55 protein-coding genes and 1 riboswitch (1 of these 56 cut by a window edge) are annotated in these 54,370 nt (G+C 74.7%); of the genes, 30 read left to right on the top strand and 25 right to left on the bottom strand.

All coding sequences use genetic code 11. The features are described from left to right. From ABT048_RS31790 to ABT048_RS31780, 3 genes are all read right to left on the bottom strand, one after another. A protein-coding gene (locus ABT048_RS31790; RefSeq protein ID WP_350525017.1) for a DUF5995 family protein crosses the window boundary here: on the bottom strand, positions 1-442 show its beginning. 554 nt of this gene lie to the left of the window's left edge; 442 of the gene's 996 nt are visible here — the first part of the coding sequence; its start codon is at positions 440-442; the stop codon falls past the left edge of the window. 103 nt (positions 443-545) lie between these two features. Continuing rightward, positions 546-935, bottom strand: coding sequence for a DUF3224 domain-containing protein (locus ABT048_RS31785; RefSeq protein WP_350525016.1), 390 nt, complete (start codon positions 933-935; stop codon positions 546-548). Positions 936-1,123: 188 nt separating this feature from the next. Next, the gene (locus ABT048_RS31780; RefSeq protein WP_350525015.1) at positions 1,124-2,212 is read right to left on the bottom strand and encodes a PP2C family protein-serine/threonine phosphatase; all 1,089 of its coding nucleotides are present in this window, start codon (positions 2,210-2,212) and stop codon (positions 1,124-1,126) included. A gap of 354 nt (positions 2,213-2,566) precedes the next feature. On the opposite strand from ABT048_RS31780, the gene ABT048_RS31775 reads away from it, so the two are divergent. The 3 genes from ABT048_RS31775 to ABT048_RS31765 all read left to right on the top strand — a co-directional run bounded on the left by ABT048_RS31775 (position 2,567) and on the right by ABT048_RS31765 (position 5,618). Next, positions 2,567-3,610, top strand: a complete 1,044-nt coding sequence (locus tag ABT048_RS31775; RefSeq protein ID WP_350525014.1) for a pseudouridine synthase — start codon at positions 2,567-2,569, stop codon at positions 3,608-3,610. Between the two features lie 89 nt (positions 3,611-3,699). Next, positions 3,700-4,485 carry an SDR family oxidoreductase gene (locus tag ABT048_RS31770; protein ID WP_350525013.1) on the top strand — a complete coding sequence of 262 codons (786 nt, stop codon included), beginning with the start codon at positions 3,700-3,702 and terminating at the stop codon, positions 4,483-4,485. Continuing rightward, on the top strand, positions 4,482-5,618 hold the full coding sequence (locus ABT048_RS31765; RefSeq protein WP_350525012.1) for an S-adenosylmethionine:tRNA ribosyltransferase-isomerase: 1,137 nt from the start codon (positions 4,482-4,484) through the stop codon (positions 5,616-5,618). Before ABT048_RS31770 ends, ABT048_RS31765 begins: the two co-directional genes overlap by 4 nt. A gap of 68 nt (positions 5,619-5,686) precedes the next feature. On the opposite strand, the gene ABT048_RS31760 is transcribed toward ABT048_RS31765, so the two are convergent. The 7 genes from ABT048_RS31760 to ABT048_RS31730 form a co-directional block, all read right to left on the bottom strand. Further along, positions 5,687-6,091, bottom strand: a complete 405-nt coding sequence (locus ABT048_RS31760) for a nuclear transport factor 2 family protein (RefSeq protein WP_350525011.1) — start codon at positions 6,089-6,091, stop codon at positions 5,687-5,689. Positions 6,092-6,203: 112 nt separating this feature from the next. Beyond that, positions 6,204-9,929 carry a SpoIIE family protein phosphatase gene (locus ABT048_RS31755; RefSeq protein WP_350525010.1) on the bottom strand — a complete coding sequence of 1,242 codons (3,726 nt, stop codon included), beginning with the start codon at positions 9,927-9,929 and terminating at the stop codon, positions 6,204-6,206. 38 nt (positions 9,930-9,967) lie between these two features. Then, positions 9,968-10,456, bottom strand: a complete 489-nt coding sequence (locus ABT048_RS31750; RefSeq protein WP_350525009.1) for an Imm21 family immunity protein — start codon at positions 10,454-10,456, stop codon at positions 9,968-9,970. Positions 10,457-10,616: 160 nt separating this feature from the next. Then, entirely contained in the window at positions 10,617-11,828 is a 1,212-nt protein-coding gene (locus ABT048_RS31745; RefSeq protein ID WP_350525008.1) for an alpha/beta hydrolase family protein, read from the bottom strand. Positions 11,829-11,913: 85 nt separating this feature from the next. After that, positions 11,914-12,720 carry a hypothetical protein gene (locus ABT048_RS31740; RefSeq protein WP_350525007.1) on the bottom strand — a complete coding sequence of 269 codons (807 nt, stop codon included), beginning with the start codon at positions 12,718-12,720 and terminating at the stop codon, positions 11,914-11,916. A 373-nt stretch (positions 12,721-13,093) separates the two neighbouring features. Beyond that, positions 13,094-14,161, bottom strand: coding sequence for a serine hydrolase domain-containing protein (locus tag ABT048_RS31735; RefSeq protein WP_350525006.1), 1,068 nt, complete (start codon positions 14,159-14,161; stop codon positions 13,094-13,096). Positions 14,162-14,379: 218 nt separating this feature from the next. Continuing rightward, positions 14,380-14,802: an HIT family protein gene (locus ABT048_RS31730; RefSeq protein ID WP_350525005.1), complete on the bottom strand. Its 423-nt coding sequence runs from the start codon at positions 14,800-14,802 to the stop codon at positions 14,380-14,382. 168 nt (positions 14,803-14,970) lie between these two features. Between ABT048_RS31730 and ABT048_RS31725 the strand changes: the two genes are divergently transcribed. Beyond that, complete coding sequence (locus ABT048_RS31725; RefSeq protein ID WP_350525004.1) at positions 14,971-15,159, top strand: YegP family protein; 189 nt, start codon at positions 14,971-14,973, stop codon at positions 15,157-15,159. A gap of 112 nt (positions 15,160-15,271) precedes the next feature. On the opposite strand, the gene ABT048_RS31720 is transcribed toward ABT048_RS31725, so the two are convergent. Beyond that, a complete protein-coding gene (locus ABT048_RS31720) occupies positions 15,272-15,967 on the bottom strand; it encodes an MSMEG_1061 family FMN-dependent PPOX-type flavoprotein (RefSeq protein ID WP_350525003.1) in 696 nt (231 codons plus the stop codon). 144 nt (positions 15,968-16,111) lie between these two features. Here ABT048_RS31720 and ABT048_RS31715 point away from each other — a divergent pair, with 144 nt between their 5' ends. After that, complete coding sequence (locus ABT048_RS31715) at positions 16,112-16,429, top strand: antibiotic biosynthesis monooxygenase family protein (protein WP_350525002.1); 318 nt, start codon at positions 16,112-16,114, stop codon at positions 16,427-16,429. A 40-nt stretch (positions 16,430-16,469) separates the two neighbouring features. Here ABT048_RS31715 and ABT048_RS31710 read toward each other — a convergent pair whose 3' ends face one another. After that, entirely contained in the window at positions 16,470-16,718 is a 249-nt protein-coding gene (locus ABT048_RS31710) for an SCO4226 family nickel-binding protein (RefSeq protein WP_350525001.1), read from the bottom strand. Between the two features lie 287 nt (positions 16,719-17,005). Continuing rightward, positions 17,006-17,133: riboswitch (FMN riboswitch) on the top strand. Between the two features lie 215 nt (positions 17,134-17,348). On the opposite strand from ABT048_RS31710, the gene ABT048_RS31705 reads away from it, so the two are divergent. The 10 genes from ABT048_RS31705 (at position 17,349) to ABT048_RS31660 (ending at position 26,263) form a co-directional block, all read left to right on the top strand. Beyond that, positions 17,349-18,059 carry a riboflavin synthase gene (locus tag ABT048_RS31705; RefSeq protein ID WP_350525000.1) on the top strand — a complete coding sequence of 237 codons (711 nt, stop codon included), beginning with the start codon at positions 17,349-17,351 and terminating at the stop codon, positions 18,057-18,059. Beyond that, positions 18,056-18,703 (top strand): nicotinamide mononucleotide transporter family protein, encoded by a 648-nt coding sequence (locus ABT048_RS31700; protein ID WP_350524999.1) that lies wholly within the window; start codon positions 18,056-18,058, stop codon positions 18,701-18,703. The genes ABT048_RS31705 and ABT048_RS31700 overlap by 4 nt, the downstream gene beginning before the upstream one ends. Beyond that, a complete protein-coding gene (locus ABT048_RS31695) occupies positions 18,700-19,971 on the top strand; it encodes a bifunctional 3,4-dihydroxy-2-butanone-4-phosphate synthase/GTP cyclohydrolase II (protein ID WP_350524998.1) in 1,272 nt (423 codons plus the stop codon). The genes ABT048_RS31700 and ABT048_RS31695 overlap by 4 nt, the downstream gene beginning before the upstream one ends. Positions 19,972-20,029: 58 nt before the next feature. Beyond that, positions 20,030-20,503 carry a 6,7-dimethyl-8-ribityllumazine synthase gene (gene ribH / locus ABT048_RS31690; RefSeq protein WP_350524997.1) on the top strand — a complete coding sequence of 158 codons (474 nt, stop codon included), beginning with the start codon at positions 20,030-20,032 and terminating at the stop codon, positions 20,501-20,503. Between the two features lie 102 nt (positions 20,504-20,605). Continuing rightward, entirely contained in the window at positions 20,606-20,878 is a 273-nt protein-coding gene (locus tag ABT048_RS31685; RefSeq protein WP_097238956.1) for a phosphoribosyl-ATP diphosphatase, read from the top strand. A gap of 96 nt (positions 20,879-20,974) precedes the next feature. Further along, a complete protein-coding gene (gene hisG / locus ABT048_RS31680) occupies positions 20,975-21,823 on the top strand; it encodes an ATP phosphoribosyltransferase (protein WP_350524996.1) in 849 nt (282 codons plus the stop codon). Between the two features lie 106 nt (positions 21,824-21,929). Further along, complete coding sequence (locus ABT048_RS31675) at positions 21,930-22,370, top strand: PH domain-containing protein (protein ID WP_350524995.1); 441 nt, start codon at positions 21,930-21,932, stop codon at positions 22,368-22,370. Positions 22,371-22,703: 333 nt separating this feature from the next. Then, positions 22,704-24,047: a hemolysin family protein gene (locus tag ABT048_RS31670; RefSeq protein ID WP_350524994.1), complete on the top strand. Its 1,344-nt coding sequence runs from the start codon at positions 22,704-22,706 to the stop codon at positions 24,045-24,047. Next, positions 24,044-25,090 (top strand): hemolysin family protein, encoded by a 1,047-nt coding sequence (locus tag ABT048_RS31665; protein WP_350524993.1) that lies wholly within the window; start codon positions 24,044-24,046, stop codon positions 25,088-25,090. The genes ABT048_RS31670 and ABT048_RS31665 overlap by 4 nt, the downstream gene beginning before the upstream one ends. Before the next feature lie 186 nt (positions 25,091-25,276). Next, positions 25,277-26,263, top strand: a complete 987-nt coding sequence (locus ABT048_RS31660) for an NAD-dependent epimerase/dehydratase family protein (protein WP_350524992.1) — start codon at positions 25,277-25,279, stop codon at positions 26,261-26,263. Between the two features lie 63 nt (positions 26,264-26,326). Here the strand turns inward: ABT048_RS31660 and ABT048_RS31655 are convergent, their stop codons facing one another. Together ABT048_RS31655 and ABT048_RS31650 are read right to left on the bottom strand one after the other, a co-directional pair. Continuing rightward, positions 26,327-28,411: an AAA family ATPase gene (locus tag ABT048_RS31655; RefSeq protein ID WP_350525041.1), complete on the bottom strand. Its 2,085-nt coding sequence runs from the start codon at positions 28,409-28,411 to the stop codon at positions 26,327-26,329. 389 nt (positions 28,412-28,800) lie between these two features. Beyond that, positions 28,801-29,457, bottom strand: coding sequence for a uridine kinase family protein (locus tag ABT048_RS31650; protein ID WP_502894099.1), 657 nt, complete (start codon positions 29,455-29,457; stop codon positions 28,801-28,803). Between the two features lie 210 nt (positions 29,458-29,667). Here ABT048_RS31650 and ABT048_RS31645 point away from each other — a divergent pair, with 210 nt between their 5' ends. Further along, positions 29,668-30,831, top strand: a complete 1,164-nt coding sequence (locus ABT048_RS31645) for an acyl-CoA dehydrogenase family protein (protein WP_350524991.1) — start codon at positions 29,668-29,670, stop codon at positions 30,829-30,831. Positions 30,832-31,040: 209 nt separating this feature from the next. Here the strand turns inward: ABT048_RS31645 and ABT048_RS31640 are convergent, their stop codons facing one another. Then, entirely contained in the window at positions 31,041-31,535 is a 495-nt protein-coding gene (locus ABT048_RS31640) for a hypothetical protein (protein WP_350524990.1), read from the bottom strand. A gap of 229 nt (positions 31,536-31,764) precedes the next feature. On the opposite strand from ABT048_RS31640, the gene ABT048_RS31635 reads away from it, so the two are divergent. From ABT048_RS31635 to fxsA, 5 genes are all read left to right on the top strand, one after another. Then, positions 31,765-32,205 carry an Lrp/AsnC family transcriptional regulator gene (locus ABT048_RS31635; RefSeq protein WP_350524989.1) on the top strand — a complete coding sequence of 147 codons (441 nt, stop codon included), beginning with the start codon at positions 31,765-31,767 and terminating at the stop codon, positions 32,203-32,205. Between the two features lie 31 nt (positions 32,206-32,236). Beyond that, entirely contained in the window at positions 32,237-33,877 is a 1,641-nt protein-coding gene (locus ABT048_RS31630) for an amidohydrolase (RefSeq protein WP_350524988.1), read from the top strand. Positions 33,878-33,990: 113 nt separating this feature from the next. Then, positions 33,991-34,449: a GNAT family N-acetyltransferase gene (locus ABT048_RS31625; protein WP_350524987.1), complete on the top strand. Its 459-nt coding sequence runs from the start codon at positions 33,991-33,993 to the stop codon at positions 34,447-34,449. A gap of 112 nt (positions 34,450-34,561) precedes the next feature. Further along, the gene (gene lnt / locus ABT048_RS31620) at positions 34,562-36,208 is read left to right on the top strand and encodes an apolipoprotein N-acyltransferase (protein ID WP_350524986.1); all 1,647 of its coding nucleotides are present in this window, start codon (positions 34,562-34,564) and stop codon (positions 36,206-36,208) included. 55 nt (positions 36,209-36,263) lie between these two features. Then, the gene (gene fxsA, locus ABT048_RS31615) at positions 36,264-36,842 is read left to right on the top strand and encodes an FxsA family membrane protein (RefSeq protein ID WP_350524985.1); all 579 of its coding nucleotides are present in this window, start codon (positions 36,264-36,266) and stop codon (positions 36,840-36,842) included. Positions 36,843-37,000: 158 nt separating this feature from the next. Here fxsA and ABT048_RS31610 read toward each other — a convergent pair whose 3' ends face one another. From ABT048_RS31610 to ABT048_RS31600, 3 genes are all read right to left on the bottom strand, one after another. Further along, positions 37,001-37,375 carry an RNA polymerase-binding protein RbpA gene (locus ABT048_RS31610; protein ID WP_196949106.1) on the bottom strand — a complete coding sequence of 125 codons (375 nt, stop codon included), beginning with the start codon at positions 37,373-37,375 and terminating at the stop codon, positions 37,001-37,003. Between the two features lie 283 nt (positions 37,376-37,658). Further along, the gene (locus tag ABT048_RS31605; RefSeq protein ID WP_350524984.1) at positions 37,659-39,278 is read right to left on the bottom strand and encodes a hypothetical protein; all 1,620 of its coding nucleotides are present in this window, start codon (positions 39,276-39,278) and stop codon (positions 37,659-37,661) included. Positions 39,279-39,386: 108 nt separating this feature from the next. After that, on the bottom strand, positions 39,387-39,581 hold the full coding sequence (locus ABT048_RS31600) for a hypothetical protein (protein ID WP_188300502.1): 195 nt from the start codon (positions 39,579-39,581) through the stop codon (positions 39,387-39,389). A 411-nt stretch (positions 39,582-39,992) separates the two neighbouring features. On the opposite strand from ABT048_RS31600, the gene ABT048_RS31595 reads away from it, so the two are divergent. From ABT048_RS31595 to ABT048_RS31585, 3 genes are read left to right on the top strand one after another with little or no spacing between them, the layout of a single operon-like run. Further along, positions 39,993-40,409, top strand: a complete 417-nt coding sequence (locus tag ABT048_RS31595) for an ankyrin repeat domain-containing protein (RefSeq protein WP_350524983.1) — start codon at positions 39,993-39,995, stop codon at positions 40,407-40,409. A 24-nt stretch (positions 40,410-40,433) separates the two neighbouring features. After that, on the top strand, positions 40,434-40,952 hold the full coding sequence (locus ABT048_RS31590) for a GNAT family N-acetyltransferase (RefSeq protein WP_350524982.1): 519 nt from the start codon (positions 40,434-40,436) through the stop codon (positions 40,950-40,952). Between the two features lie 57 nt (positions 40,953-41,009). Then, entirely contained in the window at positions 41,010-42,098 is a 1,089-nt protein-coding gene (locus tag ABT048_RS31585) for a serine hydrolase domain-containing protein (RefSeq protein ID WP_350524981.1), read from the top strand. 51 nt (positions 42,099-42,149) lie between these two features. Here the strand turns inward: ABT048_RS31585 and ABT048_RS31580 are convergent, their stop codons facing one another. From ABT048_RS31580 to ABT048_RS31570, 3 genes are all read right to left on the bottom strand, one after another. Further along, positions 42,150-42,800, bottom strand: coding sequence for a vitamin K epoxide reductase family protein (locus tag ABT048_RS31580; protein WP_350524980.1), 651 nt, complete (start codon positions 42,798-42,800; stop codon positions 42,150-42,152). Positions 42,801-42,889: 89 nt separating this feature from the next. Further along, entirely contained in the window at positions 42,890-43,705 is an 816-nt protein-coding gene (locus ABT048_RS31575) for a DsbA family protein (protein WP_350524979.1), read from the bottom strand. Between the two features lie 175 nt (positions 43,706-43,880). Next, entirely contained in the window at positions 43,881-44,555 is a 675-nt protein-coding gene (locus tag ABT048_RS31570) for a hypothetical protein (RefSeq protein WP_350524978.1), read from the bottom strand. A gap of 176 nt (positions 44,556-44,731) precedes the next feature. Here ABT048_RS31570 and ABT048_RS31565 point away from each other — a divergent pair, with 176 nt between their 5' ends. Next, on the top strand, positions 44,732-45,610 hold the full coding sequence (locus ABT048_RS31565; protein WP_350524977.1) for a CHAD domain-containing protein: 879 nt from the start codon (positions 44,732-44,734) through the stop codon (positions 45,608-45,610). 34 nt (positions 45,611-45,644) lie between these two features. On the opposite strand, the gene ABT048_RS31560 is transcribed toward ABT048_RS31565, so the two are convergent. Then, positions 45,645-46,433, bottom strand: coding sequence for a uracil-DNA glycosylase (locus tag ABT048_RS31560; RefSeq protein WP_350524976.1), 789 nt, complete (start codon positions 46,431-46,433; stop codon positions 45,645-45,647). A 191-nt stretch (positions 46,434-46,624) separates the two neighbouring features. Between ABT048_RS31560 and ABT048_RS31555 the strand changes: the two genes are divergently transcribed. Together ABT048_RS31555 and ABT048_RS31550 are read left to right on the top strand one after the other, a co-directional pair. Next, on the top strand, positions 46,625-47,617 hold the full coding sequence (locus tag ABT048_RS31555) for a slipin family protein (protein WP_350524975.1): 993 nt from the start codon (positions 46,625-46,627) through the stop codon (positions 47,615-47,617). A 76-nt stretch (positions 47,618-47,693) separates the two neighbouring features. Beyond that, a complete protein-coding gene (locus ABT048_RS31550; RefSeq protein ID WP_350524974.1) occupies positions 47,694-48,143 on the top strand; it encodes a CBS domain-containing protein in 450 nt (149 codons plus the stop codon). Positions 48,144-48,222: 79 nt separating this feature from the next. Here the strand turns inward: ABT048_RS31550 and ABT048_RS31545 are convergent, their stop codons facing one another. Continuing rightward, positions 48,223-48,633 (bottom strand): PaaI family thioesterase, encoded by a 411-nt coding sequence (locus ABT048_RS31545; protein ID WP_350524973.1) that lies wholly within the window; start codon positions 48,631-48,633, stop codon positions 48,223-48,225. Positions 48,634-48,744: 111 nt separating this feature from the next. Continuing rightward, entirely contained in the window at positions 48,745-49,371 is a 627-nt protein-coding gene (locus tag ABT048_RS31540; RefSeq protein WP_350524972.1) for a TetR/AcrR family transcriptional regulator, read from the bottom strand. Between the two features lie 72 nt (positions 49,372-49,443). On the opposite strand from ABT048_RS31540, the gene ABT048_RS31535 reads away from it, so the two are divergent. Both ABT048_RS31535 and ABT048_RS31530 read left to right on the top strand, forming a co-directional pair. Beyond that, complete coding sequence (locus ABT048_RS31535) at positions 49,444-49,956, top strand: DUF1453 domain-containing protein (RefSeq protein ID WP_350524971.1); 513 nt, start codon at positions 49,444-49,446, stop codon at positions 49,954-49,956. A 42-nt stretch (positions 49,957-49,998) separates the two neighbouring features. Further along, positions 49,999-50,511 (top strand): hypothetical protein, encoded by a 513-nt coding sequence (locus tag ABT048_RS31530; protein ID WP_350524970.1) that lies wholly within the window; start codon positions 49,999-50,001, stop codon positions 50,509-50,511. Positions 50,512-50,533: 22 nt separating this feature from the next. Here the strand turns inward: ABT048_RS31530 and ABT048_RS31525 are convergent, their stop codons facing one another. After that, the gene (locus ABT048_RS31525; RefSeq protein WP_350524969.1) at positions 50,534-53,455 is read right to left on the bottom strand and encodes an FAD-binding and (Fe-S)-binding domain-containing protein; all 2,922 of its coding nucleotides are present in this window, start codon (positions 53,453-53,455) and stop codon (positions 50,534-50,536) included. A 122-nt stretch (positions 53,456-53,577) separates the two neighbouring features. On the opposite strand from ABT048_RS31525, the gene ABT048_RS31520 reads away from it, so the two are divergent. Next, positions 53,578-54,276 (top strand): HIT family protein, encoded by a 699-nt coding sequence (locus tag ABT048_RS31520; RefSeq protein WP_350524968.1) that lies wholly within the window; start codon positions 53,578-53,580, stop codon positions 54,274-54,276. Positions 54,277-54,370: the final 94 nt, after the last annotated feature.

Here is a 54,370-nt window from a genome sequence, read left to right as displayed (position 1 = left end):
GGTCGTGCTGGATGTGGGCGTTCATCCCGGCCAGGGCGAACTGCAGCGGGTGCACGCCCGGGTGGGCGCGCAGCGTGAACAGGGCCCGCCAGCAGGCGGGTGGTTCCTGCCCGGCCGCGTCGGCGGCCACGGCCCGCAGGTACCGCCGGGCGAACAGCACGTCCAGCTCGGCCATCGCCGCGGGGTCGGCGAAGTACCCGCCGGCGAGCCGGTCGCGGACCGCCGCCGTGACATCGAGGTAGAGCCGGTTGAACACCGCCACGCCGTCGGCCTCGGGCAGCCCTGCCCCGATCTCCCGCAGTCGGCCGAGCACCTCCTCCACCGTGTCGGCCTCCGCGCGGGCGGATTCCTCCGCGGCCGTGCCGGTGGCCGTGGCCGTGGCTGTCCCTGTGCCGGCGGCCGCGTCGGCTGCCGTCGTACGATCCACCGCCGTGTCGGGCATGTGCCACCCTCCGATGTCGATCGTGCACTGATCGCATCATCGTGACAGCGCGGCCCGGCGCCGCACGGGCACGGCACGCCGGGGCCCGGCCGGGCGGCGCGCCTCAGCCCAGCTCGTACTCCAGGACGAAGGTGTGGGCGCCGGACTCGTCGACGGTCAGGTGGAACTCCCCGGTGATCCCGGCCAGCTCGCCCGCGCCCGTGCCCGGCACCACGCGTATCGTCGTGGCGGCGGTGTCCCAGGCCGCGTGCTGGAGCACGAACGAGCCCTTGCGGCCGTCCAGTTCACCCGTCACGTGCTCCACCGCGACGTACGACGCCGGGCCGCCGGAGGGGCCTCCGACGGAGAGCATCCGCACCTCGCTCGTGCCGCTCAGCGCGCCCGTGAAGGTCTTGGCGATCCGGATCCGCCCGAAGGACGCGCTCTCGCGCTCCTCCGTCTCCACCGGTTCGAACGCCGTCAGTTCGAACGACCCCTCGGCCTTGAACCCCATGGCACAGTCCCCTCGTCGATTGCGGAACACGTCCCGCCGGCGGGCTCCCCGCCGATCGCGTACCGAGCCTGGCACACGGCACTGACAATCGCGCCCGAGCGGCCGAGCGGCCGAGCACCCAAGGACCCAAGCACGAAAGGCCCGAGCGCCCGGCGCCGCCCGGCACGGCTCCCGGTCACGGCTCCCGGTCACGGCTCCCAGCGCACCGCCAGCACCGCCGCGTCGTCGGCCAGCCCGGAGTCCCCGACCCAGCCGCCGACGTCCGTCAGCACGGCGTCCAGCACGTCCGCCGGGCTCCCGCCGTGCAGTCCGGGCAGCCGCTGTGCCAGCGGGTAGAACCGCCCGCCGGCGTCCCGGGCCTCCGACACGCCGTCGGTGTGCAGGAGCAGCAGGTCGCCCGGCTCCGGGTCGAAGCGCCGCGTCGGATACTCCTCGCCGGTCAGCGAGAGCAGCCCCAGCGGCGGCGCCGGGAACGGGGGCTCCAGCTCGCTCACCCGGCCCGCCCGGCGCAGCAGCGGGGACGGGTGGCCGCAGTTCACCACCCGCACCGGCCCCCGGTCCGGCGCCACGTCGAGCAGCACCGCGGTGGCGAACCGGTCCCCGTCCGGGCGGGCCGTGAGCGCCGCGTCCAGCCGCTCCGCGAGCCGCCCGGGGTCGGGCTCGGTCCGCGCGGCCTCCCGGAACACCCCCAGGACGTCCGCGGCCGTCTCCACCGCGGGGAGCCCGTGCCCCTGGACGTCCCCGAGCAGGATCCGCACCCCGAAGCGGGTCTCCACCACGGCGTACAGGTCCCCGCCGATCCGCGCCTCGGCCGCGGCCGCGACGTAGCGCACCGCCACCCGCAGCGGCCCGATCCGCTCGGCCGGCGGCCGCAGCAGGGCCCGCTGCGCCGCCTCGGACACCGTCCGGACCTGGAACAGCTCCCGTTCGCGGGCCGCCACCAGGACGACGCTGGCGGCGCTGGCCAGCGTCGAGGCCAGCACCGTGACCGGCACGCTGATCCGGACGGAGAGCGGCAGCTGCGCGTTGGCCGACTCCAGCAGCCCGACCGCGAGCAGCGCCGCCGCGCCGACCAGCAGCGGCACCCGGGCCCGCCGGGTGGTGGCCCCGGCGAGGACGGGGGCCACCGCGAGCAGCGGCGCCAGGGTGGTCCCGGGGCCGATGGCCAGGGCGGCCACCACGGCGGCGACCAGCAGCAGGAGCGAGCCGTACAGCAGCATCCGGGTCCGTCGGGGCAGGTGCAGCGGCGGCACCCCGTCCGGGCCGTCGGCGGTCACGCGTCCTCCTGTGGTCCGTCGGAAGGTCCGACCGGGGTCCGGCAGACGGCCGGCGCGGGGCCGGCGGGGATGGGCGGATGGTCGGCGGCCCCCGGGGGTGCGGGGGCCACCGGTCCACTCTCCCCGCCCCGACCCGGGTCAGCACCTCGACCGGGTCCGGTCCGGCCCCCGGCCGCGGACGGCGGCGGCGCCCCTGCCTGCGAACGGAGGCAACCCCGCGCCCGCGAACGGAGGCAGCCTCGCCCGCCGGACGGCGGCAACCCCGCGCCCACGAACGGCGGCGCCCCGCCCGCCGGACGCGGCCGCACCTCGCCCGCGGCTCCGGCGGGGCCGCGCACTACGCTGGGCCGGGAGATGAGACGCAAGAGCCGCCGCCCGGCCTCCCCCCTCCCGCAGCGCCACGGCGTGGACCCGGTGCACCTCCGGCTGCCGCCGGAAGGCCCCTGGCCGACCGTGCGCGACCACCTGGTCGAGCGGCTGCCCGCCGTCCCGGCCGCGCGGATCGACGCCGCGCTGCGCGACGGCGAGATCGTCGGCGAGCACGGCCCGATCACCCCGGACGAACCGTTCCGCCCAGGTACGCACCTGTGGTTCCACCGGGACCTCCCGCCGGAGGTGCGCGTCCCCTTCGACCTGGTCGTGCTGCACCGCGACGAGCACCTGGTGGTCGTGGACAAGCCGCACTTCCTGGCCACCACCCCGCGCGGCAGCCACGTCACCGAGACGGCGCTCTCCCGGCTGCGGCACGCCCTGGAGCTGCCCGAGCTCAGCCCCGCGCACCGCCTGGACCGGCTCACCGCCGGCCTGGCCATGTTCGTGGTCCGCCCCGAGGACCGCGGCGCGTACCAGACGCTGTTCCGCGACCGCCTGGTGCGCAAGGAGTACCGGGCGATCGCCCCGTACGACCCGGAGCTGAGCCTGCCGCGCACCGTGCGCAGCCACATCGTCAAGGAGCGCGGGGTGATCGCCGCGCAGGAGATCGACGCGCCGCCGAACAGCGAGAGCCGGATCGACCTCCTGGAGCGCCGCGACGGCCTGGCCCGCTACCGGCTGCGCCCGCTCAGCGGACGCACGCACCAGCTGCGGCTGCACATGAGCGGCCTCGGACTGCCGATCCTCGGTGACCCGGTGTACCCGGTGGTGCTGCCGGAGACGGCCCCGGACGACTTCCGCCGCCCGCTGCAACTGCTCGCCTCGGCGGTCGAGTTCACCGACCCGCTGACCGGCCGCGAACGCCGCTTCGAGAGCCGCCGCACCCTGGCGGCCTGGACCGACCCGCAGGCGTGGGCCGAAGGCCCCGGCGTCGGGCCCGCCGGGGAGCCGGTCGGGGAGTCCGTCGGAGAGCCGTCCCGGGAGCCCGTCCGGAAGGCCGTCCGGGAGCCCGTCGGGGAGTCCTAGGACCGTCCGGCGGCCTAGTCCCAACGTCCGACCCGGTCCCGGTCCCGGTGGCCGATCCGCCGCCCGCCCGGCGGCGGGATGGTTGCCGCATGAACGCCGCACAGCGCACCGCCGCACTGCACACCGCCCCCGTCGCCCTGGTCACCGGCGCCTCCCGGGGCCTCGGCCTGGCCCTCGCGCACGCCCTCGCCGCCGACGGCTGGCAGTTGGTGATCACCGCCAGGGGCGCGGCCGGACTCGCCGCCGCCGAGGCGGACCTGGCCGCCGTCACCAAGGTCGTCGCGCTGCCCGGCAGCGTCGTCGACGACGACCACCGCGCCCGCCTCGCCGAGGCCGCCGAGCGCCTCGGCGGCGCGAGCCTGCTGGTCAACAACGCCGGCACGCTCAACGGCGCCGCCGCCCCCGGATCCGAGCCGCTGCCCCGGCTGGCCGACCACCCGCTGCCGGACCTGCTGGAGACCTTCGAGGTGAACGCGCTCGCCCCGATCGCCCTCACCCAGCTCGTCCTGTCCCAGCTGCGCGGGCACGCCGGCGCCGTCCTCAACATCAGCTCCGACGCCGCGGTGGAGGCCTACGCCGGCTGGGGCGGCTACGGCGCCAGCAAGGCCGCGCTCGACCTCGCCACCGCCGTCCTCGCCCGGGAGGAGCCGGAGTTGCGGGTCTGGGCGGTCGACCCGGGCAGCATGCGCACCCGGATGCTCCAGGAGGCGAGCCCGGGCGACGACATCTCCGGTGAGCCACTGCCCGAGCAGGTGGCGCCGCTCCTGCTCGGCCTGCTCCGCGACCGCGCCCCGTCCGGCCGCTACCGGGCCGAGGACCTGGCCGTCCCGGTGGCGGACCCGGCCGTCCCGGCAGCCGACCGGGGTGGGCGATGACCGCGACCACCGACTTCGGCTCCGGGTCCGACTCCGGGATCGACGGGATCGACGGGTTCGACGGGATCGACGGGTTCGACGGGTTCGACTCCGACCTCACCGTCCCGCCCGAGTTGTCCGCCCGGGCGCCGGCGGAGGCACGCGGCACGGCCCGGGACGGCGTGCGGATGCTGGTCGGCCGGCGTACCACCGGCGCCGTCGAGCACCACCGCTTCACCGACCTGCCCGAGGTGCTGCGCCCGGGGGACCTGCTGGTGGTCAACAACTCGGCGACCCTGCCGGCCGCCCTGCCCGGGCGGCTGCCCGACGGCACACCCGTCGCGGTGCACCTCTCCTCCGCCCAGCCGGACCGGCACGGCGCCCACCTGGTCGAGCTGCGCCGCGTCGTGCCCGGGCAGGCGGCGGCGTACTACCCGCCGGACGAGTCCCCGGCCCGCGCGGGCCTGCGGGTCGCCCTGCCCGCGGGTGGTGCGGCGGTGCTGACCCGGGCCCTCACCGCCCGCCTCTGGTACGCCGAACTCGCCCTTCCGGCCCAGCTGTTGCCGTATCTGGCGGCGCACGGCCGGGCGATCCGCTACGGCTACGTGGACCGCGAGTGGCCGATCGACGCCTACCAGACGGTCTTCGCGACCGTCCCCGGCAGCAGCGAGATGCCCAGCGCGGCCCGCCCGTTCACCGCCGAGGTGGTGGCCCGGCTGGCCGCCCTGGGGGTGCTGGTCGCTCCGATCACCCTGCACACCGGGGTGGCCTCGCCCGAGGCGCACGAGGCCCCGTACGCCGAACGCTTCCACGTTCCCGCCGCCACCGCCCGCCTGGCCGGCCACGTCCGGGCCGACGGGGGCCGGGTGATCGCCGTCGGGACCACCGTGGTCCGCGCCCTGGAGTCCGCCGCGGCAGCGGACGGCTCGCTCCGGGAGGCCGACGGCTGGACGGAGTTGGTGATCACCCCCGAGCGCGGCGTGCGCGCCGTCGACGGCCTGCTCACCGGCTGGCACGAACCGCGCGCCTCCCACCTCCTGATGCTCGCCGCCGTCGCCGGCCGCCCCCTCCTCGCCGCCTGCTACCGGGAGGCCGTCCGGCACCGCTACCTGTGGCACGAGTTCGGCGACGTCAACCTCCTGCTGCCGGACTGAGCCCGGCCCGGACCCGGCCCGGGCCTCGCTATGCCACGTAACGCCACGTCACGCCACGCCATGCCCCGTCACGCCAGCAGGGTGCGGGCGACGTGGTCGGTGTCCAGGTACTCGCGGACGGCGGTGATCCGGCCGTCCTCGACGGTGAAGACGCCCAGGCAGTGGTTCTCGTACGGCTCGCCGTTCGCGGCCGTGCCGACGGTGGTCCACTCGGCGACCGCCTGCGGGCCGTCGGCGAGGACGTGGGTGAGGGTGATGACGGGCAGGCCGTCGGCGGCGAAGTAGTCGCCGATCCGGCCGAGGAAGTCGCCGAAGATCTCCTGCTTGCCGTGCCAGGTGCGGGAGATGGCGAGCCGGCCCGGGTAGGTCCAGGTGGCGTCCTCGGTGAACAGGGCGATCGCGGCTTCGCGGTCGCCGCCCGCGATGAGGGTGACGTAGTCGGTGACGACGGTGCGGGCGTCGGGGTGCTGCACGGTGGCTCCTCTGGTCGGTCCGGTCGGGGCTGTCCCGCCGTGGCACCAGGTAACCGCCCGGGCCCGCCGACGGGCCAACAACCGTGGCGGCGGCCCGACAACCGTCCGTTGTTCATGCAGCCGACGAGGCCCCCGGAGGCAGCTCCAGCTCGAACCAGACCACCTTGCCGTCGGCGGTCCGGCGGCTGCCCCAGCGGTGCGCGAGCTCGTTGACCAGGTGGATGCCCCGGCCGCCCTCGTCCTCGGAGCGGGCGCGGCGGATCCGGGGCGTCTCGGCCTCCTGGTCGGCGACCTCGACGGTGAGCACCCGGTTGCAGAACAGCCGCAGCTGGGTGGGGGACCCTGCGTGCACCAGGGCGTTGGTGATCAGCTCGCTGGTGAGCAGTTCGGCCCAGTCGGCGAGCGCGCCGAGCCCCCAGGCCTCCAGCGTCTCGCGGGTGAAGCGGCGCGAGTGCGCGACCATCGCGCGGTCGCCGGTGAGCGGCAGGGTGGCGATCCGGTCCGCGCCGTGCGGGCGGACCTGCGCCATGATGACGGCGATGTCGTCCTCGCTGGTGCGGCCGGTGAGCCGGGTCAGCACGGCGTCGCAGGTCTGCTCCAGCGAACGCTGCCGGTCGGCGACCGTGCGGCGGAGCAGCTGCAGGCCCTCGTCGAGGTCGCGACCCCGGCGCTCGACCAGGCCGTCGGTGTAGAGCACCAGGATGCCCTCCTCGGGGAGGGTGAACTCGGCGCTCTCGAAGGGGACTCCGCCGACGCCCAACGGGGTGCCGGTGGGCAGCTCGATCAACTGCGCCCGGCCCTCGGTGTCGGCGACCACGGGCGGCAGGTGCCCGGCGCTGGCCGCGGTGCAGCGGCGGTCCACCGGGTCGTAGACCACGCAGACGCAGGTGGCGAACTGCCCTTCGCCGACGGCCGTGGTGGCCTCGTCCAGCCGGTGCAGCACCCGCGCCGGGTCCAGGTCCAGCGTGATCAACGTCCGTGCCGCCGTCCGCAGTTGGCCCATGGTCGCGGCGGCCCGGATGCCGTGGCCCATGACGTCGCCGACGATCAGGGCGACCCGTCCGGAGGAGAGCGGCACCACGTCGAACCAGTCGCCGCCGACCTCGCTGACCACGCTGCTGGGCAGGTAGCGGTAGGCGATCTCCAGGCCGAGGGTGCGGTGCACCTCCTGCGGCAGCAGACTGCGCTGCAGCATCAGCGCGGTGTCCCGCTCCCGGCGGTAGAGCCGGCTGTTGTCGATCGCGAGCGCGGTGCGCGCGGCCAGCTCCTCGGCCAGCGAGCGGTCCGCCGGGCCGAACGGCGCCGGGTTGCGGGTCCGGACGAACTCCGCGCCGCCCAGCACGTGCCCGCGCGCCACCAGCGGCACCATCAGGTACGAGTGCAACCCGGCGTCCAGCCCCGGCTGCACCCGGTCGGGGGAGGCGACGATCCGGCGCAGCTCGTCCTCGGTCACCTCGGACACCAGGATCGAGCGGCGGGTGCGCAGGCTCTGCGCGTACAGCCGGGCGGACTGGGAGGTCTCGCCCACCTGGTCGGCGGCCTCCGTCATGCTGCCCTCCTCGGTCACCTCGCCGACCGCCACCGCGCGCATCAGCACCCGCCCCTCCGGCGGGACGGCCCCGGGCTCCTCGCCGCTGAGCACGGCGTCGCGCAGGTCCACGGTGACGAAGTCGGCGAAGCGCGGGATCACCACCTCCACCAACTCCTGGGCGGTGCGGTGCAGATCGAGCGTGGTGCCGATCCGGTTGCTGGCCTCGTTCAGCAGCGACAGCCGCTGCTGGGCGGCCCACGCCTCGTCCAGGGCCCGCTGCCGGGCGGCCGCCGCGTCGCGCTCGCGGGTGAACAGCAGCGCGTTGTCGATGGAGACGGCGGCCCGTACCGCCAACTCCCCGGCCAGCGCGAGGTCGTCGTCCCCGTACGGCCGCTCGACGAGGGTCCGGTAGAAGCCCGCGACACCGACCGGGGTGCCGCGCGCGATCAGCGGGACCACCATCAGCGAGCGCACGTTCTGCTCCCGGATGGCGGCGGTGCGCACCGGGTCCTCGGCGAACCAGGCCAGGCCCTCCTCGTCCATCCGCGGCACCAGCACCGGTTCGCGGTGCGCCAGGCTCCAGGCGTACGGCGAGCCGGACGGGAAGCGGTGCACGTTGCCGGTGCGGGCGATCGGCTGCAGGGTCGAGCCGTGCACCGAGTGGAAGGCCATCCGCTGCAGCAGCGCCGAACCGTCCGCCGGGGCGCGGGCCTCGCGCTCGCCGCGCACCAGGTCGTCCAGCACCTCCACGACCACCGTGTCGGCCAGCCTGGGCGTCGCCACCTCGGCCAACTCCTGCGCGGTCTGGGCGAGATCGAGCGTGGTGCCGATCCGGGTGGAGGCCACGTTGACCAGCGCGAGGCGTTCCTGCGCGGCCTTGGCCTCGCGCAGCGCCTGCTGGCGGGCCAGCACCGTCTGGTGCTGGCGCAGGTACAGCCGGGCGTTGTCGATCGCGACGGCGGCCCGCGAGGCCAGCTCGTCGCCGAGCGTGATGTCGGCTTCCGCGAAGGACTCGCGCTCACCGCGCCGCGAGTACACGACCATGCCGAGGGTGGTGCCGCGCGCCACCAGCGGGGTGATCCGCACCGTGCGCGGCCGGTCGCCGAGGAAGGCCTGCCGACGGCTCTCGTTGATGCCCTCGCTCAGCATCGGCAGTTCCCAGGACGGGATGACCACCGTCCGCCCGGTGGTCAGCGCGCGGGCGTACGGGGAGTCCGCCGGCAGCTCGTAGACGGTGTCCACCGGCAGCGCGTCCGACGGGTAGAGCGGGTCCGCGGTGGCCAGCGCCAGCCGGCGCACCAGCTGCGGGGCGTCCAGGGCGGGCGGCTCGACGTTGCGGCCGGCCACCAGCGCCTCCAGGGCGAACACCCCGCTGATGTCGGAGAGTCTGGGCACCATCGCGTCGGCCAGCTCCCGGGCGGTCTGCCGCAGGTCGAGGGTGGTGCCGATGGACGCGGTCGCGTCGACCAGCAGGGCCAGCCGCTCCTGGGCGCGGGCCGCCCGGGCGTCGGCCCGGAACCGCTCGGTGACGTCGATGACGGTCGAACTCACGCCGAGCACCCGCCCGCTGCGGTCCTCCAGGCGGAAGTAGGAGGCCGACCAGGCGTGGTCGTGCTGCGGGTCGCCCGGGGTCCGGCCGTGCGAGCGGGCGTCCACCACGGGCTCGCCGCTCTCCAGCACCCGGCGCATCACCGCCTCGGACTCCGCGCCGTTGATCCCGGGCAGTACCTCGCTGAGCCGGTGCCCCACGTGCTCCTCGGGGGACAGGCCGTTGGCCCGGGCCAGCGCCTCGTTCAGCCGGATGAACCGCAGCTCGGTGTCGTACACGGCCATGCCGACCGGGGCCTGCGTGAAGAAACCGTCCAGCACGGCGAGGTCCGCCTGGATCCGGCGCAGCGTGGTCACCTCGGAGGCCACCGCCAGCACCAGCGGCTCACCGCCGGGCCCGCGGATCGGGTGGGTGCGGAACTCCAGGTTCACCATGTGCCCGTCGCGGTGGCGCACCGGGAACACGCCGGTCCAGGCCCGGCCCGCGAGGATCCGCTGGAACAGCTGGAGGACCTCGGGCCGCTCCTCGTCGGTGGTCAGCAGCTTGGCCGCCTTCGTCCCGACCGCCTCTTCCACGGGGTGACCGAGCAGCGCCTCCGCGTCGCTGCTCCAGTGCAGGATCCGCCCGTCGGCGGCGATCAGCGCCGTGGCGATCGGAACCATCAGCAGGGCGTCCTGCCGCGGCTCCGCCCCGCGCTGCGCGTTGTCGTTCACCATGGCCAGAGAACCGTCCCAGAACCGTCCGGAGATCGTTCCCACCAGCCCTGCCATCTTCGCACGCGGCCCCGGGCCGCCGCTCACCGTGGCAGCAGGCGCTCCAGGTGGAACTCCTCCCAGCGCTCGGGCTCGGCCTTCAGCGACCGGACCAGGTACCGCCCGGGCGGCAGGTCGACGGTCAGGTACTCGCTGCTCTCCAGGGCGTCCGGGCCGTCGTGGAACACATCGGTGAGCAGGTACCGCCCGGCGGTCAGCTCCAGGACCGGCCCGTCCTCCCACGTCCCCGACCGCAGCGCCTCGCGTACCAGCGGCCGGACGTCGTCCGAGCAGTCGAAGAGGAGGGGCCGGACGAACACCCGCTCCTCCGGCAGCCAGCCGATCGGCAGCGGCTCCCCGCCCAGCACCAGCACGGCCTCCCGCCCGGGCACCGGGTGGGCGGCGGCGTAGTCCCCGGCCGTCTCCACCACGGCCTCCTGGCAACCCTCCCAGCCCTCGACGGCCTCCTCGGCGAGCAGCACGAAGAGCCCCGAGTCGGTTCCGTCCAGCCAGCCCCGCGCCGCGGTGATCATGTGGGAATCCTCGCACGTCGGACGGGGTGCGGCGGTCCCGCGGGGGTGCTCCGGCGGTCCCGCCGCGGGGTTCGAACCGGCCGCCGCGCCGACCGGGCCGCCGACGGGGCCGCCGGCCGGGTGCCGGCGGCCCCGCTCACGGGCGGGTGCCCGGGAGCCCTCAGGAGTGCCCGGAGCCGTCGAACCGCACCTCCGGGTCGGCGGCGGTCGGCCCGTCGAGCAGCGGCTGCTCGATGCCCTTCAGCTGCAGGTCGAAGAAGGCGCCGACGTACCGGCGGGTCAGCTCGATGCCGCGCAGGCCGGACAGCGTGGTGCCCGGGTCCTGGGGGAGGCCCAGCTTCTCCATGAACAGCGGGAAGTCGGTGAGGCTGCCGTGGTTGGAGCCGTCGACGGTCAGCCAGCGCTTCCAGCCGTCCAGGTTGGGCCAGCTCTGGACCCAGCTGCTGTCCTCGGCGCCGCCGGGCAACGGGTGCCCCATCATCAGGTACGGCTTGCCGCCGATCCCGGAGGCGGGCACCAGGACGTCCATGCTGCCGTCCAGGTCCGCCCCGGCCTGGATCCGGTCGTCGGTGAGCAGGGCCGGGACGGTGGCCGCGCCGCCCGCCGAGTGCCCGGCCATGCCGATCCGGTCGCGGTCGATCATGCGGGCGTAGCGCCAGGCCGGGTGCGGGCGGTCGGTCAGGCGGTCGAGGACGAAGGACACGTCCTTCGCGCGGCTCTCGTCGACCTTCGACCAGTCCTTGGGGCGGCCGCACATCACGCAGGGCAGCGTCTGCCCGTCCGGGAAGGTCGTCCCGGTGTTCTCGTAGGTGTGGTCGATCAGCGCGACGACGTACCCGCGGCTGGTCAGGTCCTCGGCGAGGCCGGTCAGTGAGGTCCGCGGCATGGTGAAGCCGGGCGACAGCACGATGAGCGGGTAGTGGCCGCCCTGGGGGCGCGCGCCGGACTCCGCCCACGTCCGGGCGCCGGTGATCGCCTCGGTCGGGATGGTGTTGCCCGGCACCTTGGTGTCCAGCAGGGCGCGGGCGGCACCGTCGGTCATGTACGGCGTCGGGCTGCCCGTCCCGGCGTGTGCGGGGTAGTACATCGAGACCATCAGCTGGCGAGGGCCGGCGGAGGGCACCCACGGGTCCGGACGGTTCTGGTCCACCAGGTGCAGGACCTCCTGCCCGACCGCGTACGGCCCGGTCGGGCGCGGGAGCTCGATGTGGACGGCGGCCGGGGTGGTGGTCGGAGCGGTGGCGGTGGCGGTGGCGGTGGCGGCCCCGGCCGGGGTGGTGGGCGCGGCCAGGGCCGGCACGGCGACGGCTACGGACAGCGGCAGCGCGAGCAGCAGGGCTGCCGCGGCGGCAGTGGTGCGAAGTCGGCTCATATCGGCGACGGTAGGCTGCCGGCAAGGGAACTGACGTCCACTCAGCGGAGTACTGATCCCCTCCGGGAGGAGCCCTTCGCGTCCCCTAGGGGGCCGCGGTCCGGAGTTCCTCCAGGAAGTCCGCCACCGCTCGGGCGTTGGGCACCGGGAAGGTGAGCGGCAGGCCGGCCGAGTGCGTCCGGATCTCCAGCTCTCCGAGGTCGGACGCGCGGGCCGACTCCACCTCCGCCCAGCGGTAGGCCTCCGTCGCCGCGAGCGGGTGCGGCGGCCGGTGCACCAGGCCGCCGGCCGTCACCGTCAGTCGCCCCCGCGCGAACCGGACGCTCCCCTCGGTGCCCAGCGACTCGTGCAGTACGGCCCGCAGCCCGGGGGAGAGGCGCACCTCCAGCTCCCGGAACAACCGGCCCAGCCCGCGCAGGTGCTCCAGCACCACCGGCTCGTCCGCGCCGGCCGGCCATATTCGCCCCTGCTCGCGGACCCCGCGCCGCCCGCCGGGAACGTACTCGGTGGCCTCCACCGCGCTCCACGGCAGCGTGCGCTCGCCGCCGTCCGCCGCGACGAGCACCAGCCCGCCCTCGTGGACGCGCACCGCCCGCGGCCCGGCCACCGGCCGCAGCCACCCGAAGGCGCTTGCCGCCACCACCGCGACGGCCCCCACCACGGGCGCGGGCCACCACTGCCCGAGCGCCAGGCAGGTCACCACCGCGCCGACGGCCGCGCAGACGTCCACCCATGCCCGCGCCCGCCGAGGGACCGGCCGGAAACGCCGGTGCACCCGCACCACCGGGCCGAGCCGGTCGCCCGGCCCGCCGAGCCCGGTCGGCCCGGCCGCTCCGGCCTGCACGACCGGGCGGACCGCCCGCGCCCGCGTCGGCGACCACACCACCGCCACGTCGGCCCCTTTCTCTCGGCGGCCTCCCGTCGGAACCGCATCTGCCGGATCACCAGCATCGACCGTCCGCCGTACCCGGCAACAGTGCCAATCGGCACGTTTTGGCCTGAAACGACCCCGTCATCATCGCCTCCCGCCCGGAGCCCCCCGCGACCGGGGGTACACATCGGCAGGGGTCGCCGTCCGGCGCCGGGTGAACGTCCATCGGCGGCACCGGACCGGGACGGGCCGTCCATCCGGCGGTCGGGCCCCGCGGCCGGACACTGGGGTCAGGCGGACCGGCCGGCGGGAGCGACGCGGCCGTTCGTCGTCCGCCCCGCTGATCCCGGGCCGCCGTCCACGCTCCCGAGCGGCCCGCGCCCGCCCGTCCCCGTCACCCCGTCGTCGCGAAGTCCTGCTGCAGCCTGCGCAGCAGCGCCGTGCCCGCCGGGTCGGCCGACCGGCGGGTGTTGGCCAGCACCACCACCCCCACCTGCTTCTCCGGGTCGAAGGCCACGAACGAACGGAAGCCGCCCGTACCGCCGTTGTGCCAGATCTGCAGGTGGCCGCCCTGCTGGGAGTGCAGTCGGTGGCCGAGCCAGCCCAGGTGCATCCAGGCGAACGGGTTGACCCGGTGCCTGGTCTCCCGGGTGAGCGTGATCGCGGGCGCCAGCGGCGCGTCGGGCTCGCGCTCGGCGGTCAGCTGGGCCCGCAGCAGCACCGCGAGGTCGGCGGCGGTCGACCGCAGCCCGCCCATGCCCGGCACGGCCGCCAGGTCCCAGTAAGGCACCGGCCGTCCGCCCGTCGTGTGCCCGTGCGCGAGCCGCCCGGAGCGCTCGGCATCCGACCGCACGTGGGTGTCCGTCAGTCCCAGCGGTTCGCAGACCTCGCGCGCCACCAGCTCCTCGTACCCGGTGCCGGCCCGGTGCGCGAGGGCCAGGCCGAGCAGCCCGGCGCCGAGGTTGGAGTAGCGGAAGCTGTGTCCGGGTGCGGCCCGCAGGCGGGTCCGGGCGAGTCCGTCCAGCACGTACTCGGCCGTGCAACCGGCGTACGGATCCGGGTCGTTGGGCCTGAGCAGGGCCTTCGACAGCATGCCCCGGGGCAGCCGGGGGAGCCCCGCGGTGTGGGTGGCCAGGTGCCGCAGGGTGATCGGGCGGCCGCCCCGGCCGGGGACGACGACCCGGCTGCCGCCGCGCGCGTCGGCGAGCACCTCGGCGAGCGGTTCGTCGAGCCGCACCGCGTCGTCGAGCGCCAGCCGCGCGAGCACGAGCGAGGTGAACACCTTGGTGACGGATCCGATCTCGAAGACGGTGTCCGGCCCCGGCGTGCTTCCGCCGGGCCCCGTCCGCCCGGCACCGCGGATCTCCGTGTCACCGGCGGCCAGCCCGGCGACCACCGCGCCGACGTGCCGGTCCGCGAGCCGATCGACCGTCTGCTGCACGACGCGCGCGAGTTCGTTCATGGCAGTGAGCCTAGGCGGGCCGACCTGCCGGATCGTCAGCCCCGGAAACGATTTCGGCCGCCCCCGATGATCCTCCGGGTGTACGTCCGGCCGCGTTCCGCACGCTAGGAGCCCGCGCGGCGGGACCCTGTGCGGCGGGACCCCGTGCGGCGCGCCTCGGCACCTGACGGCACCTCACCGCACACCGCGGCACCTCACGGCGCACCTCGGCGCGGCGCTCATCCGGCCGGTGCGGCCAGAGCCGCCCGCAACCGGGCCGCGACCTCCGCCGCCCCCGCCTCGTCCGGGTACTTCCCCCGCGGCCAGAAGAACCCGCGCAGCCCGTCCTTCGGATTGCGCGGCACCACGTGGACGTGCAGGTGGGGCACGGACTGGCTGATCCGGTTGTTCGCCGCCACGAAGCTGCCCGCCGCGCCCAGCCCGCGCTCGACGGCCGCGGCCACCCGCTGCACGCGCAGGAAGAACGGCCCCACCTCGTCCGCCGGCAGGTCCGCCAGGGTCCGGTGGTGGGCGCGCGGCACGACCAGGACGTGGCCGGGGAACAGCGGCCGGCGGTCCAGGAAGGCGACCGCCGCCTCGTCGTCCAGCACCCGGTACGCGGGCTCCGCGCCCGCCACCACCGCACAGAAGACGCAGTCCATCCGTCCATTCAAGCCACCGGTGGTCCCCCCGGCACCCCGGCAAACCCCCACGGCCGAGCCTTCACCCGACCGGGTGCCGACCGGGTGCGCCCGCCCCGCCGCCGGGCGCACGGTGCTGCAGGGGGCCGATCAGCGCGCGCCCCGCGCGCCCCACGAGGAGGTACCCGGATGTCGGGCAAGTTCGAGGTCTACGAGGACTCCGGTGGCAAGTACCGGTTCCGGCTCAAGGCGGGCAACGGCGAGATCGTCGCCACCGGCCAGGGCTACGCCAGCAAGGAGGCCGCCCACAAGGGCGTCGACGCCGTCCGACGGGCCGCCGACGGCGCGGCCGTGGTGGACGTCCCCAAGGCCGCCTGAGCGCCCGGAGCGCGGAGCCCGGCGGGCGCGGGCACACCCGCCCACCGGGCACGTCGCCCCCCGGCACCCCCAACGCTCCCGGCACCCCCACCCGCCGCAACGCGGCCGGACCTCACTCGTACCGGTACAGCAACGCCTCCCGCTCGTTCTGCTCGATCATCGCGATGGTCAGCGACTCGTCCCGCAGGTGCGAGAGCGTGATCTCCGCCGAGGTCGGCTGGGTGTCCTCGGCCAGCCAGTTCTCCGGCTTCCACGCCGAGGCGCGCAGGAGCGACTTCGGGCAGTGCGCGTACACCTCCTCCACCGCGACGACGATCGCGCTGCGCGGCGGCTTGCCGACGGCGGTCAGCTGGCGCAGCAGCTCCGGGTCGGTGGAGACGCAGGCCCGACCGTTCACCCGCAGCGTGGTGTCGCGGCCCGGGACGACGAAGAGCAGGCCGACCCGGCCGGTCTCCAGGATGTTGTGCAGGGTGTCCAACCGCTTGTTGCCGGTGGCGTCCGGGATGGCCAGGGTGTACTCGTCGAGCACCGAGACCACTCCGGCCGGCCCGCCGCGCGGGGAGACGTCGCACCGCCCGGCGGCGTCGGCGCTGGCGACGAAGACCAGCGAGGAGCACGCGATCAGGCGCTGCGCGACCTCGTGCAGGTGGTCGACCTGCTTGCGGCGCGCGTGGTCGCCGGGCTGCTCGTAGATCTCGCGCAGCTGGGCGGCGTCGCGGAGGGCCCCCGCGCGGAGGGCCTCGAACAGGCCGCCCGGCCGGTCCGGACTGGTGCTTGACGGAACGACAGCTTCCGGTGTGGTGGTCATACCGGGAATGTAGTGCAGGCCCTGCGGCACGCCAGTGGCAGATCGTTCCGGAACCCCCGGCCGAAGCTCGGCTCCACCCCTCGCCACCAGCGGTTTTACGCCCATAATGGGGCCAGGGACTCCAGCCAGCCGGAGGTGGTGGTCGTGATCGTCAGAATCTGGGCCGGGCAGGTGCTCGCCGGTCGCATCGAGGAGTTCTGCGCTCACCTGACCGCCCAGGTGATCCCGCAGCTGGGGCGGACGGACGGCTGCCTCGGCGGCGAACTGCTGCGCTCGGTGTCGGAGGAGAACGGGCACCGCGTGCTGGTGGTCAGTCGCTGGCGGGACGAGGACGCCCTGCGCGGGTACGCGGGGCCGATGTGGCGGATCCGGCCGGTGTGGTCGGAGGGCGAGCTGCGCTACCTCGCCCACCCTCCGGAGGTCACCCACTTCCTGCAGATCGGCACGCCCGCCACGCTCTGAACCGCGCGAAGCCCGAACCGCCCGAAGCGGAGACCCGGGCTCACACCGACAACGGCACCGGGTGGATCTCGTCCGCCGGGTGACCGGTACGGCTGTGCACCCGCTGCACGGCCTCCTTGGAGGGCGCGTCGGAGAGGCAGTACACCGTGCCCGACTCCGGGTCCGCCCACGCCTGCTCGAACTGGACGCCCTCGTCTCCCTGGGCCGCCAGGTCGGCCGCATGGGCCTGCCTGAGCTGCTCGGCCGTGATCCCGGCCATCCCGTGGTGGACGTCCATGAACTTCGCCATGTCCCTCGCCTCCGTTGCCTCGGTGCGTCACCGGCAGGGCCCCCACCTCAAGCCTCACCCCCGCCGCCCGCCTCCGCCACCAGACCGGCCCCGACGCGGCCGACGAAGCCCCACGACGCGGCCCGCTCCACGAGGCCCGCCCGGCGAAGCCCGCTCCACGAGGCCCGCCCACAGCGCGTAGCACCCCGACGCGCATTCCCCGCAAGTCCGTGAAACAGACCACAGCGGAAGGCACTCCCTGGCCTTGCGTCGGCCGTGGCAGAATGACCGCAACAGCAGTGACGTTCAGCGCACTCCGGGGTCGGTGAAAATCCGAACCGGCGGTTACAGTCCGCGACCCGTCCGCAGCCAGCGGCCGGTTGACCAGGTGAAATTCCTGGACCGACGGTTAAAGTCCGGATGGGAGGCGTGCGCGGGCGGACGAAGAGCAGTACCCGTGGTCCGTCGTTACCGGACCGGACCGCGGTCAGGTGTACGGCGGGAGCGGTGTCTCCCGGGCCGGGCGAGCGATCTCCCGGCGGCCTCGGCATCCCGGCGACGGGTCGTGCCGCGGGTTCGCGCACCGGTGCCCGTCCGTGTCATCTCCCATGCCGCCCCGGAGTCCGCGCCCCAAGCGCGAGGAGAACCCGGGTGTTCACCGGCATCATCGAAGAGCTCGGCGAGGTCGTGTCGATCGAGGAGATCGGCGACTCCTCGCGGATCCGCCTGCGCGGCCCGGTGGTCTGTGCGGACGCGGGCCACGGTGACTCCATCGCGGTCAACGGCGTCTGCCTGACGGTCGTCGACAGCCCGGAGGAACTGGCCGCGGGCACCGGTGAGTTCAGCGCCGACGTGATGGCCGAGACGCTGCACCGCTCCAGCCTCGGCGAGCTGAAGCCCGGCTCCCGGGTCAACCTGGAGCGCGCCATGGCGCTCGGTGCCCGCCTCGGCGGCCACCTCGTGCAGGGCCATGTCGACGCCACCGGGCGGCTGTTGAGCCGCGAGCCCGGCGAGCGCGACGCGAACGGCGAACTGCGCTGGGAGGTCCTGCGGTTCTCGCTGCCCGACACCATCTCTCGCTACCTGGTGGAGAAGGGCTCGATCACGGTCGACGGCGTCAGCCTCACCGTGGTGGAGGCCGCCCGGGACAGCTTCACCGTGAGCCTCATCCCGGCCACCCTCGCGCTGACCACGCTCGGCGCCAAGACCGTCGGCGAGAGCGTCAACCTGGAGGTGGACGTGCTGGCCAAGTACGTCGAGCGCCTGCTGGAGTCCCGCACCCTGCCGAACCTGCCGAACCTGCCCGGCCTGTCCGGCCCGCAGGGCGCGTCGACCGACGAGACCCCGGAGGAGTCCCGGTGAGCTGGCTCAGTGGAGAGGCGTTCACCGTCCTCGGTGAGCACGTGAAGTGGGCCGACATGATCGGCAACCTGCTCGGTTTCGGCGGCCTCGCGCTCGGCTGGCGCCGTTCGGTGTGGAGCTGGCCGGTCCAGCTGCTGTCCGGCGTGGTGCTGATCAGCGCCTACCTCGGGGGCCACGTCCCCGGCCTGATCGGCAAGCAGCTGATCGTGATCGCCACCGCCGCCTGGGGCTGGGCGCAGTGGCGGCGGGGCCGCCGGGACACCGGCACGATCGCCGTACGGTTCGCCACCTGGCCCGAGCGGGCCGCCCTGGTGGCGGGGACCGCGGCCGGGACCATCGCGCTGGCCCTGCTCTTCACCTCCTTCCCCAGCCTGTCCTGGAGCCCGTGGTCGGACGCCTACATCTTCGTGGGCACGCTGGCCGCGATGGTCGCCCAGGCCCGCGGCTGGCTGGAGTTCTGGTTCGCCTGGATCGCGGTCGACGTGGTCGGCGTCCCGCTCGCCTTCAACAGCGGCTACTCCTTCTCCGGCCTCACCTACTCCGTCTACTTCGTCCTGGTGCTGCTCGGCCTGCGCTCCTGGTGGCTGAGCACCCGTGAGCCGCGCACCAAGTCCGCCACCGTCCCGCAGGGAGCCACGGCATGACCGAGAACCAGTCCGACAAGGGCACCGCCGGGGTCGAGCTCGTGCTCGACCCGGTCGAGCGGGCGATCGCCGACATCGCCCTCGGCCGTGCCGTGATCGTGGTCGACGACGAGGACCGCGAGAACGAGGGCGACATCGTCTTCGCCGCCTCCGCGGCCACCCCCGAGCTGATGGCCTTCACCATCCGCTACAGCTCGGGCGTGATCTGCACCCCGATGACCGGCGAGGAGCTGGACCGCCTCAAGCTCCCGCCGATGACCCACGTCAACGAGGACCGCAAGGGCACCGCGTACACCGTCTCGGTGGACGCCCGCGACGGGGTCGACACCGGGATCTCCGCCGCCGACCGCGCCCGCACCGTCCGGCTGCTGTCCTCCGCCGGCACCGAGCCCGGCGACCTCACCCGCCCCGGGCACGTCTTCCCGCTGCGCGCCGTCGAGGGCGGCGTGCTGGTCCGCCCCGGCCACACCGAGGCCGCCGTCGACCTGGCCCGGCTGGCCGGGCTGCCGCCGGCGGGCGCGATCGCCGAGGTCGTCAACGACGACGGCACCATGGCCCGGCTGCCCGAGCTGGTCGCCTTCGCCCGCGAGCACGGCCTCGCGATCATCTCCATCGAGGACCTGATCGCCTACCGCCGCCGCACCGAGCTGCACGTCGACCGCGCCGCCGTGACCGCCCTGCCCACCGTGCACGGCGAGTTCACCGCCGTCGGCTACAAGGGCACCCTCGACGGCGTCGAGCACATCGCGCTGGTGGCCGGCGGCCTGGACGCCGACGGACGGCTGCCGGACGGCGAGGACGTCCTGGTGCGGGTCCACTCCGAGTGCCTGACCGGCGACGTGCTCGGCTCGCTGCGCTGCGACTGCGGCCCGCAGTTGGAGGCCTCGCTGCAGCGGGTCGCTGAGGCCGGCCGCGGTGTGGTGCTCTACCTGCGCGGGCACGAGGGGCGGGGGATCGGCCTGGCCCACAAGCTGCGCGCGTACGAGCTGCAGGAGCAGGGGCGCGACACCGTCGACGCCAACCTGGACCTCGGCCTGCCCGCCGACGCCCGCGACTACAGCATCGCGGCACAGATGCTGGTGGACCTCGGCGTCCGCTCGCTCACCCTGCTCACCAACAACCCGCAGAAGCTGACCGCGCTCACCGAGCACGGCCTGAAGGTCAAGGGGCGCGAGGCGGTCGAGATCGCGCCCGGCGAGCACAACCTGCGCTACCTGCAGACCAAGCGCGACCGGATGGGCCACGACCTGCCCGGCCTCGGCTCCTGAACCCACCCCACCCGCACGCCCCACCCGCACGCCCCACACGACAGATCGGACGAAGAACATGAGCGGCCACGGAGCCCCCGAGCTGACCATCGAAGGCGCCGCCGACCTCAAGGTCGCCGTCGTCGCCGCCCAGTGGCACGACGTGGTGATGAACGGGCTGCTGGACGGCGCCCACCGCGCGCTCAAGGAGCTGGGCATCGCCGAGCCGACCGTGCTGCGCGTCCCCGGCACCTTCGAACTGCCGGTCGCCGCCAAGCGCCTCGCCGAGCGCGGCTACGACGCCGTCGTCGCCCTCGGCGTGGTCATCCGCGGCGGCACCCCGCACTTCGACTACGTCTGCCAGGCGGCCACCACCGGCCTGACCCAGGTCAGCGTCGACACCGGGGTCCCGGTCGGCTTCGGCGTGCTGACCTGCGACAACGAGGAGCAGGCGCTCGACCGCGCCGGGCTGCCGGGCTCCGCCGAGGACAAGGGACACGAGGCCGTCACCGCCGCCGTCGCCACCGCCGCGGTGCTGCGCGCCGCGCTCTGAGCACCCGCCCGTACGGTCCCGGACCGTGGACGTCCACCGGACTGTCCACGGTCCGGGACCGTTTACCGTCCGCTCGCCCGCACGCCGTATGGTGGGCCCATCATGGCTTCGAAGACATTCGAGGAGCTCTTCGCCGAGCTCCAGCAGAAGGCCGCCACCGGCGACCCCTCGTCCTCCCGCACCGCGCAGCTCGTCCAGCAGGGCGTCCATGCGATCGGCAAGAAGGTCGTCGAGGAGGCCGCCGAGGTCTGGATGGCCGCCGAGTTCCAGTCGGACGAGCAGACGGCGGAGGAGATCTCCCAGCTCCTCTACCACCTTCAGGTGATGATGATCGCCCGCGGGCTGACGCTCGACGACGTCTACAAGTACCTCTAGACGACCGTCTGCACGTACCCCTCGAAGACGTCGACACGTACCCCCGAACCGGTCCGTACCGCACACCCCTCCCAACAGGTAAGGAAGCAACCTCCCATGCTGCGCATCGCCGTCCCCAACAAGGGTTCTCTCTCGGGTCCCGCGGCGGAGATGCTCCATGAGGCCGGCTACCGGCAGCGGAAGGATCCCAAGGAGCTCGTCCTCGTCGACCCGAACAACGAGGTCGAGTTCTTCTTCCTCCGCCCGCGCGACATCGCCGTCTACGTCGGCTCCGGCCGCCTGGACGTCGGCATCACCGGCCGCGACCTGCTGCTGGACTCGCACTCCAACGCCGAGGAGGTGCTCGCCCTCGGCTTCGCCGGGTCGACCTTCCGCTTCGCGCGCCCCGAGGGCGTGGCGGTCGAGGACGTCAAGGGCCTGGAGGGCCTGCGGATCGCGACCTCGTACACCGGCCTGGTCGAGCAGCACCTCGCCGACCACGGCGTGAAGGCGACGGTCACCAAGCTGGACGGCGCGGTCGAGACCGCGGTGCAGCTGGGCGTCGCCGACGTGATCGCCGACGTGGTGGAGACCGGCACCAGCCTGCGCAACGCGGGCCTGGAGGTGTTCGGCGAGCCGATCCTGATCTCGGACGCCGTGGTGATCCGCCCCAAGGGCGCGGGCGAGGACTCGCGGGTGGAGCAGTTCCTGCGCCGCCTCCAGGGCGTGCTGGTGGCCCGCCGCTACGTGCTGATGGACTACGACATCCGCGCCGAGAACGTCAGCGCCGCCGTGGCGCTCACCCCCGGTCTGGAGTCGCCGACCGTCTCCCCGCTGCACACCGAGGGCTGGGTCGCGGTCCGCTCGATGGTGCTCCGCAAGGAGGCCCAGCGGATCATGGACGACCTGTGGGGCATCGGCGCCCGGGCCATCCTGGTCACCAACATCCACGCCTGCCGCCTCTGACCCGCTCGCACACTCGCGGGTAAAGAACGCTTCAATGGGGCGGGGACGCCGGTCGGCGCCCCCGCCCCCTCGCGCTGTCGCCACCAGAACCACCCCGGAGACCCACGTGTCCACGCCGCCCGTCGAGTTCCCCGTCACCTGGGCGCCGCGCCGCACCCGCGTCGTGCTGCTGCCGGTCTGCGTCCTGCTGGTGGTGCTGTTCGCGGTGCTGGCCGTGCTGCTCCCGGAGAACTGGCAGTTCAACGACCGGATCATGATGGTGGCCAGCGGCGTGCTGTTCGCCGCCGTCGGCCTGATGCTGGCCCGCCCCCGGGTGAGCGCCGACGCGGACGGCGTGACGGTGGTCAACTTCGTGCGCACGCGTCGGCTCGCCTGGGCCGAGATCGTCCGGGTCAACTTCCGCCAGGGCGACCCGTGGGCCACCCTCGACCTCGCCGACGGCACCTCGCTCGCCGCGGTCGGCATCCAGCCCGGTGTCGGCAAGGCGCAGGCGATCGCGGACGCCCGCGCGCTGCGCGACCTCGTCGAGCACTACGCCGCGGTCTGAGCCCGCCGGCAGTCGCCGCCACCGCGTCGGCACCCCCCCCGGCACCCCCCCCCGGCACCCCCCCCGGCACCCCCCGGCCGCCCGCCGCCACCGCCTCGCATCCGTGGCCCTGCGACCTGCGATTCCGGGCCCCGGCGGGTCCGAACACCCTTCCTACGTCCGTCCGGCTATGGTCTACGCTGGTAAAAGCAGGGCAAAGTGCGCCCTGCGCTGAAGCGAGCGCGAGAAGCGCCGCCCGTACCGACCTGAGGAGTGACACTCCCCCTCGATGGACGATCCGTCCGGTAGTACCTGCGCCGCCTCACTTCCGATCGCCGGAAGGCAGGCGGCACTGTGATCACCGCCTGGCTGCTGTTGTTCGCAGCCGTTCTCCTGATCCTCGCCAACGGCCTGTTCGTGGCCGCCGAGTTCGCCTTCGTGACCGTCGAGCGCGGGGCGGTGGAACGCTCCGCGAAGGCGGGTGACGTCCAGTCCCGCCGGGTCTCCAGGGCCCTGCGGCACCTCTCCTTCGAGCTCTCCGGCGCCCAGCTCGGCATCACCGTCACCTCGCTGGTGGTCGGCATGCTCGCCGAGCCGGCCCTGTCGACGCTGCTCGCACCCGTGATGTCCGGCCTCGGCGTGCCCGACGCGGCCGCCCGCGGCGTCGCCGTGGTCGTCGGCATGGTGATGGCCACCGTCGTCCAGATGGTGGTCGGCGAGCTGGTTCCGAAGAACTGGGCGATCTCCCGCCCGCTGCAGGTGGCCCGCGCGGTGGCCGCCCCGCACATGGCCTTCTCCTTCGTCTGCCGCCCGCTGATCAGCTTCCTCAACGGCGCCGCCGACCGTACGGTCCGCGCCTTCGGCGTCGAGCCGCAGGAGGAGCTGGGCCACGCCCGGACCCCGGCCGAGCTGGTCTCGCTGGCCCGGCACTCGGCCAGGGCCGGGGCGATAGACGAGGAGTCGGCGACGCTGTTCGTCCGCACCCTGGGCCTGGGTGAGCTGACCGCCGAGTCCGTGATGACCCCGCGGGTCGACGTGTCCGCGCTCCAGCGCGACGCCACCGCCTCCGACGTCGTCAACCTCACCCGGGCCACCGGCCTGTCCCGCTTCCCGGTCTACGCCGACAGCCTGGACGAGGTCACCGGCATCGTGACGCTCAAGGACGCGCTCGCCGTTCCGGCCGCCCAGCGCGGCCTGGTGCGGGTCGCCGAGCTGTCCTCGCCGCCGCTGCTGGTGCCCGAGACCCTGCCCGCCGAGACGCTGCTGGAGCGGCTGCGCCGGCTCCAGCCGATGGCCATCGTGGTCGACGAGTACGGCGGCACCGCCGGCGTCGTGACCGTCGAGGACATCGTCGAGGAGATCGTCGGCGAGGTGCAGGACGAGCACGACCCCGACGACCACCCCGACCTGTTCGCGCTGCCGCCCGTCAACGGCCTGCCGGTCTGGGAGGCCGACGGCCGCGCCCGGATCGACCAGCTGGAGGGCATCGGCCTGAACGCCCCGGACGGCCCGTACGAGACGCTGGCCGGCCTGGTCGCCGACCTGCTCGGCAAGCTCCCCGAGGTGGGCGAGCAGGCCGAGCTGCCCGGCTGGCGGTTGACCGTGACCGGTGTCGACCGCCACCGCACCAGCCGGGTCCGGGTGGAGCGCACCGTCGGGCCCGCGTCGTTCGGCGAGGACGGGGAGGACGTCCGATGACGGTGCTCCAACTGGCCGTCGCACTCCTGCTCCTGCTCGGCAACGCCTTCTTCGTCGGCGCCGAGTTCGCCGTGGTGTCCGTGCGCCGCAGCCAGATCGAGCCGCTCGCGGAGGCCGGGCACAAGCGCGCCCGCACCGTGCTGCACGCGCTGTCCAACGTCTCCGCGATGCTGGCCGCCGCCCAGCTCGGCATCACCGTCTGCTCGCTGGGCCTCGGTGCGCTCGCCGAGCCGACCATCGCCTCCCTGCTGGAGGGCCCCTTCCACGCGCTCGGCGTGCCGGCCGGCCTGATGCACCCGCTCTCGTACGGGATCTCGCTCGCCGTCGTGGTGTTCCTGCACATGGTGATGGGCGAGATGGTGCCGAAGAACATGGCCATGGCCGGCCCGGAGAAGGCCGCGCTGTGGCTCGGACCGCCGCTGGACCGGCTGGCCCGCTGGCTCGCCCCGGTGATCCGGATGCTGAACGCCTTCGCCAACGGCATCCTGAGGCTGTTCCGGGTCGACGCCAAGGACGAGGTCGAGTCGGTCTTCACCACCGAGCAGCTGATGTACCTGCTGGCCGACTCGCGGGACGCCGGCCTGCTCGACGAGGAGCGCCAGGAGCGTCTGGAGGACGCCCTGGAGCTGGGCCGCCGCCCGGTCACCGAGGTGCTGCTCAAGCCCGAGCAGCTGGTCACCGTGGACACCAAGGCGACCGCCGCCGAGGTCGAGGAGCTCGCCCTGCGCACCGGCTTCTCGCGCTTCCCGGTCACCGACGGCGACCCGGCCGGCCACGGCTACCTCGGGTACCTGCACCTCAAGGACATCCTCGACGTGGACGACCCGTCGGCGCCCGTCCCGGCCCGCCTGTGGCGGCCGATCACGGTGCTGCGCGGCGGCCTCCCGCTGGACGACGCCCTCGGCGCGATGCGCCGCGCGGCCTGCCACCTGGCCGCGGTGCTGGACCAGGACGGCCGCACGCTCGGTGTGGTCATGCTGGAGGACGTCCTGGAGGAGCTGATCGGCGAGATGCACGACCCGGACCACCGCGCCACCGCCTAGCCACTTCCCGGCTCCTGGCCCCCGGCCCCTGGCCCCTGGCCCCTGGCGGCCCGGCCCCCGGTTCCCGACATCGGGAGCCGGGGGCCCGGCGTTCCCGGGTTCGCCGAGGGCGTGTCCGCTCCCGGCGATTCTGCCCAGAGCATGCAGCCGTTCCGTGCCGGCCACCCCCGGGGGAGAGTGGTCGGCATGAGACTTCTCCTGCTGGGTGGAACCAGGTTCGTCGGACGGGTCGTGGCCGAGGAGGCGCTGGCCCGGGGCTGGGAGGTGACGGCCCTCAACCGCGGCACGCAGCCCGCACCCGAGGGCGTCCGGGTGCTGAAGGGCGACCGCACGGCCGAGGACGGCCTCGCGGCGCTCGGCGCGGGGGAGTGGGACGCGGTGGTGGACACCTGGTCCTGGGCCCCGGCCGCGGTGCGCGACAGCGCCCGGGCGCTGAAGGGCCGGGTCGGCCACTACGCGTACGTCTCCAGCCGCTCGGTGTACGACTACCCGCTGGTGGCCGGCGGCGGCGAGTCGGCGCCCGTGGTGGCCTCCTCGCCGGACCTCACCGGGGAGGTGCCCTACGCCGAGGCCAAGCGGGGCGCCGAGCTGGCCCTGGAAGCGGAGTACGGCGGACAGGCCCTGCTGGCCCGCGCCGGGCTGATCCTCGGACCGTACGAGGACATCGGCCGACTGCCCTGGTGGCTCAACCGGATCGCCGAGGGCGGCCCGGTGCTCGCCCCCGGGCCGCGCGACCTGGCGCTGCAGTACATCGACGTCCGCGACCTCGCCGTCTGGACCCTGGACGCGGTGGTGGCCCGCTTCGGCGGCCCGTACAACCTGGTCAGCCCGTCCGGGCACGCCACCATGGGGGAACTGCTGGAGGCCTGCGTCCGCGTCACCGGCGCGGGGGCCGAGCTGCGCTGGACGGACCCCGAGCGGATCCTGGCAGCGGGCGTCGAGCCGTGGACGGAACTGCCGATCTGGCTGGCTCCCGGCCCGCTGTACGACTTCCTGCACACCGGATCGGTCGACCGCGCCGTCGGCGCCGGTCTGCGCTGCCGCCCGGTCGCGGAGACGGTCGGGGACACCTGGGCCTGGCTGCGGGCGATCGGCGGCACCGCGCCGCAGCGCTCGGACCGGGTCACGGTCGGGCTCGACCGGGAGCGGGAGGCGGCGCTGCTCAAGGGCTGAGACCGACGGCCGACGGCCGGGGGTGGTTCCGGTGGTTCCGAGCGGCCCGGCCCCGGAAGCCGATCAGCCCCGGCCGTCGATCAGCTCCCCGTACGCCTGGACGAGGTCAGGCAGCCGCAGCGTGGCCAGGTCCTCCCGGCCCGGCGACTCGCGCAGCAGCGACAGCCGCAGGTCCCGGTAGGCGCAGGACTTCTCGTACAGGGTGCGGATGAACCGGCCGTTGCCCAGCTCGTCGATCCAGCCCTCGCGGACGACGTGGGTGCAGATGCTGGCCAGCTCCTCGGCGGCGTCCTCGTCCCAGCCGTCGCCGTCCCGGCCGGCCAGCGCCGCGCCGATCGCGGTCAGCTCGCCGGGGCGGTAGCTCGGGAAGTCGACCCGGGTGGTGAAGCGGGAGTTGAGGCCGGGGTTGGTGGCGAGCAGCCGGTTCATGCCCTCGGGGTAGCCGGCCAGGATCACCACCAGCCGGTCCCGGTTGTCCTCGGCGCGCTTGAGCAGCACCTGCAGCGCTTCGTCGCCGTACGCGTCGCCCTTGGTGTAGCCGGAGTTGGAGAGGCTGTAGGCCTCGTCGATGAACAGCACGCCGTCCAGCGCGGAGTCGATCAGCTCGTTCGCCTTGACCGCGGTCTGGCCGAGGAACTCGCCCACCAGGTCGGCGCGCTGGGCCTCCACGAGGTGGTCGCCGGAGAGCAGGCCGAGGGCGTGGAAGACCCGGCCGAGGATGCGGGCCACGGTGGTCTTGCCGGTGCCGGAGGGGCCGGAGAAGACGAAGTGGCGCTTGGGCGGCTGGACCGGCAGGCCCTGTTCGGCCCGGAGTCGGGACATTCTCAACTGGGCCGACAGTGCGCGTACTTGGCGCTTGACCGGCTCCATGCCGACCATCAGCGAGAGCTCGGCCAGGGCGGCGTCCAACTCGCGCTCGTCACCGTCCGGCCGGGGTGCGGGCCCGGCGGCGGTCCGGGGCTGCGCCTGGCCTCGGACGGGCAGCGGCGGCGCGGCCGGGGCGGCCGGGGCGCCCGAACCGGACCGCTCCCCGGCGGCCTGCGGGGCGCCGTCCGGCAACGCCCCGTCGAGCGGGCCGCCGTCGAGCGGGGCTCCGCCGGGCAGTAACCCGGCCCCGGCCCCGGCGCCGGCGTCCGTCGGCACGCCGTCCGGCGCGGGCCCGTCCACCAGGCCGGCATCCACCAGACCGCAGTCGACCGGGCCGGCGTCCATCAGTCCGGCGTCCGCCAGTCCGGCGTCCACGAGGGGCCCGCCGCCCAGCACCCCGTCGCCGGAGACGGTCGCGCCGCCCTGCCCGGCCCCGGGCTCCTCGCCGTACCCCGGACCGGGCCCGTACCCGACGTCGTCCAGGAACCCCGCCTCGACGTCCGGCCCGCCGTCGCCACCCGCCTCGCCCCCGCCGCCGGCCGGGCTCCCGCCCGCCAGCAGCCCGTCCGCGAGCGCGTCCTCGGCCGCGATGGCGGCCAGCCGGGTCGCGGTGTCCATGAACGCCGGGTCCGCCCGGTGCACCGCCCGGTAGAGCGGCAGCGCCGCCGCGCTGCGCCCGGCGCCCTCGTACGCCCGGGCCAGCCAGTACCGCAGCTCCTTGCGCTGCGGCTGCTCGGAGCGGCAGCGGGCCAGCGAGGCGGCCAGCGGCGCCTGGGCCTGTGCGCACATGTCGAGGCGCACCCGCGCCATGCCCGCGAACAGCCCGGCCTCGATGCCGAGCAGCGGATCGTCCAGCAGCCGGTCGGTGTCCCGGATCAGCTGCTCCCAGTCCTTGAGCAGGTAGGAGCGGCAGGCGTACAGGAACCGGGCGGACGGGTCCTCGCTGGGGGCCGGGCACTGCTCCAACGCCCGGTCCAGCTCGGCGAGATGGCGGCCGTCCAGCCAGTGCGAGGCGTGCGCCAGCGCGAGGTCGCGGGCGTCCTCCAGGACGGGCTGCACCCACCAGCCCAGCCAGTACCAGGAGCTGAGCGGCCGTCCGTGCAGGCGCCGCTGCTCGCCGAACCGCTTCTGGTGGCGGTACATCGCCAGCAGGGCCGCCGAGGTGTCGCTGCGCAGCGCGTGCAGGCCGAGCCAGGCGTCGGCCATGCCGGGGTCCAGCCGGACGGCCGCCCGGAACTCCTCCTCGGCCCGCGCGTACGCACCGGCCGTGTAGGCGTCCATGGCGCGCAGCCAGGCCCGGTCGGCGAGTCGGTCCGGGCCGCCCGCCGTGCTGTCGGAACTGTCCAGCGTCGTCACTCACGCCCCCCGCGGTGTGGCCCGGGGCTCGGCCGGCGAGTCGCGTGCGTACAGCCTGGCCGGTGGTCGTCGAGCCCCTGCGGCGCATATGCGCCTGCCAGGAATCGTACCGGCGCCGGGCTGATCCGGAAGGGTGCCGCACGGGGTCAAATACGATCGCGCGCGCGGTCGTTGAGCGCTCGGGCGCCGAAACGGGCGGCGGGGGAGCGAGATTCGGAAGGGGACCGGACGGCGCCCCCGGCTCACGGGGGAACAAGCCGGGGACGCCGGGTCCGATGCGGCCGGACGCTTTCGTTCCGGCGGCTGAGGAGAACCTAGATCCTGGTGATGTCGCAGGTCAAGGCGCTTGTTGAAGGTTCACCGACGGTGCCCGGCGCGATCCGGCCGGTCACCCCGTCGACCCGCGTCACGGCGTACGGGCGGCTCGGGTCGGTGGCGAAATGCGCCGATTCGGCCCGCGCCCAGCCCGCCCAGAACTCGGCCAGATCCGGACCGTCCCGCTCCTCGCCGCGCCGACGGGCCGCGTCGGCGTCCAGCTCCATCCAGATCACCCGGGCCAGCCACGGCCGCACCGCCCGCCGCCCCGCGCCGACCCCCTCGACCAGCACCACCGGGGCGGCCGGCACCTCGGCCGTGCCCGCGAAGCGCCGCAGCGTCCAGTCGTACACCCGGTACGCGGTGTCCCGCCCGGCCGCCAGCGGCTCCAGCACCTGCTCGCGCAGCCGCCCGGTCCACCCGAAGGGCTCCTCGTGGGTGGCCAGGTCGTCGAGGTGGACCACCGGAGCCCCGCCGAGCGCCCCCGCCAGCCGCCCGGCGAAGGTCGTCTTGCCGGAGCCCGCGTGCCCGTCCACCGCGACCAGCCGCACCGCCCCGCAGGACGGCGGCAGCGCGCGCAGCTCCGCCGCGAGCGCGCTCAGCGCGTCGCCGGGAGTGCACCGGGCATGGGTGGGGAGGGTTCCGGAAGCAGCCACATCGTCAACCCTACGGTGCCGTAGCCCACCACTGCGGACAGTTCATCTGTGCAGGTCGTGACGGCAGCGCGGGTTTGGGGCATACTCGCCTTCGCCATGACTGTGAACGGCCGTTCACCGCAACCCGGTGCCGGTCGGTCCGACCTGCCCCACCCGCGCCGGACCCGCCAAACCTCGGCCCGGCGCCCGATCGAGGAGGCGACCGCCGCCATGACCCCGTCCCCTGTGAAAGCCGTGGAGCGCCAGCTGCCCAGTGACGAGGCGCGCGAGCTGCTGAGCCTCACCCGGGACCTGGTGCAGCGCGAGCTGCAGCCGCGCGCGGCGGAGGACGAGGCCGCCGGCCGCTTCCCGCGGGAGGTCTTCCGCACCCTCGGCGAGGCCGGCCTGCTCTCCCTCCCGTACGACGAGAAGTACGGCGGCGGCGAGCAGCCCTACGAGGTCTACCTGCAGGTCCTGGAGGAGCTCTCGGCCGGCTGGCTGGCCGTCGGCCTCGGCGTCAGCGTGCACACCCTCTCCTGCCACGCGCTGGCCACCTTCGGCACCGACGAGCAGCGCGACAAGTGGCTGCCCGGCATGCTCTCCGGCGAGCAGCTCGGCGCCTACTGCCTCTCCGAGCCGCAGTCCGGCTCGGACGCGGCCGCGCTGCGCACCCGCGCCGACCTCGACGGCGAGGCGTACGTGGTGAACGGCACCAAGGCGTGGATCACCCACGGCGGGCAGGCCGACTTCTACAGCGCCCTGGTGCGCACCGGCGTCGACGGCCCCAAGGGGATCAGCTGCCTGCTGGTCCCGGGCGCCCAGCAGGGCCTGTCGTCGGCCCCGCCGGAGCACAAGATGGGCATGCGCTCCTCGCCGACCGCCCAGCTGCACTTCGACGGCGCCCGGGTCCCCCGCGAGCGGCTGGTCGGCGAGGAGGGCCAGGGCTTCCAGATCGCGCTCGCCGCGCTCGACTCCGGCCGCCTCGGCATCGCCGCCTGCGCGATCGGCGTCGCCCAGGCCGCGCTCGACCTCGCCGTCGACTACGCGCGCACCCGGCGCCAGTTCGGCCGTCCGATCGCCGACTTCCAGGGCCTGTCCTTCATGCTCGCCGACATGGCCACCCAGATCGAGGCGGGCCGCGCGCTCTACCTGTCCGCCGCGCGCCTGAAGGACGCCGGCCGGCCGTTCTCCAAGGAGGCGGCGATGGCCAAGCTGTTCTGCACCGACACGGCGATGCGGGTGACCACCGACGCCGTCCAGGTGCTCGGCGGCTACGGCTACACGCAGGACTTCCCGGCCGAGCGCTTCATGCGCGAGGCCAAGGTGCTGCAGATCGTCGAGGGCACCAACCAGATCCAGCGCCTGGTGATCGGCCGCCACCTCACCAAGGGCTGACGCCCGGCCGCAGGACGCCCGACCGAGGGGTGTCGCCCGACCGCAGGGCGACACCCGTCGAGGGCGGACGCCCGACGAAGGCCCGCTGCCGGGGACGGTCCGGGTCTTCCCCCCAACGGCCTCCGGTCGTCACTCCAGGGTGCGGAGTGACGACCGGAGGCATTCGACTGTTCTGACGGAGAATCAACTCCCCTGCGCGGGGCGGGCGGTCAGCGCCGGACGAGACGGCGGCGCTGCTCCGGGATCGAGCGGAGCGCGGCGACGGTCGGGGCCGAGGGCACGGGCGGCACGGACTGGCCGATGGCCGCGATCCGCACCGGGCAGTGCGCCACCGCGTGCGAGAACGGCTGGGTGCGCCAGTCCAGCCCGTTCGGGAGGCTGAACAGCGCGTCGAACCCGGTCGGTTCGGTGTCCTCCGGGGCCTCCACCTCCGCCAGGTCGTCGGTGGGCGCGCCCGAACCCGGGCAGATCGCGGGGGCGAAGGGGTTCCAGGCGGTCGGCAGCAGGGCGTGCTGCGGCAGCCGCTCCTCGTCCGCCACCAGGGCGATCGGACGGCGGCACTCGGGGCAGTGGACCCGGAAGATCTCCCAGGTCTCGGCCTCGCCAGGATCGGTGCCCGGCGCGTGGTCGACCGCGAGGTCGTCGCGGCCGGTCGTATCGTCGGTCTCGTCGGCGCCCAGCACGCGCTGGTCAGTAGCAGGCATGAGGATCCCCCTAGGATCGGGCCCGGCGTGGTCATCCAGGGCCACAACCAGCACTTCCCTGTGACACGGACTCATAACCCTGCGGTGCCGTGCACCGCGATGCACCGGGTGTGTCCTTGGCCACACCGGCTGCCACATGCACCCGGCACGTGCCCGCGCAGTACCTGCGATCTCCCTCCGTGCCACCGCGTGCGCCCCCCGTGCACCCGACCGGGTAGGTTTGCCGACTGTGGAGGATCTAGACCAACGCATCGTCCAGCTGCTCCTTGAGGACGGCCGGATGAGCTACACGGACCTGGGCAAGGCCACCGGCCTGTCCACCTCGGCGGTGCACCAGCGCGTGCGCCGCCTCGAACAGCGCGGGGTGATCCGCGGCTACACCGCGATCGTCGACCCCGACGCCGTCGACCTGGCGCTGACCGCGTTCATCTCGGTCAAGCCCTTCGACCCCAGCGCCCCGGACGACACCCCCGAACGCCTCGCCGGCCTGCCCGAGATCGAGGCCTGCCACAGCGTCGCCGGCGACGAGAACTACATCCTCAAGGTGCGCGTCGGCGCCCCCGGCGACCTGGAGGACCTGCTCGCCCGCATCCGCAGCGCCGCCGGGGTCTCCACCCGCACCACCGTCGTGCTCTCCACGCCGTACGAGGCACGACCCCCGAAGCTCTGAGCCCGAACGGGCGAGGTGCAGACTTGGCCGCATGACCGAACGCACCCTCCCTCCTGGCCCGACCTCGGGCAGGAGGGGCCCCCGAACCGTCCTGCTGCGCGGCGGCGCCGTCTACAGCCCCGCCGACCCGTTCGCCACCGCGATGCTCGTCGAGGGCGAGCACATCGCCTGGGTCGGCAGCGACGGCGCCGCCGAGGCGTACGCCGCGACCGCCGACGAGATCGTCGAGCTGGCCGGTGCCCTGGTCACCCCCGCCTTCGTCGACGCCCACGTGCACGCCACCGCCACCGGACTGGCGCTCACCGGCCTCGACCTCACCGGCAGCCCCTCGTTGGCCGCCACCCTGGAGGCCGTCAGCGCCTTCGTCGACGCCCGGGCCGAGTCCGGCGGGGTCCTGATCGGCCACGGCTGGGACGAGACCGGCTGGCCCGAGGGCCGCCCGCCGACGCTCGCCGAACTCGACGCCGCCGCCCGGGGCGCCGCGCTCTACCTCTCCCGCACCGACGTGCACTCCGCGCTCGCCACCAGTGCGCTGCGCACCCTCACCGAGGGCCTCGCCGAGCGGCCCGGGTACGCCCCCGAGGGCCCGCTGACCAAGGACGCGCACCACGCCGTCCGGCAGACCGCGCTCGCCCGCCTCACCCCCGAGCAGCGCCGCCGTGCCCAGCACGCCACCCTGGCCCGCGCCGCCGAACTCGGCATCGGCGCCCTGCACGAGTGCGCCGGCCCGGAGATCTCATCCGAACAGGACCTGGCCGCCCTCCTGGCCCTGGCCGCCGAGGGCGAGGGGCCCGAGGTCTTCGGCTACTGGGGCGAGTCGGGCGGGGTCGAGACGGCCCGCCGGCTCGGCGCGGTGGGCGCCGGCGGCGACCTCTTCGTGGACGGCGCGCTCGGCTCGCGCACCGCCTGCCTGCACAGCCCGTACGCCGACGCCGAGCACACCGGCACCGCCTACCTGACCGCCGGTCAGGTGGCCGACCACGTCGCCGCCTGCACCGAGGCCGGGCTGCAGGCCGGCTTCCACGCGATCGGCGACGCCGCCGTGGCAGCGGTCATCGAGGGCGTCCGGGCGGCCGGCGAGCGGGTCGGCGCCGACCGGGTCAGGGCCCTGCGCCACCGCGTCGAGCACGCCGAGGCGCTGGACGACGAGTCCATCAAGGCCTTCGGCGAACTCGGCCTCACCGCCTCCGTGCAGCCCGCCTTCGACGCCGCCTGGGGCGGCCCGGAGGGCATGTACGTCCAGCGCCTGGGCGCCGAGCGGGCCGCCGCGCTCAACCCCTTCGCCGCCCTGCTGCGGGCCGGCGTCCCGCTGGCCTTCGGCTCGGACGCCCCGGTCACCCCGCTCGACCCCTGGGGCACCGTACGGGCGGCGGCCTTCCACCGGACCCCGGAGCACCGGATCTCGGTGCGCGCCGCCTTCACCGCCCACACCCGCGGCGGCTGGCGTGCGATCGGCCGCGACCAGGACGGCGTCCTGGTGCCCGGGGCCGTCGCCAGCTACGCGATCTGGGCGGCCGGGGACCTGGTCGTCCAGGCCCCCGACTCCCGGGTGGCCGGCTGGTCCACCGACCCGCGCTCCGGCACCCCCGGCCTGCCCGACCTCACCCCGGGCCACCCGCTGCCGACGTGCCTGCGCACGGTGGTCCGCGGCCGCACCGTCCACCAGCGCTGAACCCGGGCGTCCGCGCCGGACGGGCACCGGCGCCGAACCGGGCGCCGGCGCCCGACCGGATGCGGCGCTTAACCGGGTGAGGACGCGGCGCACCGGCCCGTAGGTTGACCACCATGACGACCGACCCGCTGGTACCCGCCGACTTCGCCGTCCCCCACGAGCTGCTCGCCCCGGAGTTCCGCCTGGAGCCCCTGGGCGAGCAGCACAACGCCTCCGACCACGCCGCCTGGACCGGCAGCATCGGGCACATCCGCGCCACCCCCGGCTTCGTCGGCCGCAACTGGCCGCCCGTGGACGGGATGCCGCCGGAGGAGAACCTGGCCGACCTGCGCCGCCACGCCGCCGACTTCGCCGCCCGCACCGGCTTCACCTACACCGTCCTGGAGCCGGCGGGCGGCGAGGTGATCGGCTGCGTCTACATCTACCCGGACCGCGAGGACCCGTCGGTGGTCGCCGTCAGCTCCTGGGTCCGGGCCGACCGCGCCGAGCTGGACGCCCCGCTCCACCGCGCCGTCTCCGACTGGCTCGCCGAGCACTGGCCGCTGGGCCCGATCCGCTACGCCGAGCGCTGACCACCGGGAAGCCCCGGGCCCCTACCACCCTCACCTCACGTCGCACCGACGTTCCGGGGTACCTTCTTCGCACAGCGTCCGAACAGCAAGCCCCCAGGAAGATGGTGCGCCGGTGGCCATTCCCGTCACCCAGGAGCGGTCCGGGACCGCGCCCGCGTCCGAGGAGCCGGCGCCCCGACCGGGCCGCGGTGCCCGTGCGCTCGCCAAGGTCCGTGCCGGGCTGCCCCGGACCGGCCTGGCGGCGCTGGCCGGCCTGCTGCTCGCCCTCGCCTTCCCGCCGTACGACCTCTGGCCGCTGTCCCTGCTCGGCGTCGCCGCGCTGTCGCTGCTCACCCGGGGCCGCACCTTCCGCCAGGGCCTGTGGACGGGCTTCGCCTTCGGCCTGCCGTTCTTCCTGATGCTGCTCAGCTGGCTGCGGGTGGTCGGCTGGGACGCCACGGTCGGCCTGTCCGTCGTCGAGGCGCTGTTCCTGGCCCTCCTCGGCGGCGCCCTTGCCGTCACCTCCCGGCTGCCCGGCTGGCCGCTCTGGGCGGCCTGCCTGTGGATCACCCAGGAGTGGGCCCGTGACCGGCTGCCGCTCGGCGGCTTCCCCTGGGGCCGGCTCGCCTTCGCCAACACCGCCACCCCGTACACCCCGCTCGCCGCGCTCGGGGGCGCGCCGCTGGTGACCTTCGCGGTCGCCCTCTCCGGTGCCCTGCTCGCCTGGGCCGCGCTGCGCCTGCGGGGCCCGCGCAGGGCCCCGAGGGCGGCAGCGCTGGCGGCGCTCGGCGCGGTCGCCGCGCTGCTCGCCGGCTACGTCGTCCCGGTGCCCACCGCCGCGGCCGACACGGTGAAGGTCGCCATCGTCCAGGGCAACGTGCCCAACCCGGGCATGGACTTCCTCGGCCGCCCGATGATGGTGCTCAACAACCACGCCTCGGCCACCGAGCGCCTGGCCGCCGACATCGCCGCCGGCAAGGTGCAGCGCCCCGACGTCGTGATCTGGCCGGAGAACTCCTCCGACCTCGACCCGTTCAGCGACCCGCTGGCCTACGAGCGCATCGACGAGGCCGTCAAGGCGATCGGCGTGCCCACCCTGGTCGGCACCCTGGTGGACGGCCCGGACGCGCAGCACGTCCAGAACGAGGGCATCGTCTGGGACCCGCGGAGCGGCCCCGGTGCCTCCTACACCAAGCAGCACCCCGTGCCGTTCGGCGAGTACGTGCCCTTCCGCGCCCAGCTGATGAAGGTGATCACCCGCCTCCAGCGGGTCGCCCGGGACTTCTACCCCGGCGACCACAACGGCGTGATGCAGCTCGGCCCGGCCCGGATCGGCGACGTCATCTGCTTCGAGGTGGCCTACGACGAGATCGTCCGCGACACCGTGGACAGCGGCGCCCGCGTCCTGGTGGTCCAGACCAACAACGCGACGTACGCCAAGACCGGCCAGCCCGAGCAGCAGCTCGCGATGAGCCGGCTGCGGGCCGTCGAGCACGGCCGGGCGGTGCTGATCGCCGCCACCAGCGGCATCAGCGCGGTGATCTCCCCGGACGGCACCGTCGAGCAGCGCACCCAGGAGCTGACGCCCGCCGAGCTGTCGGCGACCGTCCCGCTGCGCGACGGCACCACGGTGGCCGACCGGGTCGGCGCCGCCCCGGAGTGGACGCTGGCCATCGGCGGCCTGCTGGCCTGCGGTGCCGCGGTGCTGGTCGGACGCCGTCGGAAGGCCACCGGCGGAACACCGGCCGGGCAGGATTCGTTGGACCAGGTGGTGCCGTAGCCGGCCCGGATCTCCCGTGCGGCGCGCAGAGCACCGCTTGGAGTGGATTCGTACCGTGACGCAGCAAGCTACCCCCACCCGTCCGGCCCCGCGCGGCAGGCTCCGCCGGGTGCTGCCGCTGCTGATCACCGTCTGGCTGGTGCTGGAGATCTGGCTGCTGGTCCAGGTCGGCTCGTGGCTGGGCGGGTTCACCGTCCTGCTGCTGCTCGTCGCGGGCGCCCTGATCGGTGGCTCGCTGATCAAGCGGGCCGGGCTGAAGGCGTTCTCGGCGGCGGTCGAGCAGAGCAAGAACCCGCAGTCCCAGCAGCCGCAGACCGGCACCAGCATGACGGTGCTGGCGGGCGTCCTGCTGATCGTCCCCGGGTTCCTGTCGGACCTGCTGGCCCTGACCCTGCTGTTCCCGCCGACCCGGGCACTGTGGCGGGCGGCCGGGCGCCGGCTCGCCGACAAGGCGCTGCGCAGCGCCGGCGCCGTCGGCGCCGACCCGTTCGCGGACGCGATGCGGCTGCAGGAGCAGCTGCGCATCCACCGTCCGGACGGCAAGGTGATCCAGGGCGAGGTCGTCGAGCCCGAGGCGGGCCCGCGCGGCCCGCAGGGCCCGGACACCACCTACCGCCCGCCGATCGCGGGCTGACCGCCCGACCACCGGCCCGGGGCCCGCAGGCCCCGGGCCGAGCCGCATGCCTCTCCGGGACCCCGGAGGACGTGACCCGACCGGCCCCGGACAGCGCGAAAGGGACCCTGGAAACCAGGGCCCCTTTTCGCGTCCTCCCGCACGGGGCGGGAGCGAGGTCAGGCGCTCTTACGGGTGTCCCGCGGGTGCACCGCGAGGTTCATCCCTCCGGAGCGGAGCACGGCCAGCCGCTCGGCCAGCACCTCCTCCAGCTCCTCGCGCGTCCGGCGCTCCATCAGCATGTCCCAATGGGTGCGCGTCGGCTTGGTCTTCTTCTCCTCCGGCTCGTCACCGTCGAGAAGTGCCGCCTCCTGGCCACAGAAGCGACATTCCCAGGTCGGGGGGATCTCCGCCTCGACCGAGAAAGGAACCTCGAATCGGTGTCCGTTCTGACATGCGTACTCGACGGTCTGGCGGGGAGCCAGATCGATACCACGGTCGGTCTCGTAGCTAGTGGCCCCGAGTCGCGTGCCGCGGAGAGCTCGCTCGCTCATGAATCGTGCCTCCCGGGCTTATGGCCCACAGGACTAGTGGTCGCTGTTCTTCGTCGTTCGGTCAACGCTCGGCTTCCGACGAAGATTCCCGTCCCGGGACATGCGTCGTCTGTCGTGCCGCCCCTGTTTGTACCCACCTGCGCCCGATTTGTCACATCTGGCCGCTGATATCACCCCAGGTGTCACCTATTTCACATCTGGTGATCGTGGGGACTTTCTGTGTCGAGCGTACCGGGACGGGTTCCGACAGCGTCCGTCGGCCCCGTCCCGGCGCTGCGAGGGGTCAGGAGATCGGGCGCGATCGGATCATCGGCTCGCCCTTGGCGAGGTCGACCGGCCGGGTCTGCGGGGCCGGGTCGACCGGTGCGCCCAGCGGCGGGCGCTCCGGGCGGGGCGGCACGCCGGCGGCCGCCTCGGTGCGGGTGTCGCGGTGCGGCAGCAGGGCGATCACGGCGTCCCGCAACGAGGCCGGGGCCTCGTCGTCCAGCGGGTCGACGGTCGCCGGCACCTGCAGCCGGGCCGGGGCGCCGTTGCCGATCCGGGCGTAGCCGCGGCCGACCGGGGCGTGCGCGGCGGGCACGATGTCCAGCGGCGCGCCGAGCGCGGCCCGGGCCTCGTCCGGCCCGGCCGGGCCGAGCACCACGCGGGCCCGGGTGGTGGAGCGGACGGTCGGGGTGATCCGGTCCCGGGCCTCGACGTCCTCGGCGATCACGACGGTGACCCGGGCGGCCCGGCCGTGCCGCAGCGGGAGCTCCAGCAGGTCCTGCGGGTCGGGGCGGCCCTCGGCCTGGGCGAGCTCGCTCAGCTCGGTCGGGTGGTCCAGCAGCAGCCACAGCGGCCGGGTGGCGTCCTCGGGCGGGGTGGAGCCGGCGCGCCGGGCGGCGTTGAGCGCGGTGAGCCGGCGTTCGGTCTCCTGGGCCGCCCACTCCAGGGCGGCCAGGGCGCCGTGCAGGCTGGTCTCCACGGTGTGCACGCCGGGCCGGTTCACCAGGCAGGCGTGCTCGCCGGTGCCCGCGCCGTCGACGACCACCAGGTCGGCGTACGGGAGGGCCTGCAGCGCGATCGAGCGGAGCAGGCTGGAGGTGCCGTAGCCGGCGACGCCGAGCGCCAGCAGGTGCGGCTCGGAGGAGCGCGGGCCGGTGCGCCAGACCACCGGCGGCTGCTGGACGGTCGTGCCGCCCTGGGTGACGGGGATCGTCCGGGCGGTGCCGTCCTCGTCGGTGAAGCCCAGCACGATCTCGCCGGGGGCGGCCACGAACCGCTGGGCGACGACGTCGGTGGGCAGCGGGGCGAGCGCGGTGATCCGCAGCCGGTTGGACTCCTCGTCCCAGTCGAAGCGGTACTCCCGGGCCCGGCCGGCCTTGCCCTGGACGACCTGCTCGATCCGGGCCCGGGCGGCCGGCTCGGTGTCGGTGAAGTACGCGGGGTAGCCGAGTTCGAGCCGGGAGAGCCGGCCCTCGCCGTCGAACTCCCAGGAGCTGAAGACGTCCTTGTAGCTGCCCTCGAAGTGGTACATCGGGTTGGCGTCGTCGGGGCCGCACAGGTACGGGGTGAGGGCGGCGTAGAGGGCGCCGAGCTTGACGTCGGCGACGTCCGGCGCGGCCGGGGCGGACGGCGCCTTGGGCGCCCGGCCGGCCCAGGCGGCGCTGGCCATCAGGCCGACCAGGGCGAACAGCAGGCCGTGCGGCAGCAGGTAGATGCCGACCAGCATCGCGGCGGTCAGGAACAGCGTCGGGCCGCGGCGCTCCTTGGGGGTGGTCTGCCAGCGCCCCTTGGCCCAGGCGGCGTGGTGGCGCATGCCGCGGCCGATGACGGAGAGCGGGGCGAACATGTCGGAGGCGTGGTCCCCGGCGGTCCGGGCGATCTCGCGGCCCTTGCTGAGGTGGCGGTGCAGCGGCAACATTCCTTGACTCCCCGGGCGGGTGGGACGAACGGGTGGGGTGCGGAGGTGGGGTACGACGGGGCCCGGGGCGGTGGGATCCGCGCCCGGGCCGTTACGGGGTGGTGGCGGCTAGAACCTGATGCCGCTGAGCAGGCTCGCGAGGCTGGCGCCGCCCGCGGTGATGCTGGGGGCGATCGACGAGCCGGCGATGTAGAAGCCGAGCAGGGCGCAGACGATGGCGTGGGAGACCTTTAGCCCGTCCCTGCGGAAGAAGAGAAAGGCGATGGTGCCGAACAGGACGATGCCGGAAATCGAGAGGATCACGTTCCGCTCCTCGGGAGGGGGGACAAGCGGGGGTGGGTGTTACGGAAAGTGCATTAATCGTGACAAAAAGTAATAGATGATGGAACGGGGCAAACGGGTGGTTCTGCCGTTCAATGCCGTTCCGGAAGCCGGACGGCGGTGTGCGAACCGGCCGGGGTGGGGCCGGTCGCCGCGGGGAAGCCCCGGGGATTCGGTGCGCCCAGGCATTCCCGGGGGGCGGTCGGGAAGTTTCCGGAGGGTCCGGAAAGTTCGCTCGAATGGCTGTGCCACCCGCTCGGACGCGCGTCCGCGCCGGCCCGGGCCGTCATCCGGATCACGGACACCGGCTGGTCCGCTCCGGCGCCGGCCGCTACCGTGCCCTGGGCGCAGCCGCGTGACCGCCCGACGACCCGACCGGAAAGGCCGCCCGCCATGACCGACGCCGCCAGCCAGCAGCCCGCCGACGCCCCCGACGCCGAGGTGATCGCGCTGGCCGGGAAGCTCTTCGACGCCGCCCGCGCGGGGGAAACCGACACCCTGGCCGCCTACCTGGGCGCCGGCGCCCCGGCCGACCTCACCAACGACCGCAGCGACACCCTCGTCATGCTCGCCGCGTACCACGGCCACGCCGCCACCGTCGAGGCCCTGCTCCGGCACGGCGCCGACCCGAACCTCGCCAACGACCGCGGCCAGACCCCGCTGGCCGGCGCCGTCTTCAAGGGCGCCGAGGACGTGCTCGCCGCCCTGCTGGCCGGCGGCGCCGACCCGCACGCCGGCACCCCGAGCGCCCTCGACACCGCCCGGATGTTCGGCAAGGAGGACCTGGTCGCCCGGTTCGAGGCCCGCTGAGCGGGGATCGTAGGCTTTTCAACCATGGACACCATCGCCACCGAGGACACCGGAACCGTCGACTTCCGCATCACCGGCTACGCGCACCCCGACGCCCAGGCCCTGTCGGCCGAGGTCCAGCAGGAGTACGTCCGCCGCTACGGCGACCCCGACTTCACCGAGATGAACGCCGAGGACTTCGACGCGCCGGCCGGACTGTTCCTGATCGCCTACCTGGACGGCCGCCCGGTCGCCTGCGGCGGCTGGCGGGCCAAGGAGGCCGGCGGGCCGGACCGGCTGCTCGACGGCGACGCCGAGCTGAAGCGGATGTTCGTGGTCCCGGACGCCCGCGGCCGCGGCCTGGCCCGGGCGGTGCTGCGCCACCTGGAGCGGACCGCGGTCGAGGCCGGCCGCACCAGGTTCATCCTGGAGACCGGCACCCAGCAGCCCGAGGCCATCGCGCTCTACGGGTCCGAGGGCTACGTCGCGATCACCAAGTTCGGGTACTACAAGGACCACCCGCTGGCGGTCTGCCTCGGCAAGGAGCTCGTCGCGGCGGTCTGAGCGGCCGCCCCGCCGGGTAGGCTCCCGTCGCCCTGACGACAGCCCCTGGGGGACGGGATGAGCCAGCGAGGGACGAGCCACCGAGCACCCGGAGCCGACCGGCTCCCCGCCCTGGCCGCGCCCGGCGGGGAGCTGGACCGGCTGGTCCGGGCGGGCGTGCGCAGCGTCGGGGCGGGCGCCGTCTGGGCCGTCGGCGACGCCGGGGGCACGCTCGGCGGCGGCAGCGACGGCCCGCTCGGGCAGGGCCCGTACGCGCGGCTCGCACCCGGGCCGGACACGCTGTACGACCTCGCCAGCCTCACCAAGATCGTCGCGCTCTGGCCCTGCGCCGGGGCGCTGTGGCAGTCCGGGCTGCTGCCGCTGGACGAGCCGCTCGGCCGCTGGTGGCCGCCGGCCGCCGGCCGGCCCGCGGGCGCGGTGACGGCCCGGCACCTCCTCGCCCACACCGCCGGGATGCTCCCGTACACCCGCTTCGAGCAGCTCTACGGGCGCGACCGCGCGGCGATCCGGGCCGGGGTGGTCGCGGCGGCGCTGCACCGCGCGCCCGGCACCGCCGTCGAGTACACCGACCGCGCGGCCGTGCTGCTCACCCACCTGGTCGAGGACCTCGCCGGCGAACCGCTGGACGCCCTCGCCGCGCGCCGGGCCTGGCAGCCGCTCGGCATGGCCGACACCCGGTACGGGCCGCTCGACGCCGCGCTCGCCGAGCGTGCGGCGCCCACCGAGTACGACGAGCGGACCGGCACCCACCTGCGCGGCGTCGTCCACGACCCGTCCGCCCGGCTGCTCGGCGGCGTCTCCGGCAACGCCGGCGCCTTCTCCACCGCCCGCGACCTCGCCCGCTTCCTCACCGCGGTGCTCGCCCCGCCGCCCGGACTCGCCTGGGGCGGGGCGTGGATCGAGGAGTCGCTGCGCGAGCAGACCGGCGGACTGCGGCCCGCCCGGGGCCTGTCCTGGCTGTACGCCCCCGGTACCGAGCCCGCCGACGCCACCTTCGTCCACTACGGCTTCACCGGGACCGGCTTCTGGGTCTCCCGGCGGCTCGGCCGCTGGGCGCTGCTGCTCACCAACAAGGTGCACTACGACCGGGTCACCCAGCCGCTGACCGACCTGCGCAACGCCTACCGGCGGCTGGTGTTCGGCTGAGGGCCGACGACACTCGTTCGGGTGATCGAGTGCGAACCGCGTGACGAACGGTCAGAGGAGCGTGCTCCAGTAGTACCAGAACCGGTTGAGCACCAGCAGCGCGATCACCGCGGCCCACAGCACCGGCAGCGCCCAGTGGTAGCGGGCCGCCTCCCGCACGACCGCCTGCAGCCGCGGGCCCACCGGTATCACCCCGGTGCGCACGTTGTGCAGCGTGGTGTACCAGAACAGCACCACCACCGTCGCCCACACCACCATGCAGTACGGGCACAGCGCGCCGATGTCGTACAGCGCCTGGTCGACCAGCCAGTGCACGAACACCACGCCCAGCGCGGTGCCCGCGTGCAGGCCCAGCCAGAACCAGCGCCGGTACGCGGCACCGGCGAGCAAGCCCGCCCCGATCGCGGCCAGGGCACCGAAGGCGGCCAGGCCGAGCAGCGGGTTCGGGAAGCCGAACACCTCCGCCTGCTCGGTGCGCATCACCGAGCCGCAGCTGATCACCGGATTGATGTTGCAGCTGGGGACGTAGGAGGGGTTCTCCAGGATGCGGAGCTTGTCGAAGGTCAGGACGGCCGAGGCCGCCAGACCGATCAGCCCGCCGAGGAACAGCAGGACCGCGTAGGCCCGGCCCGCCCCGATCGGGGCCCGGCCGGCGGCGTCGGGAGCGGGACGGGACGGGTGCACGGTGGTGGCGGAGGACATGGCAGCACACTCCGGTGGCTGGCTGGGAGGAGCCGGCCCGGCCGGGACATCGGCCGGGCCGGTGGTGCCGTGCGGGGGAGCGGGCCGGCCTACTGCAGGCCGGCGGCCTGCTTGACCTGGGCGGTGAACTGCTCCGGCGGGACGACGGCGTTGCCCGCGAACAGGGTCACCGGCTTGCCGTCCACCTTGACGGTCGGCGTGCCGGTCACCCCGCTGTCGTTGAACGCGTCGGCCACCTTCGCCGCCCACGGCGCGTAGGTCCGGTCGGTGACGGCCTTCACGAAGGCGTCGGTCTTCAGCCCGGGCACCTGGCCCGCCAGGTCCAGGAGGTGGTTCACGTCGCCGAAGCCGTCCTGGCGCTCGTCCGGCTGGTTGGCGTACAGCACGTCGTGGAACTGCTTGAACTTGTCCACGCCCTCGTTCAGCGCGGCGCCGGCGGCGGCCAGCGCGGTGCGCGAGCCCTTGCCGCCGAGGTTCTTGTCCAGGAAGGCCGCCAGGTGGAACTCCACCTTGATCTGGCCGTCCTCCGTCAGCTTCTTGACGGTCTCGCCGTTCGCCGCCTCGAAGTGCTTGCAGACCGGGCAGCGGAAGTCCTCGTAGACCTCCATGGTGTGCGGCGCGTCGGCCTTGCCGTAGGTGATCACCGTGCCGTCCGGTCCCCCGGCGTTCGCCGGGACGACCAGCGGGGCGGCGGTGGCGGCCGCGGCGGCCTTGTCGTCCTTCTTCGAGGCCGAGCCGATCGCGACCGCGGCGCCGCCCGCGAGGGCGAGCACGGCGACCGCGGAAACGGTCACGACGATCCGCTGACGGCGCTTGGCGGCCTGCTGCTCGCGGCGCTGCGCCTCCTGGATCCGCTCACGGACACTGGTGCGGTTGGCCTGCTGCTTGCTGGGGGCCTGAGCCATGGGAAGTCAACTCCTGTACGCGGCGCGCGGGTGCGCGCGGGGAACCGCACCGGGTGCGGCGGGGTCGGGGAAACGCGGGAGTCGTGCGCACTGCCTGCGGGCGTACCGCGTCCGTCGTCCTGACGGGGCCACGGAAAGGTGATCGGTGTCCGGGGAGTGCCCGGTACGGAAGCGATCAGCAGGCAGGCGCGAAGGCCGGCGGGCCGCGCCGGGGCGCCGGGCTGAGCACCACGTCCTCGCGGCGCGGCCGCGCGTGGTCCGACACCGGCAGCGGCACCCGCAGCACCGGGCGAGCCGGGGCCGGGACCAGCAGGACGAGCAGGGCGCGCAGCGGCCGGGCCACCGACTGGCGCAGCGCGCGCAGCGCCCGGGCCAGGCCCGACAGGGCCGAGTCGCCCAGCCGCAGCCAGGCGGCGGCCGCCAGCGCGATCACCAGGTGCACCAGCAGGAGCAGCAGTTGGGTCATGACCGGCGCCAACTGCCCGGCGTGGCCCAGCGGGCCCGAGAGCAGCGACCCGTCCATCGAACCGCCGCCGCAGACCAGCAGGTTCACCCCGCGGGCGGGGGACTGGCCGGAGAGCACCGGCCCACAAGCGGTCTGGCCCAGGTTGAACGTGGTGTTGAGCAGCAGCTCGACCGGCACCATCACGGCGGAGATGTGCAGCATCCGCCGCTCCCCGCCGGCCAGCGCGGCCGCGACCAGGAAGACGACGGCGCACGCGGAGGCCACCAGCGACAGCGGCAGCGGACGGCCCGTGATGACCACCTGGCCCAACGCGGCCATCGGCACGGCGAGCGCGGTGAACACCGCGGCCCGCAGGGCCCTGGTCGCATGGGTCGAGGTCGTCACGCTCCGGAGTATGCCATGAGGCTCACACCCGGGACGAGGGCGCATGGACCCTTGCGCTTTCGCCTGACACGCCCTCAACGGGACGCGGGGTCGACAGCGGCCGCGGCCGGACTAGCCTGGAATCGTTCCCGGCGACCCCGACGAGGGGACGGACCCCGACGAGGGGATGAAGGCGCATGGCGAAACCCGAGACCACGGTGGGGCAGGTGCTGCTGGCCCGCGTCGAGGCCCAGGCGGCCGTACTGGCCGGACTGGACGACGCCGTCCGGGCCGACGAACCGGACGCGGTGCACCGGATGCGGGTCGCCTGCCGGCGGCTGCGCAGCGCCCTGCGGACCTTCCGCCGGCTGTTCACCCCCGGCGCGACGGACCAGCTGGTCACGGAACTGCGCTGGCTCGGCGCCGCGCTCGGCGGCGCGCGCGACCTTGAGGTGCTGGCCGAGCGGCTGGCGGCCCAGGCCCGCGAGCTGCCGGCCGCGTGCGGCCCGGAGCGGGTCGCCGCCGCACTGGAGCAGTGGGGCGAGCGTGAGTACCGGCGGGTGCGGCCCGAGGTGGTCGCCGCCCTCGACAGCCCCCGCCGCCGCGCCCTCGGCGACGCCCTCGCCACCCTGCTCGCCGACCCGCCGCTGCGCCGCCGCGCCGCCCGCCCGGCCCTGCCCGAGCTGTCCCGCATCGCCGCCCGCGAACAGGAACGCACCGCCGGCCGCGTCCGGACGGCCCTGGCCGCGGCGGCCGACGAACGCGACCACGCCCTCCACGAGGCCCGCAAGGCCGCCAAGCGCGCCCGCTACGCCGGGGAGACCGCCGCTCCGGCGGCCGGCGCGCGGGCCGAGCGCTTCATGGCACGGATGAAGGCCGTCCAGGAGGTCCTGGGCGAGCACCAGGACGCGGTGGTCGCCGCGGCCACCCTCGCGGCCCAGCCGGTGGCCGCCGCCGAGCCCTTCGGCTACGGCGCCCTGTACGGCCGGCAGCTGGCCGCCGAGTCCGCGGCCCGCGAGCGGCTGCCGGGCGTGTGGCAGCGGGCGGGCAAGCGGAAGCTGACGCGGTTCGGGTAGCGCTCCCGCGGCGTCGGGGGGTTGAAGGCGGGCCCTACCGCGGGTCGAGCCCCGCCGAGCGGGCCGCGTCGCGCAGCAGGTCGCGGAGCATCGTGGTGGTCAGACGGCCGGTGTTCGTGTTGCGCGGGCTCACGTGGTAGCAGCCCCGCAGGCGCAGCGGCGGGCCGCCGTCACGGGCGGGGAGGTCGACCAGCGCGGCGTGGCCGAAGACCGGCTGCGGGCGGGGGACCTGCCAGCCGGCGTCCGCGACCACCGGGAGCAGGGCCTGCCAGGCGAAGCCGCCGAGGGCGACCACGGTCCGTACGGTCGGGCGCATCAGCTGCAGTTCGCGGGTGATCCAGGGGCGGCAGGTGTCGCGTTCGGCGGTGCTCGGCTTGTTGTCGGGCGGGGCGCAGCGGACCGGGTCGGTGATCCGCACGCCGTACAGCTCCAGGCCGTCGCCGTGCCGGACGGAGTGCGGGCGGTTGGCGAGCCCGAGGTCGTGCAGGGTCGCGTAGAGCAGGTCGCCGGAGGGGTCGCCGGTGAAGATCCGGCCGGTGCGGTTGGCGCCGTGGGCGGCGGGGGCGAGCCCGACCAGGACGAGCGGGGCGTCGGGCGGGCCGAAGCCGGGGACGGGGCGGGCCCAGTAGTCCCAGTCCCGGTAGGCGCGGCGCTTGGTGCGGGCGGTCTCCTCGCGCCACTCGACCAGGCGGGGGCAGGCCCGGCAGCCGGTGACCACGCGGTCCAGCGCGGTGAGTCCGTCGGCGCGGGCGGCGGCTTCGGCGGGGTGGCGCGGGTGGCCGGGGTCGTCGGCGGGGGACGGCGGCGGGGCCGTGATCGGCATGGCCTCGATCCTAGGTGGGCAGCGCCCGCCCCGGTGCCTTGCGGTTTGCCCGGTTGCGTCCTGGTCCGGTCGGGTTCGATCCGGTTGTGGCCGGGCAGACGTAGCGTGGAAGCAGTTGCTCCGGCGCCGCCGCCTGTCCGGGCGGGCGGTGGTCGGAGGCGCCGGTGGGCGCAGGCCGCGAGGAGGCCGCGATGATCGTCGATGCGGTGCTGGGGGCTCTCGGAGGGCTGGCGGCCCTGGGAACGATCTGGGCGGCCATGAGCATCAGGGTGGTCCAGCAGTTCCAGAAGGGCGTGGTGTTCCGCTTCGGGAAGGTGCGCGACGAGGTGCGTGAACCCGGGCTGGTGGCGCTGATGCCGGTCGCGGACCGGCTGCGCCGGGTGAACGTGCAGATCGTGACGATGCCGATCCCGGCGCAGGAGGGCATCACCCGGGACAACGTGACCGTACGGGTGGACGCGGTGGTCTACTTCCGCGTGGTGGACCCGGTGAAGGCGACGGTCAACGTGCAGGACTACAACTTCGCGATCTCCCAGGTCGCGCAGACCTCGCTGCGCTCGATCATCGGCAAGAGCGAGCTGGACGACCTGCTGGCCAACCGGGAACCGATCAACCAGGGGCTGGAGTTGATGATCGACAGCCCGGCACTGGGCTGGGGTGTCGAGATCGACCGGGTGGAGATCAAGGACGTCGCGCTGCCGGAGTCGATGAAGCGCTCGATCGCCCGCCAGGCCGAGGCCGAGCGGGAGCGGCGCGCGCGGATCATCACGGCGGACGGCGAGTACCAGGCCTCGGAGCGGCTGTCGGACGCCGCCGCGGTGATGAGCGCGACCCCGTCCGCGCTCCAACTGCGGCTGCTGCAGACCGTGGTGGAGGTGGCGGCGGAGAAGAACTCGACCCTGGTGCTGCCCTTCCCGGTGGAGCTGCTGCGCTTCCTGGAGAGCGCGACCGAGGCCCAGCAGCGGAACCTGCTGACAGCGGCCGCCGCGGCCGTCGGGGCGAAGGCCGCGGAGGAGGCCGTGGAGAGCGGGGAGGTCTCCGAGGAGGAAGTGGAAGCCGAGCCGCCCCGACACGAAATCCCGCCGCTTGAGGAGCTGTTGGAGCACTCGCCGCTGGATGAGCCGAACTCGCCGGACGGGCGGCCCGGACGGGGCACAGGCGCTCCGGCGGATCCGGAGCACTGAGCGTCGGCCCGGTGGCGGCGGCCCTGGGCCCGGACCACGATGGACAGGGGGAGGAAGCCAGGTCAGGAGGCGGACCATGACCATAGCCAGCGACATCATGCACCCGGGCGCGGAGTGCATCCGCGAGAACGAGACGCTCGCGGCCGCCGCCCGGATCATGCGGGAACGGAACGTGGGCGCCCTGCCCATCTGCGGCCCGGGCGACAAGCTGCTGGGCATCGTGACCGACCGCGACATCGTGCTGCGCTGCGTCGCCGAGGGCCGTGACCCGGCTGCGGTGACGGCGGGCGAGCTGGCGCAGGGGCGGCCCATGACGGTGGAGGCCGACGAGGACTGCGAGCAGGTGCTGCGGGTGATGGAGCAGTACCAGGTGCGCCGCCTGCCGGTGATCAACCACCCGGAGCACAAGCTGGTCGGCATGATCAGTGAGGCGGACATCGCGCGCGGCATGCCGCAGGCGCGGGTGGCCGAGTTCGTGTCGGCGGTCTGCGCGGAGGAGGCGCCGACGAAGGCCGCGCTGAGCTGACGCCGCCGTACGCACGCGGGCTGCTGAGGCCCCCACCCCGCCGGGGTGGGGGCGCTCCACGCCGCGGTGGACGGGCTGGTCAGCCCAGGGCGTAGACGGCGGTGGCGTGGGCGGCGGGTTCGTCGGTGCCCTCGGCGGTGAGGGTGATGTCGAGGAAGGCGATCCGGCGGCCGAGCTTGGTGATCCGGGCGTGCACCAGGACGTCCCGGCCGACGACCGCGCGCTGGAAGCTCGTGGACTGCTGGACGGTGGTCATCGGGCCGAAGCCGCCGTTCGCGGCCGAGACCGCGACCACGCACGCGGTGTCGGCGGCGGCCATCAGCGCCTGGCCGGACATCCCGCCGCCCTCGCGGGCGAGCCGGTCGGACCAGGGGAGGCGCAGGACGGCGTGGCGCTCGCCGGTCTCGGCGGTGGACAGGCCGAGGGCCTGCACCCAGGGGGCGAAGTGGTCGGCCAGGAGCTTGTCCGCCTCGGCGGTGGTGAGGGTCATCGCGCCATTGTGGCGGGGGTGTCGGCGCGCTGTCAGGAGATCGGTGCGGTTGTCCGGAGGCTGCGGTGGCTGTCCGGAGGGCGGGCGATTGTCCGGAGGCCGGGGCGGTGGTCAGAAGGCCGGTGCGGCCAGGGTGTCCAGGTGGCGGTGGAGCACCGCGCGCAGCTCGTCCGGGCCGACCAGGTCGGGGTGCTGGACGGCCTGCAGGGTGAGGCCGTCCAGCAGTGCGGAGAGCCGGCGGGTCTCGACGTCGAGGTCCAGGCCCGGGGCGAGGCCGCCGGTGCGCCCGGCCTCGACCAGGACGCGCCGGACCAGGGCGTCCAGTCCGGCCTGCATCTCGGCGGCGCGGGGCCGTAGTTCGGGCCGGGTGCGGGCGGCGGTGACGAAGGAGAGCCAGAGCGCGGACTCCTCCCTGCGCTCGGCGTCCAGCGGGAGGATCTCGGCGAGCAGCCGGGCGGTCCGCGCCTGCCGGTCGTCGTCGGGGGCGGCGTCCGGGTCGAGCAGCGCCCGGGCGTGGACGCGGACGCGGGCGTCGATCCGGCGGCCCAGTTCCTGCATCGCGAAGATCATCAGTTCGGAGCCGCCGGCGAAGTAGTGCCGCACCGAGCCGATCGCCAGCCCCGCCTCGTCGGCCACGTTGCGCAGCGAGGCGTGCTCCAGGCCCTCCCGGGCGGCGACGCGCAGGACGGCGTCCGCGACGGCCTGACGGCGTTCCACGGGGTCGACGATCTTCGGCATGTTGCCGTTATAGCACGGTCGAGCTAAATTGTTTATTTAGCACGGTCGAGCCATAAAAATGGGGAGTGGGACATGGACAGCAGGGTGCACCTGGTGCTGATCGCCGTCGTGATCGTCGTGGTGGTGGTCCGACGGCTGCGCGGTGAACCGCTCAATGCTCGGGACCTCTTCGCGCCGCCGGTGGTGCTCACCGGCCTCGGCGGTTGGGTGGTGCTGCAGCGGCACGGCCTCGGCGCGGGTGACTACGCCTGGGTGGCGGCCGGTGTCGGGCTCGGCGTCGCCCTCGGGGCGGCCCGCGGCGCCACCATCCGGGTCTACGAACGCGAGGGGGTGCTGTGGCAGCGCTACACCGGCCGGACCTTTCTGGTCGCGGCGCTCTCGCTGGCGGTGATGGCCGGCTTCGCCGTGCTCGCCGAGCGCGGCGGTCTCGCCCCGGACGGCCGGCCGGTGCAGCTGTCGATCGGCGTCGGCTTCCTGGGGGAGGCCCTGGTGGTCGGCCGTCGCGGGCTCTCCTCCGGGATCCCGTTCGCGCCCGAGCAGCGGAGTTCCGGGATCCGGTGGGGCTCGGACCGATCCGGTCGGTAACTTTGGTTGTCAAGCGCAGAGTTGACAACTAGGGTTGTCGGCATGACGACCGTGGAGATCACCCCGGAGCAGCAGGCGGAGCTGGCCAAGGCCCTGCTCGACGCGCTCGACCCCCTCGCCGCCGCCGTACGCTCGCGCGCGTCCGGCGGCCTGCCCGAGGGGCGGATGTGGGCCGCGGAGCCGGTCGAGGTCTCGCTCTCGGTGCTGTCCGCCTGGAAGCTGGTGGACGCCGAGGTCAAGCGGCTCGCCGCGCTCGCGGCCGCCACCGCCGGTTCCTACGGCGCCAGTTACGAGCAGCTCGGGGCGGCCTGGGGCATCACCCGGCAGGGCGCCCGCAAGAAGTGGCCGGACGCGGTGGGCCGCCCGGTGCCCCGGCCCGGATCGCTCGAACTATTCGGCGGTGCCGCGGAGTTGGACGAGGCGGTGGACGGCTGGCGCTGGACGGCCACCGGCGCCGACGGCGCGGTGGGGGAGGCGGCCGCCGGCTACCCGACCCGGGAGGAGGCGGCGGCGCACGCCGGGGCCTTCCTCGCCGGGCACGCGGTGTCAGCCTGAGCGTCGCAGCGGGCACACGGTGTCAGTCTGAGCGCCGCAGATGGGTGGCGATCAGCTCCGCCAGGTGCAACGCCTGCCGCCCATCGGCGAGTTGGGCGATCTGGGTGCGGCAGCTGAAGCCGTCGGCCAGGACCACCGTCCCCGGTGCGGCGGCCCGGAGCTCAGGCAGCAGGACGCGTTCGGCGATCGCCTCGGACACCTCGAAGTGGCCCTGCTCGAAGCCGAAGTTGCCCGCCAGGCCGCAGCAGCCGGAGTCCAGCACCCGGTTGTCCAGGCCGAGTCGGGCCTCCACCCGGCGGTCGGCGGCGCTGCCGAGCACGGCGTGCTGGTGGCAGTGGGTCTGGGTGACGGCCTCCAGCGGGACCCGGGGGAGCGGGGCGTCGGGGGCGTACTCGTCGATGAACTCGGCGAAGGTGCGGGTGCGTTCGGCGAGCGGGCGGCCGTCCGCGCCGAGCAGGCGGGGCAGGTCCTCGCGCAGGGTGGCGGTGCAGCTCGGGTCCAGGCCGACCACGGGGGTGTCGGCCGGGAGCCCGTCGGCCGCCAGCGTCCGCAGGCTGCGCCGCAACACCCTCCGGGCGGTGCCGAGTTGGCCGGTGGAGTGCCAGGTGAGGCCGCAGCAGACCGGGCCCGAGGGCAGCCGGACGTCGAAGCCCAGGTGCTCCAGCACCTCGACGGCCGAGCGCAGCACGCCCGGCTGCAGGTGGTCGGAGAAGGTGTCCGGCCACAGCAGCACCGGGCGGGCGCCGGCCGGGGCCGGATGCGCGGCGCGGTGCCGCCGGTGCCAGGCGGTGAAGGTCTCCGGCGGGAACACCGGCAGCACCCGGCGCGGGTCGATCCCGCCGAGCCGCTTGAGCAGCCCGCCGAACGGTGAGCGGGCCAGCGTGTTGGCGGCCCCGGGGGCGAGCGCGACGGCCCGCAGCCAGAGCGGCAGCCAGCCCATCGAGTAGTGCGAGCGCGGGCGCGGCCGGTGCCGGTAGTGCTGGTACAGGAACTCGGCCTTGTAGGTCGCCATGTCGACGTGCACCGGGCAGTCGCTCGCGCAGCCCTTGCAGCTCAGGCAGAGGTCCAGCGCCTCGCGGACCTCCTCGGACCGCCAGCCGTCGGGGATCGCCCCGTCGGTCCGGCGGCCCGGGGGCGCGCCCAGCCCGCGCAGCATCTCGGCGAGCAGCCGCGCCCGCCCCCGGGTGGAGTGCCGCTCCTCGCCGGTGGCCATGTAGCTCGGGCACATCACCCCGGTGGTCGGGTCCACGCACTTGGCGACGCCCACGCAGCGGTGCACCGCCCTGGCCAGGCTGCCGCCGTCCTGCTCGTACGGCAGGACCAGCGGCAGCGGGCGGAGCGGCGCGGTGACGAAGCGCAGGTCGGCGTCGAGCGGGCGGGGGTCGACCAGCGCGCCCGGGTTGAGCAGGTTCTCCGGGTCCCAGATCCGCTTGAACCCGCCGAACAGGTCGATGATCTCGGGCGGGTACATGCGCGGCAGCAGTTCGGCGCGGGCCTGCCCGTCGCCGTGCTCGCCGGAGAGCGAGCCGCCGTAGGAGACCACCAGGTCCGCCGCCTGCTCCAGGAACTCCCGGAAGGCCAGCACCCCGTAGGGCTCGTCCAGCGGGAAGTCGATCCGCAGGTGCACGCAGCCCTCGCCGAAGTGCCCGTACGGGACGCCGCGCAGGCCGTGCCGGCGCAGCAGGGCGCGGAGGGCCCGCAGGTAGTCGCCGAGCCGCTCGGGCGGGACGGCGGAGTCCTCCCAGCCCGGCCAGGCCTCCCCTCCGTCGGGCAGCCGGGTGACGATTCCGGCACCGGCCTCCCGTACGGCCCACAGCCCGCGCTGCTCCGCGGGGTCGGTGACCAGCGCGACGGTGGCCGAGCGCTCCCGGCGCACCGCGTCGGCCAGTCGGCGGGCGGCCTGGTAGGCCTCCAGCGGGGTGGCGCCGCCGGTCTCCAGGAACAGCCAGCACTCGCCGGCGGGCAGCCGGTCCAGCGCGGGCGGGCGCGGGCCGGCCGCGAGCAGTGCGGCGATCAGGTCGGCCGCCATGCCCTCGGCGGTCAGCGGGCCGAACGGCAGCAGCGCGGGGATCGCGTCGGCGGCGGCGCCCTCGTCGGGGTAGCCGGCCACCACCAGGGCGCGGGCGGGCGGGTCCTCGACGAGGCGGACGGTGGCGCCGAGCAGCAGCGCGCAGGTGCCCTCGGTGCCGGTCAGCGCCCGGGCGAGGTCGTGGCCGTGCTCGGGCAGCAGCGCGTCCAGCGGGTAGCCGGAGGTGCGGCGCGGCAGCTGCGGCATCCCCTGCCGGATGGTGGCGAGGTTGCGGTCGGTGAACTCCTGGAGCTGCCGGTGGAGTTCACCGGGCCGCCCGGGCAGGTCACGCAGTGCCGCGCGCTCCCGGCCGCCGAGCCGCCCGCCGACGGTCAGCTCGGTGCCGTCGGCGAGCAGCAGCTCCAGCCGCTCCACGTTGTCGGCGGTGCGCCCCCAGGCCAGCGAGTGCGAGCCGCAGGAGTCGTTGCCGATCATGCCGCCGATGGTGCAGCGGCTGTGCGTGGACGGGTCCGGGCCGAAGCGCAGCCCGTACGGCCGGGCGGCGCGCTGGAGGTCGTCCAGCACGGTGCCGGGCCGGACGCGCGCGGTGCGGGCCCCGGGGTCGATCTCCAGCACCTCCCCGAGGTGGCGACGGAAGTCCAGCACCACCGCGCCCGGGCCGATCGCCTGCCCGCCGATGCTGGTCCCGGCCCCGCGCGCCACCACCGGCACGCGGTGCTCGCGGCACAGCGCCAGCGTCGTGCGCACGTCGTCCGGGTCGGCCGGCTTGACCACGCCGAGCGGCAACTGCCGGTAGTTCGAGGCGTCGTGGCCGTACACGGTCCGCTCGGCGGCACCGAAGCGGACCTCCCCGCGCAGTACGGCGGCCAGTTCGCGGGCCAGCTCGGCCCCGGGGGCTGCGGACGGACGGCTCACCAGGGACCTCCCGGGCGGTGCGGCGACACGGCTCCGCCGATGATCGCAGCCGGGGCGCCGCCCGGGTACCGGGCGCGACGGGGGTACCGCCGACGGGGTGTCATGTGGCAGTCTCGGCGCTCATGATCACCGACTCCGCCGCCGACTCCACCGCGGGCGCCCCGGACGGCTCCCCGGCCGATCCCGCGGCCGGCGGGCGCGCCGACGAGCAGGCCCACGACCCGGCCGGGGCCGCCGCCTACCTCGCCCGCCTCCCGATCGGCGAGCCGCTGCCCTTCCCGGCGGACGGCGCGCCGTCCTGGGAGATCTTCCCGTACGAGGGCGAGCTGAGCGTCCGGCGGCTGCGCGCCCCCGAGCTGCCCGAGCCGCCCCGCCAGGGCGAGGACGGCCCGGAGAGCTGCAAGCAGTGCGCCCGCCCGGACTCCGACTTCCTCTGGACCGACGAGCACTGGCGCCTCAGCGGCCCCGACGAGCCGACCGGGCTGCCCGCCGTCCTGCTGCTCCAGCCCCGCGCCCACCACGACCTGCTGGACCTGCCGGCCGAGCTGTCCGCGCGGCTCGGCCCGGTGCTGCAGAGGGTGGAGCGGGCCGTGCTGTCGCTCGGCGGCATCGGCCGGGTCCACGTGAACCGCTGGGGTGACGGCGCCGCGCACCTGCACCTGTGGCTGATCGGGCGGCCCGCGGGGATGCCGCAGCTGCGCGGCTCCACCCTGCCCCTGTGGATGGACGTGCTGCCGCCGCTGCCCGCCGGGGTGACGGCCGAGCGCGCCCGCCGGATCGCCGCCGCGATGGCCGCGGACGGCGGCACCGCGCACGCCTGAGAAAGTGTTGGGTAATTGATCAACTTCATGGCGTGATCCACTGGTGGTGATCTTTGCGTTGCCCTGTCCGCGAAGATCACCGCCATGTGTGTCT

This window comes from Kitasatospora sp. NPDC096140, assembly GCF_040303045.1.
GTDB lineage: Bacteria > Actinomycetota > Actinomycetes > Streptomycetales > Streptomycetaceae > Kitasatospora.
Note: the sequence above shows the minus strand (reverse complement) of the source record. Positions and strands in the feature narration are given on the sequence as shown.

What these genes read in the sequence shown, in the direction of transcription:
- ABT048_RS31785 (WP_350525016.1), bottom strand. Translation starts at nt 935, where the DNA reads ATGGGGTTCAAGGCCGAGGGGTCGTTCGAACTGACGGCGTTCGAACCG.
- ABT048_RS31775 (WP_350525014.1), top strand. Translation starts at nt 2,567, where the DNA reads ATGAGACGCAAGAGCCGCCGCCCGGCCTCCCCCCTCCCGCAGCGCCAC.
- ABT048_RS31770 (WP_350525013.1), top strand. Translation starts at nt 3,700, where the DNA reads ATGAACGCCGCACAGCGCACCGCCGCACTGCACACCGCCCCCGTCGCC.
- ABT048_RS31765 (WP_350525012.1), top strand. Translation starts at nt 4,482, where the DNA reads ATGACCGCGACCACCGACTTCGGCTCCGGGTCCGACTCCGGGATCGAC.
- ABT048_RS31750 (WP_350525009.1), bottom strand. Translation starts at nt 10,456, where the DNA reads ATGATCACCGCGGCGCGGGGCTGGCTGGACGGAACCGACTCGGGGCTC.
- ABT048_RS31745 (WP_350525008.1), bottom strand. Translation starts at nt 11,828, where the DNA reads ATGAGCCGACTTCGCACCACTGCCGCCGCGGCAGCCCTGCTGCTCGCG.
- ABT048_RS31735 (WP_350525006.1), bottom strand. Translation starts at nt 14,161, where the DNA reads ATGAACGAACTCGCGCGCGTCGTGCAGCAGACGGTCGATCGGCTCGCG.
- ABT048_RS31730 (WP_350525005.1), bottom strand. Translation starts at nt 14,802, where the DNA reads ATGGACTGCGTCTTCTGTGCGGTGGTGGCGGGCGCGGAGCCCGCGTAC.
- ABT048_RS31725 (WP_350525004.1), top strand. Translation starts at nt 14,971, where the DNA reads ATGTCGGGCAAGTTCGAGGTCTACGAGGACTCCGGTGGCAAGTACCGG.
- ABT048_RS31720 (WP_350525003.1), bottom strand. Translation starts at nt 15,967, where the DNA reads ATGACCACCACACCGGAAGCTGTCGTTCCGTCAAGCACCAGTCCGGAC.
- ABT048_RS31710 (WP_350525001.1), bottom strand. Translation starts at nt 16,718, where the DNA reads ATGGCGAAGTTCATGGACGTCCACCACGGGATGGCCGGGATCACGGCC.
- ABT048_RS31695 (WP_350524998.1), top strand. Translation starts at nt 18,700, where the DNA reads ATGACCGAGAACCAGTCCGACAAGGGCACCGCCGGGGTCGAGCTCGTG.
- ribH (WP_350524997.1), top strand. Translation starts at nt 20,030, where the DNA reads ATGAGCGGCCACGGAGCCCCCGAGCTGACCATCGAAGGCGCCGCCGAC.
- ABT048_RS31685 (WP_097238956.1), top strand. Translation starts at nt 20,606, where the DNA reads ATGGCTTCGAAGACATTCGAGGAGCTCTTCGCCGAGCTCCAGCAGAAG.
- hisG (WP_350524996.1), top strand. Translation starts at nt 20,975, where the DNA reads ATGCTGCGCATCGCCGTCCCCAACAAGGGTTCTCTCTCGGGTCCCGCG.
- ABT048_RS31665 (WP_350524993.1), top strand. Translation starts at nt 24,044, where the DNA reads ATGACGGTGCTCCAACTGGCCGTCGCACTCCTGCTCCTGCTCGGCAAC.
- ABT048_RS31660 (WP_350524992.1), top strand. Translation starts at nt 25,277, where the DNA reads ATGAGACTTCTCCTGCTGGGTGGAACCAGGTTCGTCGGACGGGTCGTG.
- ABT048_RS31655 (WP_350525041.1), bottom strand. Translation starts at nt 28,411, where the DNA reads ATGGACGCCTACACGGCCGGTGCGTACGCGCGGGCCGAGGAGGAGTTC.
- ABT048_RS31645 (WP_350524991.1), top strand. Translation starts at nt 29,668, where the DNA reads ATGACCCCGTCCCCTGTGAAAGCCGTGGAGCGCCAGCTGCCCAGTGAC.
- ABT048_RS31640 (WP_350524990.1), bottom strand. Translation starts at nt 31,535, where the DNA reads ATGCCTGCTACTGACCAGCGCGTGCTGGGCGCCGACGAGACCGACGAT.
- ABT048_RS31630 (WP_350524988.1), top strand. Translation starts at nt 32,237, where the DNA reads ATGACCGAACGCACCCTCCCTCCTGGCCCGACCTCGGGCAGGAGGGGC.
- ABT048_RS31625 (WP_350524987.1), top strand. Translation starts at nt 33,991, where the DNA reads ATGACGACCGACCCGCTGGTACCCGCCGACTTCGCCGTCCCCCACGAG.
- ABT048_RS31610 (WP_196949106.1), bottom strand. Translation starts at nt 37,375, where the DNA reads ATGAGCGAGCGAGCTCTCCGCGGCACGCGACTCGGGGCCACTAGCTAC.
- ABT048_RS31605 (WP_350524984.1), bottom strand. Translation starts at nt 39,278, where the DNA reads ATGTTGCCGCTGCACCGCCACCTCAGCAAGGGCCGCGAGATCGCCCGG.
- ABT048_RS31595 (WP_350524983.1), top strand. Translation starts at nt 39,993, where the DNA reads ATGACCGACGCCGCCAGCCAGCAGCCCGCCGACGCCCCCGACGCCGAG.
- ABT048_RS31590 (WP_350524982.1), top strand. Translation starts at nt 40,434, where the DNA reads ATGGACACCATCGCCACCGAGGACACCGGAACCGTCGACTTCCGCATC.
- ABT048_RS31585 (WP_350524981.1), top strand. Translation starts at nt 41,010, where the DNA reads ATGAGCCAGCGAGGGACGAGCCACCGAGCACCCGGAGCCGACCGGCTC.
- ABT048_RS31580 (WP_350524980.1), bottom strand. Translation starts at nt 42,800, where the DNA reads ATGTCCTCCGCCACCACCGTGCACCCGTCCCGTCCCGCTCCCGACGCC.
- ABT048_RS31575 (WP_350524979.1), bottom strand. Translation starts at nt 43,705, where the DNA reads ATGGCTCAGGCCCCCAGCAAGCAGCAGGCCAACCGCACCAGTGTCCGT.
- ABT048_RS31565 (WP_350524977.1), top strand. Translation starts at nt 44,732, where the DNA reads ATGGCGAAACCCGAGACCACGGTGGGGCAGGTGCTGCTGGCCCGCGTC.
- ABT048_RS31560 (WP_350524976.1), bottom strand. Translation starts at nt 46,433, where the DNA reads ATGCCGATCACGGCCCCGCCGCCGTCCCCCGCCGACGACCCCGGCCAC.
- ABT048_RS31555 (WP_350524975.1), top strand. Translation starts at nt 46,625, where the DNA reads ATGATCGTCGATGCGGTGCTGGGGGCTCTCGGAGGGCTGGCGGCCCTG.
- ABT048_RS31550 (WP_350524974.1), top strand. Translation starts at nt 47,694, where the DNA reads ATGACCATAGCCAGCGACATCATGCACCCGGGCGCGGAGTGCATCCGC.
- ABT048_RS31545 (WP_350524973.1), bottom strand. Translation starts at nt 48,633, where the DNA reads ATGACCCTCACCACCGCCGAGGCGGACAAGCTCCTGGCCGACCACTTC.
- ABT048_RS31540 (WP_350524972.1), bottom strand. Translation starts at nt 49,371, where the DNA reads ATGCCGAAGATCGTCGACCCCGTGGAACGCCGTCAGGCCGTCGCGGAC.
- ABT048_RS31535 (WP_350524971.1), top strand. Translation starts at nt 49,444, where the DNA reads ATGGACAGCAGGGTGCACCTGGTGCTGATCGCCGTCGTGATCGTCGTG.
- ABT048_RS31530 (WP_350524970.1), top strand. Translation starts at nt 49,999, where the DNA reads ATGACGACCGTGGAGATCACCCCGGAGCAGCAGGCGGAGCTGGCCAAG.
- ABT048_RS31520 (WP_350524968.1), top strand. Translation starts at nt 53,578, where the DNA reads ATGATCACCGACTCCGCCGCCGACTCCACCGCGGGCGCCCCGGACGGC.